The 49139-nt window shown below is 30.7% G+C and carries 37 protein-coding genes (1 of these 37 cut by a window edge); 8 read left to right on the top strand and 29 right to left on the bottom strand.

The window, feature by feature from the left end; genetic code table 11:
* The 3 genes in view from HGPB_RS02440 to uvrB are tightly spaced (at most 8 nt apart) and all read right to left on the bottom strand, a layout consistent with a single transcriptional unit that may run on beyond the window.
* A protein-coding gene (locus HGPB_RS02440) for a L,D-transpeptidase (protein ID WP_019132097.1) crosses the window boundary here: on the bottom strand, positions 1-252 show its 5' end (the start). 519 nt of this gene lie to the left of the window's left edge; only the first 252 of its 771 coding nucleotides appear in the window; the start codon lies at positions 250-252; the stop codon falls past the left edge of the window.
* Between the two features lie 5 nt (positions 253-257).
* Entirely contained in the window at positions 258-3083 is a 2826-nt protein-coding gene (uvrA, locus tag HGPB_RS02445; protein ID WP_019132098.1) for an excinuclease ABC subunit UvrA, read from the bottom strand.
* An 8-nt stretch (positions 3084-3091) separates the two neighbouring features.
* On the bottom strand, positions 3092-5074 hold the full coding sequence (uvrB, locus tag HGPB_RS02450; protein ID WP_019132099.1) for an excinuclease ABC subunit UvrB: 1983 nt from the start codon (positions 5072-5074) through the stop codon (positions 3092-3094).
* Positions 5075-5283: 209 nt separating this feature from the next.
* On the opposite strand from uvrB, the gene pgeF reads away from it, so the two are divergent.
* From pgeF to HGPB_RS02465, 3 genes are all read left to right on the top strand, one after another.
* A complete protein-coding gene (pgeF, locus tag HGPB_RS02455; protein WP_019132100.1) occupies positions 5284-6006 on the top strand; it encodes a peptidoglycan editing factor PgeF in 723 nt (240 codons plus the stop codon).
* Between the two features lie 72 nt (positions 6007-6078).
* A complete protein-coding gene (locus HGPB_RS02460) occupies positions 6079-7353 on the top strand; it encodes a bifunctional folylpolyglutamate synthase/dihydrofolate synthase (RefSeq protein WP_019132101.1) in 1275 nt (424 codons plus the stop codon).
* 23 nt (positions 7354-7376) lie between these two features.
* Complete coding sequence (locus HGPB_RS02465; RefSeq protein WP_019132102.1) at positions 7377-9005, top strand: MutS-related protein; 1629 nt, start codon at positions 7377-7379, stop codon at positions 9003-9005.
* A gap of 161 nt (positions 9006-9166) precedes the next feature.
* Here HGPB_RS02465 and HGPB_RS02470 read toward each other — a convergent pair whose 3' ends face one another.
* The 4 genes from HGPB_RS02470 to HGPB_RS02485 form a co-directional block, all read right to left on the bottom strand.
* Positions 9167-11365, bottom strand: coding sequence for a stalk domain-containing protein (locus tag HGPB_RS02470; RefSeq protein ID WP_019132103.1), 2199 nt, complete (start codon positions 11363-11365; stop codon positions 9167-9169).
* Positions 11366-11566: 201 nt separating this feature from the next.
* A complete protein-coding gene (locus HGPB_RS02475; protein ID WP_019132104.1) occupies positions 11567-12406 on the bottom strand; it encodes a DegV family protein in 840 nt (279 codons plus the stop codon).
* Between the two features lie 10 nt (positions 12407-12416).
* Positions 12417-13760: a phosphoglucosamine mutase gene (gene glmM, locus HGPB_RS02480; RefSeq protein WP_019132105.1), complete on the bottom strand. Its 1344-nt coding sequence runs from the start codon at positions 13758-13760 to the stop codon at positions 12417-12419.
* A 4-nt stretch (positions 13761-13764) separates the two neighbouring features.
* Positions 13765-15090, bottom strand: coding sequence for a CCA tRNA nucleotidyltransferase (locus tag HGPB_RS02485; RefSeq protein WP_019132106.1), 1326 nt, complete (start codon positions 15088-15090; stop codon positions 13765-13767).
* Between the two features lie 111 nt (positions 15091-15201).
* Between HGPB_RS02485 and HGPB_RS08885 the strand changes: the two genes are divergently transcribed.
* Both HGPB_RS08885 and HGPB_RS08425 read left to right on the top strand, forming a co-directional pair.
* Positions 15202-15927: an LptM family lipoprotein gene (locus HGPB_RS08885; protein ID WP_019132107.1), complete on the top strand. Its 726-nt coding sequence runs from the start codon at positions 15202-15204 to the stop codon at positions 15925-15927.
* Between the two features lie 14 nt (positions 15928-15941).
* Positions 15942-16844, top strand: coding sequence for a copper amine oxidase N-terminal domain-containing protein (locus tag HGPB_RS08425; RefSeq protein ID WP_019132108.1), 903 nt, complete (start codon positions 15942-15944; stop codon positions 16842-16844).
* A 168-nt stretch (positions 16845-17012) separates the two neighbouring features.
* On the opposite strand, the gene HGPB_RS02500 is transcribed toward HGPB_RS08425, so the two are convergent.
* From HGPB_RS02500 to HGPB_RS02600, 22 genes are all read right to left on the bottom strand, one after another.
* Positions 17013-21287 carry an acyl-CoA dehydratase activase-related protein gene (locus HGPB_RS02500; RefSeq protein WP_019132109.1) on the bottom strand — a complete coding sequence of 1425 codons (4275 nt, stop codon included), beginning with the start codon at positions 21285-21287 and terminating at the stop codon, positions 17013-17015.
* Between the two features lie 496 nt (positions 21288-21783).
* Positions 21784-21954, bottom strand: a complete 171-nt coding sequence (locus HGPB_RS02505; protein ID WP_019132110.1) for a DUF362 domain-containing protein — start codon at positions 21952-21954, stop codon at positions 21784-21786.
* Positions 21955-22038: 84 nt separating this feature from the next.
* On the bottom strand, positions 22039-22263 hold the full coding sequence (rpsR, locus tag HGPB_RS02510; protein WP_019132111.1) for a 30S ribosomal protein S18: 225 nt from the start codon (positions 22261-22263) through the stop codon (positions 22039-22041).
* Between the two features lie 12 nt (positions 22264-22275).
* Positions 22276-22773, bottom strand: a complete 498-nt coding sequence (locus HGPB_RS02515; protein WP_019132112.1) for a single-stranded DNA-binding protein — start codon at positions 22771-22773, stop codon at positions 22276-22278.
* Between the two features lie 8 nt (positions 22774-22781).
* The gene (gene rpsF / locus HGPB_RS02520) at positions 22782-23066 is read right to left on the bottom strand and encodes a 30S ribosomal protein S6 (RefSeq protein ID WP_019132113.1); all 285 of its coding nucleotides are present in this window, start codon (positions 23064-23066) and stop codon (positions 22782-22784) included.
* Positions 23067-23160: 94 nt separating this feature from the next.
* Entirely contained in the window at positions 23161-23385 is a 225-nt protein-coding gene (locus tag HGPB_RS02525; protein WP_019132114.1) for a DUF951 domain-containing protein, read from the bottom strand.
* A complete protein-coding gene (locus tag HGPB_RS02530; protein WP_019132115.1) occupies positions 23372-24223 on the bottom strand; it encodes a mechanosensitive ion channel family protein in 852 nt (283 codons plus the stop codon). The genes HGPB_RS02525 and HGPB_RS02530 overlap by 14 nt, the downstream gene beginning before the upstream one ends.
* Positions 24216-25262 carry a hypothetical protein gene (locus tag HGPB_RS02535; RefSeq protein ID WP_019132116.1) on the bottom strand — a complete coding sequence of 349 codons (1047 nt, stop codon included), beginning with the start codon at positions 25260-25262 and terminating at the stop codon, positions 24216-24218. Before HGPB_RS02535 ends, HGPB_RS02530 begins: the two co-directional genes overlap by 8 nt.
* 72 nt (positions 25263-25334) lie before the next feature.
* On the bottom strand, positions 25335-26000 hold the full coding sequence (locus HGPB_RS02540) for an S-layer homology domain-containing protein (RefSeq protein WP_019132117.1): 666 nt from the start codon (positions 25998-26000) through the stop codon (positions 25335-25337).
* Positions 26001-26123: 123 nt separating this feature from the next.
* Entirely contained in the window at positions 26124-31025 is a 4902-nt protein-coding gene (locus tag HGPB_RS02545; protein ID WP_019132118.1) for a phosphoribosylformylglycinamidine synthase, read from the bottom strand.
* A gap of 8 nt (positions 31026-31033) precedes the next feature.
* A complete protein-coding gene (purH, locus tag HGPB_RS02550; RefSeq protein ID WP_019132119.1) occupies positions 31034-32536 on the bottom strand; it encodes a bifunctional phosphoribosylaminoimidazolecarboxamide formyltransferase/IMP cyclohydrolase in 1503 nt (500 codons plus the stop codon).
* Position 32537: 1 nt separating this feature from the next.
* Positions 32538-33089, bottom strand: a complete 552-nt coding sequence (gene purN / locus HGPB_RS02555; RefSeq protein ID WP_019132120.1) for a phosphoribosylglycinamide formyltransferase — start codon at positions 33087-33089, stop codon at positions 32538-32540.
* Positions 33086-34126, bottom strand: coding sequence for a phosphoribosylformylglycinamidine cyclo-ligase (gene purM / locus HGPB_RS02560; protein ID WP_019132121.1), 1041 nt, complete (start codon positions 34124-34126; stop codon positions 33086-33088). Before purM ends, purN begins: the two co-directional genes overlap by 4 nt.
* An 11-nt stretch (positions 34127-34137) precedes the next feature.
* Entirely contained in the window at positions 34138-35487 is a 1350-nt protein-coding gene (gene purF, locus HGPB_RS02565) for an amidophosphoribosyltransferase (RefSeq protein ID WP_019132122.1), read from the bottom strand.
* Positions 35488-35779: 292 nt separating this feature from the next.
* Positions 35780-35902: an OadG-related small transporter subunit gene (locus HGPB_RS09025; protein ID WP_019132124.1), complete on the bottom strand. Its 123-nt coding sequence runs from the start codon at positions 35900-35902 to the stop codon at positions 35780-35782.
* Between the two features lie 9 nt (positions 35903-35911).
* On the bottom strand, positions 35912-37024 hold the full coding sequence (locus tag HGPB_RS02570; protein ID WP_019132125.1) for a sodium ion-translocating decarboxylase subunit beta: 1113 nt from the start codon (positions 37022-37024) through the stop codon (positions 35912-35914).
* 1272 nt (positions 37025-38296) lie between these two features.
* Entirely contained in the window at positions 38297-39562 is a 1266-nt protein-coding gene (locus HGPB_RS02575) for a Glu/Leu/Phe/Val family dehydrogenase (protein WP_019132126.1), read from the bottom strand.
* A 191-nt stretch (positions 39563-39753) separates the two neighbouring features.
* Positions 39754-40509 (bottom strand): formate/nitrite transporter family protein, encoded by a 756-nt coding sequence (locus tag HGPB_RS02580; RefSeq protein WP_019132127.1) that lies wholly within the window; start codon positions 40507-40509, stop codon positions 39754-39756.
* A 122-nt stretch (positions 40510-40631) separates the two neighbouring features.
* Positions 40632-41519 carry a DegV family protein gene (locus tag HGPB_RS02585; RefSeq protein WP_019132128.1) on the bottom strand — a complete coding sequence of 296 codons (888 nt, stop codon included), beginning with the start codon at positions 41517-41519 and terminating at the stop codon, positions 40632-40634.
* Positions 41520-41533: 14 nt separating this feature from the next.
* Positions 41534-42277: a hypothetical protein gene (locus HGPB_RS02590; protein ID WP_019132129.1), complete on the bottom strand. Its 744-nt coding sequence runs from the start codon at positions 42275-42277 to the stop codon at positions 41534-41536.
* An 11-nt stretch (positions 42278-42288) separates the two neighbouring features.
* Positions 42289-43155, bottom strand: a complete 867-nt coding sequence (locus HGPB_RS02595; protein WP_019132130.1) for a B12-binding domain-containing radical SAM protein — start codon at positions 43153-43155, stop codon at positions 42289-42291.
* Complete coding sequence (locus HGPB_RS02600) at positions 43152-44624, bottom strand: nicotinate phosphoribosyltransferase (RefSeq protein ID WP_019132131.1); 1473 nt, start codon at positions 44622-44624, stop codon at positions 43152-43154. The genes HGPB_RS02595 and HGPB_RS02600 overlap by 4 nt, the downstream gene beginning before the upstream one ends.
* A gap of 299 nt (positions 44625-44923) precedes the next feature.
* Between HGPB_RS02600 and HGPB_RS02605 the strand changes: the two genes are divergently transcribed.
* Genes HGPB_RS02605 through HGPB_RS02615 form a run of 3 tightly spaced genes read left to right on the top strand, consistent with a single transcriptional unit; the run spans position 44924 to position 48983 of the window.
* Positions 44924-46669, top strand: a complete 1746-nt coding sequence (locus tag HGPB_RS02605) for an ABC transporter ATP-binding protein (RefSeq protein ID WP_019132132.1) — start codon at positions 44924-44926, stop codon at positions 46667-46669.
* Entirely contained in the window at positions 46669-48390 is a 1722-nt protein-coding gene (locus HGPB_RS02610) for an ABC transporter ATP-binding protein (protein ID WP_019132133.1), read from the top strand. The genes HGPB_RS02605 and HGPB_RS02610 overlap by 1 nt, the downstream gene beginning before the upstream one ends.
* An 11-nt stretch (positions 48391-48401) precedes the next feature.
* Positions 48402-48983, top strand: a complete 582-nt coding sequence (locus tag HGPB_RS02615; protein WP_019132134.1) for an MptD family putative ECF transporter S component — start codon at positions 48402-48404, stop codon at positions 48981-48983.
* The last annotated feature ends 156 nt before the right edge of the window (positions 48984-49139 follow it).

A 49139-nucleotide genomic window follows, 5' to 3' on the forward strand; every position in this document is an offset into this window, starting at 1 on the left:
GCTTGTTGGAGCCTTGCTTATTTCATCTCTTACTACCATATCTGGGCCATAAAGAACTTTGTAAGTTAAATCATCTATTCCGCCTGATACTGGAATATTTGAAATTGCTTGAAATCTTTTTATTTCCGCAGTTCTTTCTGCACCCTTTTTATCCATAAAATTATTTGGTCTTACATAATTTGCAAAGACTTGCATTGGCATAAGACAAATTACAAAAATTAATAAAAAACTAATTATCTTTTTTCTTGTCACTTTCCCTACTCCTTTTTATTTAAAACTTCTTTTAAAAATTTGCCTGTATAGGATTTTTTTATCTTAACTATATCTTCTGGTCTTCCAACTCCAACAATTTGTCCACCTTGATCTCCACCTTCTGGTCCAAGGTCTATTATATGGTCTGCAACTTTTATTACATCTAAATTATGTTCAATTACAACAACTGTGTTTCCCCTGTTTACTAACTCATTTAAGACTAGTAATAATTTTCTTATATCTTCTGTATGCAGGCCTGTTGTCGGTTCATCTAGGATATAAAGAGTTTGTCCAGTTGGTCTTTTTGATAATTCTGTTGCTAGTTTTATTCTTTGGGCTTCTCCTCCAGATAATTGAGTTGAAGGTTGACCAAGTTTTATATAGGATAGACCAACATCCCTTAAAGTTTCTAATTTTCTTAAAACTCTTGGATGGTTGGAAAAATATTCTATAGCCTCATCAACTGTCATATCTAAAACATCTGAAATATTTTTACCCTTGTAAGTTACACTCAAAGTTTCTCTGTTGTATCTTTTTCCTTTGCAAACATCACATGGAACATAGACATCTGGTAAAAAGTGCATTTCAACTTTTATTATACCATCGCCCTTGCAAGCTTCACACCTTCCACCCTTAACATTGAAAGAAAATCTGCCTTTTTTATAACCTCTTAATTTTGCTTCGTTGGTCATGGCAAATATATCTCTAACTACATCAAAGGCTCCTGTATAGGTTGCTGGGTTTGATCTTGGTGTTCTTCCTATTGGAGATTGGTCTATTTCAACAACCTTGTCTATATTTTCTATTCCTTCAATTTTTTCGTGCTTGCCTGGTTTTATTCTTGATCCATTTATTTTTTGAGCAAGTGATTTATATAATATTTCATTTATAAGTGATGATTTTCCCCCACCAGACACGCCAGTTATAGCTACAAATTGTCCGAGTGGTATTTCCACATCTATATTTTTTAAATTATTTTGGGCTGCCCCAATTATTTTTATTGACTTGCCAGTGTAGGGTCTTCTCTCTTCTGGAACTTCAATTTTTTTCCTGCCTGCAAGATAGTCTCCAGTTATAGATTTCTTTTCTTTTTCTATATCTTTAACGCTACCTTGTGCAACTAAATATCCCCCGTTCACTCCAGCATATGGTCCAATATCTACAATTTGGTCAGCTGATCTGATTGTATCTTCATCATGTTCAACAACTATTAAAGTATTTCCTATATCTGTTAATTTTCTCAAAGTTTTAAGCAGCATTGCATTGTCTCTTTGATGAAGGCCTATGCTTGGCTCATCTAAAACATAAACTACTCCAACAAGTTGAGATCCTATTTGGGTTGCTAGTCTAATCCTTTGAGATTCTCCTCCAGATAGGGTTGAGCTAAGTCTTGATAGGGTTATATAATCCAGACCAACATTTTTTAAAAAGCTAAGTCTTGAATTTATTTCTTTTAAGATTTCGCTAGCTATTACTTTTTCTTTTTCTGTTAATTCTATATTATTAAAAAATTCAATAGATTTTGCAACTGGAAGTTCTGTCGCTTCAAAAATATTTAGTCCAGAAACTTTAACAGCCAAGGCTTCTTCTTTTAATCTCGCTCCGTGGCAAGTTGGGCAAGGTTCATTGTTCATAAACTCTTCTATTTTTCCAAGCATCATATCAGATGATGTTTCTGAATATCTTCTCTTTAAATTATTTACTATTCCCTCAAAAGATCCCCTATATTTTTTCCTTCCTGAAAAATGTGAATCAAAGCTAAATGATATTGTTTCATCAGATCCATAAAGTAGAGCATTCATACATTCTTTTGAAGCATTTTTTATCGGCTCATTACTTTTTAGTCCGTATTTTTTAGCTAGATTTTTTATCATTTCGAAATAATAGGTGTTTGGAGTTGTTGAATAGCAGGCTACTGCTCCCTCATCTATTGATAAATCTTTGTTAGGTATAATCAAATCTGGGTCAGGCTCTTTAGAAAAACCTATTCCATTACAAGTTTCGCAAGCACCAATCGGAGCATTGAAAGAAAAAGATCTCGGTGTGATTTCTTCTAAAACTATGCCGCAATCAGGACAGGCTAACTTTGATGAAAAAGTAAGGGTTTCTCCATCTATTATTTCAACTCTGACAATTCCATCTGCTTCTCTCAAGGCTAATTCTAAAGAATCAGCAAGTCTTGCTTCTATTCCTTCTTTTACTATAAGTCTATCTACAACAATATCTATATCGTGTTGTTTGTTTTTATCAAGTTCTATGTCTTCTTCGATTTCTCTTAGTTCGCCATCAACTTTTAATCTTAAATATCCATCCTTTTTTATTTTTTCAAGATTTCTCTTGTGGGCCCCTTTTCTTCTCCTAATTACTGGGGATAGAATTTGAATTCTAGTTCTTTCTTCAAGTTTCATAACCCTATCCACCATCTGGTCTATACTATAGGCTGATATTTCCTTGCCACATTTCGGACAATATGGGTGTCCAATTCTTGCATAAAGCAGACGGATATAATCATATATTTCTGTTACTGTTCCTACTGTTGATCTTGGGTTTTTTGATGTAGTTTTTTGGTCGATTGATATAGCTGGACTCATGCCTGAAATATAAGAAACTTCTGGCTTGTCCATTTGTCCTAAAAACTGTCTAGCATAAGATGATAATGATTCAACATATCTTCTCTGTCCTTCTGCATAAATTGTATCAAAGGCTAAAGAAGACTTGCCAGATCCAGATAGACCAGTAAAAACAATAAATTTATCTCTGGGAAGGGTCACATCTATATTTTTTAGATTGTGGACCCTGGCTCCCTTAATTACAATTTCGTTATTTGCCAAATAATCACCTAGTCATCTTTCATTCTTTCTATACTATCTCTTAATTCTTTTATCTTATCTCTAATTTCTGCTGCTTTTTCAAAGTCTAATTCTTCTGCAGCCTTATACATTTCGCCCTTTAAAGAATCAATCATAGCTTCTATTTCTTGGTCGCTAAATTCTTCTACTGCATCATATTTAAATTCTTCTTCGGCTGCAATAGTTGCTTCTATTACATCTCTTACTTCTTTTCTTATTGAAGTAGGTTGTATATTGTGTTCTTTATTGTAGGCATCTTGAATTTGTCTACGTCTTTTCGTCTCATCTATTGTAACTTTCATAGATCCAGTGATCATATCTGCATACATTATTACCTTGCCATCAACATTTCTCGCTGCACGGCCAGCAGTTTGTATTAAGGAAGTTTCTGAACGCAAGAAACCTTCCTTGTCTGCATCTAAAATTACAACCAAAGAAACTTCCGGTAAATCAAGTCCCTCTCTTAGCAAGTTGATTCCAACAAGTACGTCATACTTGCCAAGTCTTAGATCTCTAATTATTTCCATACGCTCAATTGTATCGACATCAGAGTGCATGTAGGTTACTTTGATTCCTATATTTTTTAAATAATCGGTTAAGTCCTCTGCCATTTTCTTAGTAAGGGTTGTAATTAAAACTCTTTCGCCCTTACTCTTGACCCTATCAATTTCACTTAAAATATTATCAATTTGATTTTTGGTTGGCCTTACATCAATTTCTGGATCAAGTAGGCCAGTCGGTCTTATGATTTGTTCAACTCTTTGCTCTTCATGTTCTTTTTCATATGGTCCTGGAGTTGCAGAAACATAAATACATTGATTCATCATGCTCTCAAATTCATCAAATTGAAGTGGTCTATTGTCTAGGGCTGATGGAAGCCTAAAACCATAATCAACTAGGGTTTGTTTTCTCGCCCTGTCGCCATTATACATTCCTCTAATTTGTGGAATTGTCGCATGAGATTCATCTATTATAGTTATAAAATCTTTTGGAAAATAGTCAATCAAGGTATAAGGTCTTGACCCTGCTGGTCTTTGCGATAAGTGCCTTGAATAATTTTCTATTCCAGAACAAAATCCCATCTCATTTAACATTTCTATATCATAATTCGTTCTTTGCTCTAGTCTTTGAGCTTCCAAAAGTTTTTCTTGGTCTCTTAGTTCGTGTAATCTATCTTTTAATTCTTCTTTTATAGTTTCTATTGCTCTTTGCACCTTAATATCAGTTGTAGCAAAGTGGGAAGCTGGATAAATTGCAACGTGCTTTCTATATCCAACAACTTCTCCTGTCAAAGCATCTATTTCAGAAATCCTATCTATTTCATCTCCAAAAAACTCAACCCTTATTGAGTTATTTGATGAAGCCGCTGGAAATATTTCTAAGATATCTCCCCTGGCTCTAAAAGTTCCCCTGACAAAATCTATATCATTTCTAACATATTGAATAGAAATTAATTGTTTCATTATTTCATTTCTATCTTTTTGCATGCCAGGTCTAAGAGATACAACAAGATTTTCATAATCAATCGGGTCTCCTAGTCCATAGATGCAAGAAACTGATGCAACTATTATTGTGTCCCTTCTTTCAAATAAGGACATAGTCGCAGAGTGACGCAATTTATCTATTTCATCATTTATTGAAGAGTCCTTTTCTATAAATGTATCCGTCTGTGGTACATAGGCTTCTGGTTGATAGTAATCATAATAAGATACAAAATATTCAACTGCATTTTCTGGAAAAAATTCCCTAAACTCACTCGCCAATTGGTAGGCAAGAGTCTTATTATGAGCAATTACTAAAGTTGGTTTTTGTACTTTTTCTATTATATTTGCCATAGTAAAAGTTTTACCAGAGCCAGTAACTCCCAAAAGTGTTTGATGTTTATAATTTTTATTTAGTCCATCCACAAGTTTATCTATTGCTTGTGGCTGATCGCCTGTTGGTGCAAATTTTGAATGAATTTTAAAATCCATATAATCACCTCTTTTACGAACGTAAGTTTATTATAACATATCAGTCTACTTATTATATAAGAGTCCTAGATAAAAAATAATAAGTTTTTAAATAAGTATAAAAATAAATTTAATAAATTTGTATAAGTATTTTCACATAATTTTTTTAATTTGATAATATTATACTTATACAGATGAAATAAGTATGTTCTTGTATTGGGAGGTAAAAATTGAAATCAGAATTATTAGCTAAAAACGGATTGATAAATTATATAAGTGGATCAGAATTTGATATTTCATATATAAGACAAAAAGAAAAATTAAAAGAATATATGGACTCTCTTTTTAAAAAACTTGATATAGATCCAGACCAAGTTTACTACGGAGTCCAAACCCACACAAACAATATAAAATATTGTGATGGAAAAAACGGAGATGATTTTCTTTGCGGGAAAATATTTGAAGAAACTGATGGCTTAATAACAGATAAGAAAAATTTGGCACTTGTAATTAAATTTGCAGACTGCACACCAGTTTTGCTCTTCGATCCTGTAAAAAAAGTTCAGGCCTGCGTTCATTCTGGTTGGAGGGGAACTGCAAAAAGAATTTCAGAAAAGGCAATTGAAAAAATGGTAAATGATTTTTCTTGTAAAAAAGAAAATATCCTAGCCTATATTGGACCATCAATTGACCAAGATAATTACGAAGTTGGACAAGATGTCTATGATGCTTTCAAAGATTTTAAAAATAGGGATAAATTTTTTATTGGCTATAAGGAAAAATATAAGCTAGATATGGTAGCTGCAAATCTCGATATACTTTTAGAAGCTGGAATAAAAAAAGAAAACATAGAAATCTCAAATATTTCAACCTACAATGACCTTAAATTAAACTCAGCTAGACGACAAAAAGAAAATTACAAGCTAAATGGAATAATAAGCCTGATAAAATAATCATATTTTCTTGATTATAGATTATTGCTTTATTATACTTGTTTTAGAAAAATTTATTAAAAAGAGGTAAAAATGGATTATATAAAATGGCTCCTTGACAGAGGAGATCCACAAGGTGGATACGGACTAACAAATGTAAAAAAACTTCAAGAAGAACTTTCAAACCCTCAAGACCAGATAAAAACTGTCCATGTCGCAGGAACAAACGGCAAGGGATCAGTTATTAATTTTATGTCAAAAGCGATTATAGATTCTGGAATTTCTTGTGGTATGTTCATTTCTCCATATATAGATAGCATACATGAATCAATTCAGATAAATAATAAATATATATCTGAAGAAGATTTTTTAGCATATTTAAAAAAAGTTTATGAAATTTGTATAAGACTTGATGAAGAAGGTTTTTATACTACAACTTTTGAAATCCTATCAACAATTGCCTACCTATATTTTAGGGACAAAAATGTTGATCTTGCGATAATAGAAGTTGGACTTGGTGGCAGAACTGATGCAACAAATACAATGAAAAAACCAATCCTAACAATAATAACTTCACTTTCTCTAGACCACACTGCAATTCTTGGCGATAGCCTAGATAAAATTGCCTATCAAAAAGGTGGAATTATAAAAGAAGGCGTTGACCTTTGCCTATACCCTCAAGAAAAATTAGCTAGAGATGAAATTTATAAAATTGCAAAGGAAAAATCAGCTCAAATTTTTACTTTTGAAAAAGAAGATGTGCAAATAAAAAAATCAGATATTTCTGGAAATATTTTTGACTTTTTAGACTATAAGGACATCAAAACTAGCCTTATGGGAAAATACCAAGCCTACAATGCAGCCCTTGCTATCCTTGCTCTAAATAGGTTAAAAAAATATTTTGATTTAGACGATGAAGTAATTAAAAAATCAATCTATGCAAGCAAAAACCACGCAAGACTAGAATTAGTTGCAAAAGATCCACAAATAGTTCTCGACGGATCTCACAACCTAGCTGGTATAGAAACTCTTGTTGATGGAATCAAAAATTTTAAATACAAAAGATTGATCCTTGGCTACAGCATCTTAAAAGATAAGGACATTAAACATATACTGGAAAAAATAATTCCACTTGCAGATGCAGTTGTCTTAACAGAAATAGATAACCCAAGAAAATTAGACCTAGCTAGCCTTGATGAGCAAGTAAAAAAATATAATTCCAACACTTATCCAATTAAGGATAGGAAAAAAGCCTTTGAAAAAAGTTTAGAACTTGCAGATAAGGACGACCTTATTCTTTGGTGCGGCTCTTTCTACCTACTAGCTGATATAAATAAATTTGTAAAAGAATATAAGGAAAATATGTAAATAAGATAAATAAGGAGGATAAAATGCCATATGATTATTTGGTCCTGTTGATTTTATTTTTAGTAATAATAACTTGTGTAATTTCTTATAATATCTATCTGAATAGGTCTTATAACGAAAATCTAAAATTTATGGCAGAATCTGCTTGGGAAAAGCAAATAGAAAGAAAATATAATTCTCAAAATATTAAATTTTTGCTAGATGGAAAAGAAAAAGTAGACTCCCTAACTTGGCAAGACTTAGAAATGGACCAAATTTTTTCATACTTTGATAGGTCCTTTTCTATAGCTGGGTCCCAAGCCCTCTACAAAAAGCTCCATAGTCTAAACTATTCTATAAAAGATAAAAAAATCATAGATGAAATTTTAGAAAATAAAGAAGCTGCAAGTAAACTTGGAAAGAACTTTTTAAAATACATAAATTTTAAAGATGATGATTTCTTTGAACTTTTAAAAACTTCTAGCCCTGATGAAAAAATAAAGGCAATGAAGCCACTTATATATGCTTGTTTTTTCTTGAATTTATTTTCACTTGCCTTATTTTTTATAAATATGCTCCTTGCTCTTCTTCTATTTCTTATTTTAAGAATTGTAAGTGGAGTCATTAACCACAAAATTTCTAAGCTAAGCTCTGCTAAATATAAAAGTTTTCTTTCAATAAGAAATTTACAAAGTCTCTACTTAGAATTGCAAAAATCTGACTTAAAACTAGAAGGCTTGATAGAAGATTTAGACAGACATGAAAATCTTATAAAATTAATCAAAAAAAATTTAGGATCTATTTATACAAAAACTGGGTCTGACATAGACTTCCTTTATACAAGTTTTGATAATCTATTTTTGCACCAAGCTAGAACAATTTGTAAATCAACTGATTTTGTAAATGAAAATCTTGAAAGTATTAACAATTTATATAAGGACCTTGCAGATATAGATATGTATCTTGGACTTGCCATAAGTTACGAGAGCATCGAAGATAAGTGCATGGTGGATTTTAAGGAAGATAATTTATTATCTGCAAAAAATCTTCACAATCCTATCCTTTATTACAAGGGTTCAAGCGTGCCAAATACCTTCGAATTTAATAAGTCTATACTCTTAACTGGATCGAATGCATCTGGTAAATCTACATTTTTAAGAAGTCTTGGATCAAATATAATCTTTGCTGAGTCACTTGGCTTTGCCTTTGCAGATTATTTTTCTTTGCCTAGAAAAAATTTATATTCTGCTATAGATATTAGAGATTCCATAGATAAAAATGTTTCTTACTTTATGGCTGAAACTTTGGCAATCAAAAGGATGATAGAAAATAAAAATAGCATTTATATATTAGATGAAATTTTTAAGGGAACAAACACAATAGACAGGATTTCAGCTGCCCTATTTACCTTAAAATACTTGTCTAAGCAAGGACTTGTTATAGCCGCAAGCCATGATATAGAACTTACAAAACTACTCGATAACTTTGATAATTATCATTTTGAAGAAATTATTGAAAATAGGGATATAGTTTTTGATTACAAGTTAAAAGAAGGTCCATCAAAGACAAGAAATGCAATCGAAATTTTAAGAATCGAAAACTATCCAGATGAAATAGTAGAAAAAGCAAAAGAATTTTCTAAAATCTTAGAAGATAAAAAAATAGAAATATAAAATAATTTAAACTTATAATTATTTACTAGCGTGGAAATTTTTCTTCGCTAGTATTTTTATTTAAATTTTAGCTTTATTGAATTTCTATTCCATATTTTTAATATAAAAAACTGACCTGTACTTGATTTTTTAGTCAAGCTAAAGGTCAGTTCTTTTTCATTTTATTTTACATAAATTGTAACCGTTCTTGAATCCTCGTCCCACTCTATATCTTGTTTTATATTATCTTTACTATCTCCATTTGTTAATCCAAAAACATTGGCAACATTTGTTATTGGAAGAAGAATTCTTGAATTAATATTTAAAGCTTTAGAATCCATTTTAATGGTTTTTCCATTAGATAAAACTATTTCATCTCCATCTATTTGGATATCAGCTTTTAATCCATTTTTAATAAAGCTTGCCACTCTTGTTTCTTCATTCCATATAACTTCTGCATCTAAGGCTTCTGCAACATATCTAATAGGCAACATAGTCCTATCATTTCTAATAACAGGAGCTACGTCCATCCTATATGTCCTTTCGCTATTATTTCTTATTTCCTTGTAGTCAAATTCATTAATCGTAAATATATATTTCAAACTATCTTCTTTTTCTGGTATTCCTCTTAAAATAGACCTAGATGAATTTCGACTAGGACTAACTCTTATATTATTTTCTGATTCTTCTTTTTCTTTAGGCTTTTCTTCTGGAATTTTTGTATTTATAACTGTTAATTTATCTTCACTATAAGAAACTGTAAATCCTTCTGGCACTTTTTCTTCATGAGCATAATAAATATAAGCTACTCCATCCTTATCAGTTATTGGGAGATTTCCAAAAACTTTTGATAAATTATTTTTATCAGAGTCAAATATTCCAACTTCTTCTAATTCTGTATTAGAGTTTTTCCTGTATAATGTGATTTTTGTCTTCTGAGCTTCTCCACCGATCCACTTAACATCCACTTTAACATCAGCTATTGGACTTTTATAAGTATTTACTAGATTTAGTCCATCTTGGCTTAGCTCATAGTTTTCTGGTATTTCTAACTCTTTTACAGAATATTCATATACTTCTCCTTTAGAGTTAGTTACTGGCATATCCTTCCAAGTATAGATAAATTTGCCGTTTTCTTCTTTAACTTCATAGTTTTTACTTACCAATTCTTCGCCAACAGATTTTGTTTTTCTATACAGATTAAGTTCTACTTGCTTATGGTCAGATTCTGGACCGCATAGCCAAGTTTTGCTGGCTATTATATCTTTTTTAGCTATTGGATTAATTTTTCCTGCTTCTATTAATTTGGATTTGTAGCTTACAGTATAATCATTTCCATTTTTTACTACACTTTTTTCATACTTCTCTATATCAGGAAAGTTTAAATTATAAGAAATCTTTTGTCCTTCTTCATATTCAAATTCTTTAAAGGATTTTTTCCAATTTTGACTACTTTCTATAGCATAAGTATTGTCTTTTTCTTTAGGATTAATTGAAAAATTCAGCTCGTCTGGTCTTGTATTAAATTTATTATTTTCATCTTCCCAAACTACATTTATATTAAAATCTATTTTTTCTGGTATGTGTTTGTAGGTTATCTTAAGTCCATCTACTATTTTTTCATATTCATCAAGATTTCTTCCATCTAGAAAATAATTTCCCCAATCATGAGGAATGTTCCCAAAAGCATGTTCTTCTTTGTTTTTTCCTCTTGCTGGTATTTCTAAAATTTTAAAGCTAGGCTTGTCTCCATTCTCAGGATCAAGCTTTAAATAATAAACTTCTTGCTTAGTCCTTATCCCATCCCTATCATTATCGTCATCCCAAATAACAGTGATATTTTTACTACCTTTAAAAGAAGTAGGTACAGGTACACTACCTTTAGATGGACTATTTCCATAATGAAGACTGCAGCTTCCATCAGGATAACATATTAAGGCATCTTCAGTTATTTTAGCTTCATAGTTCAAAATAAAATCTGTATCATTATCTATCCTAGATAAAACAGAATACTGATCTTTGTTTAGCGTGTATTTAAAACCAGAACTATCCGATTTTAATTCACCTAATTCAGCAATGTCCTTATATTTTTCATATTCTGGAATTAAATCTAAGATATTATAATTTTTATTTCCAATTTTTGTAAAAAGTTTTATCTTAAAACTATCCTTTTGAAACTCTAATCCCCTTGTAAACGAGTCTCCAAAATAAATTTTCCCATAGCTAGATCCTTTCGGAATTTCAGATTTAATCTCATAGGGAACCTTAGAACCCACTCTTTCTTCAACTGGGTAATTATAAGGATTATCAACCGCTAACACTGTCTCACTCGTAAATAACATAAAGATAAAAAATATAAATAGATATTTTCTTAATTTCATTATTTCCTCCATAAAATTTTAAAATGATAAATACAATATAAATTTTCTAATTATAAATAAATGCTTTGAAATTTTTTTCTAAGCATTAAAAACTTACAAGTACATACTATATATTATATTGTAATTGAATATATATCTATCAATTTAGCTTTTTTAATAACTTAAATAAAAAGTAGGTCGCCCCTACTTTTTTATTAATTTTTAAAATCCTATAACTATTCCACCGTGGTCTGCATAGCCTGTTGATAGTCCTTTTGTGTGGATAATCACTATGTCTTTAAAGTTATATAATTCTTTTACTTTTTCTTTAAATTCATTTGCCTTTTCTAAGGCATCTGCGTGTGATATAAATAGCACTCTTTCTTCTAGGTCATCACAAACTTTTCCTAAAGAGTCTGCTAATTTTGATAGGGCTCTTTTGAAGCCCCTGTTCATTTCATATAGTTTTATATCGCCTTCTACTCCATGCATGATTGGCCTTATGTTTAATACGTTTGCAATTAAACCAGAAACTTTTTTAATTCTTCCATTTTTTATTAGGTTGTCTAGACTTTCTAATACAAAAAATGTGATGTTGTTTTTTACTGCTTCTGTTATTTTTCCTATTGCTAAATCGAAGTCATCTTCTTTATCTAATATATCTATCATTTTAAATAGTAGGCTTGTTTCTCCTGCACTAGCACTTTCAGAATCTACTACATATACATTTTTGTTCGGATTTTTTTCTTTAAATTCGTTTGCTGCAATGTTTGCTGAATTGTATGAGGCTGATAGGTGTTTACTTATGGTTATTATAAATATATTATCTTCCTCTACTTTTTCTAATTCTTGTAGATAGTCAAATGGTGCTGGGCAGGCTGTTTTTATAGGCATCTCAGTATTTCCCATATCTTCTATAAGTTCTTTTATGTCAATATTGTCATCATCAATAAATTCTTTATTTTCTACTGTGATCTTAAATGGAACATAAGAAATATTTAATTCTTCTTGCAATTCTTTGCTTAAATCACAAGCTGTATCTGCTATAATTTTATATTTCATAATCTACCCCTTAATTTAATTTATCTTCAATAAATTCTGCAAGTTCATTGGCATATTTATTCAATAAGTCTATGTCTTCTCCTTCAATCATAACTCTAATTTTACTTTCTGTGCCTGATGGTCTTATTACTACCCTACCTTCACCTTTAAATTTATCTTCTATTTCTTTGATTTTTTCTTTTATATCGTCAAATTCCATATACCTATTTTTTAAGTCTGTCCTTACATTGGCATTTACTAAAACTTGTGGGTATGTTGTCATCAAATCATTTAGTTCTGATAGTTTTTTGTTTGATTTTTTCATTATTTCTAGTAGATGAAGTCCTGTTGCAAGTCCATCGCCTGTTGTGTTGCTATCAAGGAAAATTATATGGCCTGATTGTTCTCCACCTATTATATATCCCTTGTCTATCATTTCCTCTAATACATACCTGTCTCCAACCTTTGTATGAACTAAGTCAACTCCAATTGTTTTTAAGTATCTTTCAAGTCCTATGTTTGACATTATTGTTCCAACTACTGTGTTGCCCGGAAGTTTATTTTCTTTTTTTAGGTATGTCGCACAGATTGCAAGGATGTGGTCTCCGTCAATGATTCTTCCTTTTTCATCAACTGCTATTATCCTATCAGCATCTCCATCAAAACTCATTCCTATATCGGCTGATGTTTCTTTTACAAGCTTTGCTATAAGTTCTGGATTTGTTGATCCACAGGAGTCATTTATATTTTTCCCATCTGGTTTATTGTTTATTATTACAACTTCTGCTCCTAGTGATTTTAATAAATCTTCAGCTATGTCTGATAAGGCGCCATTTCCAGTATCTAGAGCAATTTTTAAACCGTCTAGTCTTTGATCAACTAGGGTTTTTAAGTATTCTGCATATCTGTGTTTTGTTTTATCATTTTTTACAATTCTTCCCACTTGATCTTTGACTACTTTTTTATAAACCCTTGTATCAGAAAATATATGATTTTCTATTTGTTCTTCAGTCTTGTCTGGTAGTTTATAGCCATCATTTGTGAAGAATTTTATGCCATTATATTCATATGGATTGTGTGATGCAGAAATAACAACTCCAACTAGGTAGCCAAAGTTTTTTGTAAGGTATGCACAAGCTGGTGTTGGCATAACTCCTGCAAGTTCCACATCAATCCCCACTGACATCAAGCCTGCTATTAAAGAGCTCTCTAAAAGATCTCCTGATAGTCTGGTATCTCTTGCTATTAAGGCTGTACCTTTTTTATCTTTTGCTAATATTGAACCTGCTGCCCTACCCAGTTTGTAAGCTAGCTCTGGTGTTAGTTCAAGATTTGCTATTCCCCTAACTCCATCGGTTCCAAATAATTTTCCCATTTTATCACCTATATCTATTTTTAACTATATTTAGTAAAATTTCTTTTTCATTTTTTTCAGGCTGGTCTATTACCAGTTCATTCAAATATTTTAGTATTTCTCCTATAATTTTACCCTCTTTGAATCCTAATGTCATTAAATCATTGCCATTTATTGCCAAAAAACTTTTTTTAAGTATTTCTGAATTGTTTTCTAGGATAAAATGTATTCTTTCTATATTATAGTCCAGGTCGCTAATATTTCTATCTTCTACTGTGCTCAACCTATCTGCTACAAGTAGTCCATAAAGTGGATCTATATTTTCCTCGCCCAGTCTTTTTATTTGCCTTCTAAGTGCCTTATCACTCATCTTGCCTGCAACTTTCATATGTTCTTCTATTAAAAGTTTTACCTGGCTTATAAATTTTTTGGGATATTTATAATCTCTTAAAATTTCTTCTGCCATTTTTGCTCCCAAAATGTCGTGCCCATAGAAGTGACCTAGATTATTTTCATCAACGCTCAAACACAAAGGCTTGGCTATATCGTGAAAAAGTCCTGCCATTCTCAGTGGTAAATCTTTTTCTGTCATATCTACAACACTTTTTATATGGTCAAAAAGAGTTTTGTTGTGGTAGGGAGTTTTTTGGTCATAACCTACGCATTTTGCAAGATCTGGAAATAAAATTTCCAAAAGTCCAACTTCTTCTAAAAGATCTAGTCCGATAGAAGGCTTGTCTGATAAAAGAATTTTATTAAATTCTACTTGTATTCTTTCTTTGGCTATGTAATTAATTAATTCTTTATTATTTTTAATAGCATTTTTTAAGTCTTCATCTATTTTAAAGTTTAGTTGGCTTGCAAATCTCACTGCTCTTAGCATCCTGAGTGCATCTTCTTTTATTTTTTTATCGGGATCTCCAACTGATTTTATGAGTCTATTTTCAAGGTCTTTTCTAGAATCCATTATATCAATAATCTTTTTATCCTTGTCCATGGCTAGGGCATTTATTGTAAAATCTCGTCTTTTAAGATCTGTTTCTATATTATCTGCAAACACAACACTTTCTGGTCTTCTGTGGTCTTTATACTTGCTATCTATCCTAAAAGTTGTAATTTCAACATTTAATCCCTTAAAATTTACAATAACTGTTCCAAATTTTTTGCCTGGGCTTGAGTGAGGGTAGTCTTTAAAAATTTCTTCTATTTCTTCTGCCCTTGCACTACTAGCTATATCATAATCATTTGTAGATTTTCCCAATAGATAATCTCTTAAGGCTCCTCCGACCAAATAGGCCTTATAGTTTAAATTGTTTAATATTTTTAATATTTCAAATATTTCTTCTGGCATAGTGACTCCTTTTATAAATTATATCATAAGCTATATTTTTTAGATAAAGCTAGTTTTTAGCTTATTTCAAACTATAAATGTGTTATAATTATTTTTAAATAGGAGGTAATTATGAGCAAACATTTATCCATGATTTTAATTATGTCTGCTTCTTTAATGCTATCTTCATGTGGCAAAAAAGATGACAGCTCTAACAATAAGCAAACACAATCTAATAACACTAGTATTAACTTGACTAATAAAAATAGTAATTCAGAAAGCGACCTACTAGAAGAAGATGCTATTAATTCTAGCAAAAGCCCAAGCAAAGAAACTCTTCGTAATTTAGTTGAAAATTCTGATTACATATCCAGAGTCAGGGTTCAGATGGATCCAGCTAATAAACCAAACTATACTTTTATCGAAGACTATAAGGGCGATCTATCTAGTGTGGTAATAGCTTTACCTGATAATTTACTTGCAAATAGGGAATATTTAATTTTTTATTTAGATGGAACTAATGGCAAAATTATGCCAACTCGTGAAGATCAATCCTTTGTTGAAATTCAAAGTACAAATGATGCTAGTCTTAAATATATAGAAAGTATATTTAAAAAAGACAGCACACCTAGTTTAAAGGATGATAAATCTACTTTTCTAGATGAAGATGATAGTTTTACTTCTGATACTAAACTTGACGATAGCAAGAAGAAATCTACTGTTAAATCAAGTAATTCAACTACAAAATCTACAACAAAGAAAAGTGATTCCTCTGCGTCAGATAAAACTAACTCCAAATCGACCACAAAATCCACAAAAAAATCTACATCAAAAACTACAACAAATAACAATAAATAGTTAGGAGAGATTATATGAAAAAATTTGTCGTATTTATGCTAGCACTATTATTTATTCTTCCAATAAATAATGTTCATGCGCAAAGAGAAGTTACTATAAGTCTTGATGGAAAAACTATAACGGCTGATGCAAAACCTTATATAAAAAATGATAGAACTATGGTTCCTATTAGGTTAATTTCTGAATCTCTTGGCTACAAAGTGAATTGGGATGAAGCTAATAGACAAGTTAAGGTTGAAAAAGCTGATAAAAGTTTATTAATTACAATTGATAAAAAAGAATATTTACTAAATGGCGAAAAGAAACAGAGTGATGTTGCAGCAGAAATCACAAAAGATAGGACTTTTGTTCCTATTAGATTAATTGCTGAAAGCTTAGGTGAAGATGTAGGCTGGGATCCAGATACTTACACAGTTATTATTAAATCAGCTTCTAATTTAGATGCTGAAGCTAAACAACTTGAAGATATTGCTAAAGGCTTCCAAAAAAATATAAGTGAACTTAGGTCATATTATTTTGAAAATGCTTCTAAATATACTCAAGACCAACAAATTGTAAAACTTGAAGAAGTTAAGGCTAATATAAATAGTCTAATTGCACAAATCGAAGGACTTAATGTTTCTGATAAATATCAAGATTCTTTAAAATATTTAAAAGAATATGCTCAAGTTACTAAAAACATTCTAAATAACTACAACGAAGCCTTAATCGAAGGAAATGAAGCTGCTTCTAAAAAATTAGTTGATTATCAAACTCAACTTGCTATCAAGCTTAAAGAGTTTACATCAGCCCTAGAAGCAGAATCTAAAGGACAAAAATATCAAGAAGAAAAAGACATCAAGGCTTACAAAGAAGCTGGCGATAAGGATAGCCTTCTTGAAGATGAATCTCTAAAAAATTTATTCAACAAACTATAAAAATGAAAAAGCTAGTCATCCGGCTAGCTTTATTTTTTTGCCTTCTTTAAACAAAATTTCTTATTTGAAAGCAAAATATTAGATTTTTAATTTAAAAATAAATCAAAACTATAAATATAATCTAGAAATTCTTGATATAAAAAAGGAAGTGGGTCTCACTTCCTATTTTTATTTCATTAAATTTATAATTTTTTCATCTTGGATCTTGTAGTAAAGTCCTTTTTTGTCATTTTCTTTTTCTAGATTTTTCTTTGCTTGAGATAACATTAATTTAATCCTGTTAAATTGATTAACTTCACTAGCAGATGCATCAAAGTCAATTGGAACAATATTTGCCATTGGATAAGTATCTCTTATGGCTTTTATTACTCCCTTGCCTGTTATATGGTTTGGCAAGCATCCAAATGGTTGAACGCAAACTATATTGCTAGCTCCCATTTCAATTAATTCTACCATTTCAGCTGTTAGTAACCAGCCTTCTCCATATTGATTGCCAAGTGAAACATATTTTTTTGCATATTCCATCAAGTCTTCTATCTTCTTTGGAGCATCAAATCTAGATTTTTCTAATTCTTGTCTTATATAACCTCTATACTTTTCTATATATTTTATTCCAGCATTACAAATCATAGCAGGCAATTTATTTTTTGATAATTGCTCATATTTTATCTGTGCATTTTTAAATGAATACATCATAAAATCTGTAACATCTGGTATTACAACTTCTGCCCCTTCTTCTTCTAACTTTTCTGCTATATTATTATTGGCAGCTGGTAGATATTTCACAAGTATTTCTCCAACTATACCAACTTTTACTTTTTTGGTTTTTTCTATTTCTAGTTTTTCAAATTCAAATATCATTTTTGATACATTATTTTTGAAATTTTTCATAGAAAAATCTTTATCATTGGAACATTTTTCTATCCATCTTTCTTTTAAAATTTTACTAGACCCTTTAATTTTTTCATAAGGCTTGGTTGCATGGTAAAGTCTCATTATTAAATCTCCATACAATAGACCTATGACCATTTTTCTTAAAATTCTTGTACCTTGAACAAAATCAATATCAAGTCCAGGATTATCTTCAATTTGTTGGAAAGATAAAGCTATTACTGGAACTTGTTCATAACCTGCATTTGCAAGTGCCCTTCTTATAAAGCCAACATAATTCGAAGCCCTACAAGCTCCTCCAGTTTGAGACATTATTAAACTTACATTGTCTGGGTCATATCTTCCACTTTTTAGAGCATGGATGAATTGACCAACTACAAACATGGATGGATAGCAAGCATCATTATTTACGAAGTTAAGTCCCTCATTTATAACCTCTTTTGAAACATCTGGAAGAACTTCAATATTATATCCTTCATCTCTTAAAATTGACCCAAATATTGAGAAGTGGATTGGTGCCATTTGAGGCATAAGCAAAGTATGTCTCTTGCTCATTTCTTTTGTAAAGACTGCTGGCTTTTTAATTTCATTTGTTTCTTTTTTAGCTTTTCTTTCTTCTATTGCTTCTATTAAAGATCTTATTCTGATTCTGATTGCACCTAGGTTATTTACTTCATCTATTTTTATTACTGTATATATTTTATTGTAATGGTCTAGAATTTCATTTACCTGGTCTGTTGTAACTGCATCAATTCCACAACCAAATGAATTTAGTTGTATCATTTCAAGATTTTCTTGGCTGCCAACAAATTTTGCCGCCCTGTATAATCTAGAATGGTAGTTCCATTGGTCTAAAACTCTTAATCTTTCTTCAATGTTTGCCAAATGACAGATGCTATCTTCTGAAATTACAGCAAATCCAAGTGAATTAATAAGTTCTGATATGCCGTGGTTAATTTCAGGATCTATGTGGTAAGGTCTTCCAGCAAGAACAATTCCTCTTATATTTTTCTCTTTAATTTCTCTAAGAGCTTCTTCTCCCTTGCTTCTTACATCTTGTCTATATCTGTCTAGTTCTTCATAGGCATTTTTTACTGCATTTTTTATCTCATTTTTTGGTATGTCAGAAAATACATCTTGTAGACGCTTTACTAATTTTTTTCTGTCATCAAATGAAATAAATGGATTCATAAATTTAACATCTTCTTCATCTAATTTTTCTATATTATTTTTTATTACTTCACTATAACCAGCAACAACTGGGCAGTTTAAAGTGTTATTAGCATTTTTATAATACTTTTCTTCATAGAAAACTGATGGATAAAATATAAATTTAACTCCCTTTTCTATAAGGTTTTCTATATGACCATGACTAATTTTTGCAGGGTAGCAAACTGTTTCTGATGTTATTGATTCAATTCCCTTTTCATAAAGCTTTCTAGTAGACTTATCAGATAAAACTACTCTGTAGGATAGGCTTGTGAAAAAAGTATGCCAGAAAGGATAGTTTTCATACATATTTAAAACTCTTGGTAGTCCAACCGTTCCTCTTTTTGCCTTGTCCTCATCTAGTGAATCATAGTCAAATAATCTTTGGTATTTATATTTATATAGGTTTGGAAGGGCATCTTCTTTGCTTCTTACTATACCTGCCCCTCTTTCACACCTGTTGCCTGTAATATATCTTTTCCCATTTGAAAAAATATTTACATTCAAAGAGCAATTGTTTGTGCATTGTCTGCAATTTGTCGACATACTTTTATAAGTAAATTTTTCTAGTTCTTCTTCTGATATGATATTTGATTTAGCCCCATCTTTTGCTTGTTCCTTAGAAATTAAAGCCATACCAACAGCACCCATAAGTCCTGCGATTTCAGGTCTTGTTACCTTTGCTCCAGTTTCTAATTCAAAAGATCTTAAAACCGCATCACTAAGGAAGGTTCCGCCTTGAACAACTATATTCTTCCCAAGTTTTTTAGCATCATTAATTTTTATTACTTTTTGTATAGCATTTCTTATTACAGAATAAGAAAGTCCCGCAGCTATATCTCTAATTTCTGCTCCTTCTTTTTGAGCTTGCTTTACATTAGAGTTCATAAAAACAGTACACCTACTGCCTAGGTCTACTGGATTTCTTGATTTTAATGCTTGGTCTGAAAATTCGGCCGCACTAAGATTTACCGTATGGGCAAAAGTTTCTAAAAATGAACCGCAACCTGAGGAACAAGCTTCATTTAAAAGGATAGATTCTATAACTCCATCCTTGATTTTCATGCTCTTCATATCTTGGCCGCCTATATCTAAAATAAAATCTACATCTGGATCAAAGAATTTTGCCGCTCTAAAATGGGCAATTGTTTCTACTTCTCCAAAATCTAAATTCAAAGCTGCTTTTAAAAAGTCTTCTCCATAGCCTGTTGCACCCGCTGCTGCTATATATGATTTTTCATTTTTTTCTTGGTATATTCTTTTTATATTATCAATTGCTATATCAAGAGGTCTGCCTTCGTTTGATCCATAGAATGAAAATAAAATCTCATCCTTATCAGATAAAAGTACAAGCTTTGATGTTGTAGATCCAGAATCTATACCCAGATACATTGGACCTTCATAGCTAGCTAAATCAGCTCTTTTAATTTTCTTTGTTTTATGAGCTTCTCTAAATTCTTCAATTTCTTTTTCATTCTTAAAAAGTGGATCTACCCTGTGGGTATTTTCAAACGACTCTTCTGTCATATTATTTACTCTTCTATAAAATTCCATAAATGAAAAAGCTTTTTGATCCATGCTTGCAATAGCTGCACCAATGGCAACAAATATTTCAGAATTCTCTGTTTCCATGATTTCTTCATCTTTTAAATTTAGAGTTTCTATAAATCTTTCTTTTAACATTGGAAGAAAGTGAAGGGGACCTCCAAGAAATGCCACATTGCCCTTTATAGGCCTTCCACAAGCTAGGTTTGATATGGTTTGATTTACAACAGATTGAAAAACTGATATTGCTATATCTGATTTTGAAGCACCTTGGTTGATAAGTGCTTGTACGTCTGTTTTTGCAAATACCCCACACCTGGAAGCTATGGAATATACTTTTTTATAATCTTTAGCAAGTTCATTTAGACCTGCTGCATCTGTTTTTAGCAGGCTTGCCATTTGGTCTATAAAAGCACCTGTACCACCTGCACAGATAGAATTCATTCTTTGTTCAACAGATCCACTTAGATAGGTGATTTTTGAGTCTTCTCCTCCTAATTCTATAGCTACATCTGTTTTATCAATAAATTTTTGTATTGCTTCTGTTGCTGCAATAACCTCTTGTATAAATTCTATATCTAATAATTTATGAATTGCCAGCCCTCCAGATCCGGTTACCGATACTGTAATACTGGAATTTTTAAATTTACCATAAACATCATTGACTATATCTTTTACTGTCTTTTTTACATCGGAAAAATGTCGTTTATAAGTTGAATACAATATATTAAATTCATCATCTATTGCGACAAGCTTCACAGTAGTTGATCCTACATCCAGCCCCATATGAACACGCATATTGAACCTTCTCCTTTCAATTTCCCAATTATATAATTCATTTATTCCTATATTATACTATAGTTTTACAAGTCGATTAAGCTATTAAGTAAAAACTGATTAAATTTTACCTTAATATAACTTTTAAAAAATATATATTACCTTTAGTAAATATTTTTGAGAATTTATTTGTTTAACTTATATAAACTATTATTTTTCATTTAACTTTAAATTTATATAGTTGTTAATTATAGTTATACCCAATAAATTTGTAATAACTTATTTAACGATTTTAATTAATAATTTAAATTTTATTGGAAATTTTTCGGATTTTTTTACGAAAAGTTTTATTTTAGTTTGAAATTTGAGTTTTTTGTAAGAGTCTTGATTTTTGATTTCTTGATAAGATTTTTGTTTCTGTTTTGATATTTGGTTTTTTAATAAGATTTTTATTTGGAATTTAAATTTTTACATAAAAAAAGAAAAGACGGTTTCCCATCTTTTCATCTTTTCTAAATTATTCTTCTGGATGTGCAGCTCCTGTTGGACAAACTGCTTCACATGAACCACAATCTATACATTGATCTTGATCTATTACATAGATGTCTCCTTCAGATATACATCCTACTGGACATTCTGGTTCGCAAGCTCCACAAGCTATACAATCTTCTGAAATTACATATGCCATATTATAAAACCTCCAAATATAATATTAACTAAAGAAATAATACTACAATTTTAATTTTTTTTAAACAATTAACTAATATTTTTATTAGTCAGCACTATATGGAAGCAAAGCTATTTGTCTTGCTCTTTTTATAGCAACAGTGATTTGTCTTTGGTGCTTAGCATTAAGTCCTGTAACTCTTCTTGGTAAAATTTTACCTTTGTCACTTATATAATTTTTTAAAGTGTTGACATCTTTATAATCGATTTTTTTACTTTTATCCTTTTCAAAAGGGTCTACCTTTTTTCTAGGTCTAAATCTTCTTTGCATATTCTATCCTCCTTAGAATGGTATGTCATCATTGTCTATTGGAAAAAATCCATCTTCAGACATATCATCATTTTGTTGATTGAAGTCATTGGTATATGCAGAATTTACCGGTTGGTCATCAAAGTTTTGACCTGTTTGAGGTCTTCTCATAGCAGCTTGACCACCTTGTCCAGCGTTAGCACTTTCAATAAAGTCTATGCTGTCTGCTACAATATCTGTTGTATATATTGTTTGACCATCTTTTTCATAAGAACCAGTTTGGATTCTACCAGTTACACCAATTCTATTTCCTTTTTTAAAATAATTAGCTATTAACTCTGCTGTTTGTCTCCAAGCAGTACAATTAATAAAATCAGCTGTTGGTTGATTAGCTGCTTCAGCTTCTCTTTTCCTTTGCTTAGACATTCTTCTATCAACTGCAACATTAAATCTAACCACAGCTACTCCACTTTGAGTATATCTTAGCTCAGGATCTTTTGTAAGTCTGCCTATCAATGATACATTATTCATATTTACACCTACTTATCAACTCTAACAACCATGTGTCTCATAACAGGATCAAGAATTTTAGCTATTCTTGAGAATTCATCAACTGTTTCTGGTTGAGCTTCTACTTCTAGTAAATAATAAAAAGCTTCTTTATTATATTCAATTTCGTAAGCTAATTTTCTCATTCCCCATTCATCAACATTTGTTAAAGTTCCTTCATCTTCGATAATTTTCTTTAATCTATCAAAGGTTTGAACTCTTTTTTCTTCATCAACGTTTGGATAAAACATTAAAACTATTTCGTATTTATTCATTACTTCACCCCCTACGGACTAATGGCTTATTTTTCTAAAATAAGCAGAGTTTGATTAACTTATTTAGTATAACTTACTTTTGTAATATTGTCAATTATTCTTCTTTTTTCTTATGATGAACAATGCTTATAAATTTGTCATCTTCTTTTATTTTTCTAACTCTTTTTTCAAAGTCTATCCTGCTAAGCCAAATTTGTCTATTACAACCTAGGCATTCAAGTTTCATATCAGCACCTTTTCTTATTATCTTCCATTGATTTTCTCCACAAGGATGACCTTTTTTTAAGGTAACTATATCTCCTAAATCATATACTAGCATGTTCCACCTCTGTTCTAATTTGTGGTGTTTTTAGATTCTTTTCATTGAAAAGTTCTACTACTTTTTTCCTAACTTCATATTCAAGTTCAAATTGATCTCCTGGTCTTGTAAATACACAGACTGTAACATCATACCCATTATCCCTATTTCTTGATACTCCCCATATATCTGTCTCTTTAGTTAGTCTAGGATCATTTTTTAAATAGGAAAGTTTTTCCTTTAATTCACTTATAAATAAAGTCGGGTCTACAGTGATATCAAGGGGTATGTCAACTCTTGCTCTCATATCTCCTCTTGACTTATTTGTAATAATATCAATTTTTCCATTTGGTATCGTGTGGAGATTTCCAGCAAAATCCTTTATCTGTGTTGTCCTTATACCTAGAATTTGAACATAGCCTTCAATTCCTACAATTTCTACTATGTCTCCAACCCTGTATTGATCTTCTACTATTAGAAAAATTCCATTAATTATATCTTTTACCAAGCTTTGGGCTCCAAAAGATAAGGCCAGAGATCCTATTCCTAGTGTAGCAATCATAGAGTTGGTATTTATCCCAAAGACATCAAGTGACATTATTATAGCAAAAGAAAATATTATTATCTTTATAGCCCTGTCTAGCAGCTTACTTACTGTCAAAATTCTGTTATAATTTCTTTTATTTTCAAGCATCTTATTTTTTAAAGATTTACTAAAAAGTTTTGATACTACTTTTATTAAAATCTGAGCTATTATAATAATTGCTAAAACATAGACTAATTTGCCCCAAATATTTAAGTTACCATTTGCATTTTTTAAATATTCTTCTACAAACGAAAGTTTTATATCATCAATCATTTATATCACTTCCTAAAGTTCTTTCATTGCTTATTTTATAAAGATTAATTTTCCCATCTTTTAGGCTAGCAACTGTGAGCCCTGAAACATCAATCTTATCAACTTTTGTTCCAAGTCTTGTATAAAACTGATTAGAGTTTCCAAGCTCTCCACCTATATCACTAGGCCCATAAGCGTATAGTGAATTTGCTACAAAAAACATTTTTTCTAGGTTGGCAGATAAAATGATTTTTTCAGTTTCTTCTAGCGAAAAATTAAATCTAGATATTATGTTTGAATGCAAAAGATAAATATTTCTATCAGAAACTTGTATGTCGCTTATATTTGGAATATCGCTTCTGAGATTTTTATTTTTTTCATATAAGTAAAGGCTTTTATCGCTTGCCATAATTGTCTTGTCCTTATACCTATAAACATAAAGTATGACCTCATTGCTATAATCTTCTATTTTATGGTCATTCTTATTTTTCATATATAAAAGACTCTTGTAGCCTTTTGCATCTTTATATATTTCAGATACGGAAAATTCATCTACACTATATAAGTCATATGATAAAATTGTATTTTCTGTTGAATAAAGATCACTTAGACTAGCATCTTGTTTTAATATTTTTAATTCTTCCTTGTCTTTTGTCTTTAGGTGAAAGATTATTTCCTTATTTTTATAAGATATATTATATAATTCTTCTTTTAGGGGAATTGTTGCTATATATTCTCCAGTGTCCCTATATTGATAAACTTTATTTATATCCTTGTCGTATAAAAAGGCATAATTATTTACAAAAAATACATCTACATTTTTTTCTTTTAAATTTAATACTTTCGCAAAAGAGCCATCTTTGTCGCAAAAATATAAGTTTTTATTATCAAATATTAATATTGAATTGGTTGTCAAAGCAAAATCACTGGCATAATCTATGTCTGATATGCTTCTATCAAAAACTATTTTTTTATTTTGTTTTTCCTCAAATTTTATAATAACAAATAGCCCCAACAAAATAGCTATTAGTCCAAGTAAAATATATTTTTTATTTTTCAAGGCTTTCCCTCCAATAAAAATTATATCATAGCTTACTTATAAAAAAATAAAAAAGAGCCTCTCGGCTCTTTTTTATTCGTAGAGATTTTTATCTCCAAACTTAATTCTACTATCAACTATTACTCTTTCAGCAGGAAGTCCATACTTATCCATTAGTAAAAAAAGTATCTTACATGTTTCTGCTCTAGAAATACCATCATTAGGTCTTAATGAGTTATCATTTGATCCACTTATAATTCCTAACTTGACTAAGCTTCCCGCATAGCCCTTGTTGCTAGCTTTAAACAAAGAAGCGTCTCTATATTGATTTACATTAGCTGGATTTTGTTTCAGCTTATACATATAACCAACAATTCCCATAACTTCTTGTCTTGAAATTGCAGCATTAGGATTAAGCCTACCTGTTGTTGGCGTTAAGTATCCTGCTTTTATAGCTTTAGCAACATCATCATAATACCAGTCCGATGTTTTTACATCAGAAAAAGTAACAGTGTGGGTCTTTTTCAAATTTGCCATTGAATTAACTATTGAATAGAATTCAACTCTTGATATATTAGAATTTGGTTTAAATCTATTACCATCATAACCTGTAACAAAGCCTGCACTACTCATTTGATCTATATAGTTGCTGGCCCAGTGGCCTCTTGTGTCAGAATATTTAACAGCAAAAACAGTTGTTGAACTAAACGTGATTAGAAAAGCGAGCAGAATTAAAAGGAGATTTCTGGTCTTTTTCATTAACCCTTCACCTTTTCTATCTTAAATCATATCTAACCAACTACATTGTATCACGCTTTGAATTAGCTGAATTTTAAGAATATGTTACATAAGCTAAGACTTTGTAACACTACTGACACATTATTATTTTTTAAAGTAGTTTATTGCTCCTTTAAATAGGTTTTGTAATTCCATATCATAGATGTTTTTGTAAAGATCTTTTTGATATCTTTCAGAGTGACCCATCTTACCAAGAATCTTACCATCTTTTGACATAATAGCCTCGATATTATAATTAGAACCATTAGGTGCATCTGTATATACTGCAACTACTTGTTCATTTTCTAATAATTCATCCAAACCTTTTTTATCTATTACAAATCTACCTTCTCCGTGTGAAATTGGCATTCTGTAAATTTTGTTTTCTTCTAATTCGCTCAACCATGGTGAGTTTGTTGTTAATACTCTAGTGTCTACAAATTTTGCAATATGTCTTTTAGCTGAGTTTAGTATAAGTGTTGGAGAATTTTCTTTTATCTTTCCTATTTGTCCATTTGGAAGTAGGCCAGATTTAACTAATGCTTGGAATCCATTACATATTCCTAGGATTAAACCATCATTTTCATTTAATAATTTATCTATGGCTTTAGCTACCCTATTTGAGGATAATACATTTGCTATAAATTTAGCTGATCCATCAGGTTCATCTCCTAGTGAGAATCCTCCTGGAATTGCAAGTATTTGTGAAGATTCAATTGCAGATGCTAATTCTTCAAGTGAGTTTTCAATTTGCTTGCTATCAGAATTTTTAAATACTATAATTTGAGCTTCTGCTCCTTCTTCCTCAAATATATCTGCTGTATCCCATTCACAGTTTGTTCCAGGGAAGGCTGGTATGACTACCTTTGGTTTATCTACTGGATGGTCTGATTTTTCTTTTCTTTTTGCAAGTTTTTTATTTTCAAGTTTTACTTCTTTACTTTCTTCATAGCCTTTGAAAACTCCATCTAGAGTGTGAAGATAAGCTTCTTCTAACTTAGCCTTATCTAGTTTTTCTCCATTTACAATTATTTCATCGGAGAATTTTCCTATATTTTTAATGAAGTCTCTGTCTTCTAGGTATTCAACTATGAAGCTACCATATTTTGGTGAGTAAAGATCTTCAAGTTCTACATCAAATCCTGTGTTTCCTAGAGCTTGTTCATAAAGATGAACTAGACTCGGTTTTGATAGTGCTATGGCAGAAATAATATTTCCATCAACTATGTCTTTATTAATTTCTTCCATTTTATTCTTTAATTCTTCTTGATCAAGAAGTCCATTTTTATTTATTTTAACTTCAACTAAACCTAATTTTCCTTTCCCTTTTAAGTCTTGAGAGATTATATTTTCTATATCTGCTGTTGTAACTGCAAAAGAAATTAGTGTTGGTGGAACATGAATGCTTTCAAAAGTTCCACTCATTGAGTCCTTTCCACCGATTGGTGGTGCATCAAATGCCATTGAAGCTTCTAGTGCTCCAAGTAATGATTTTAATGGTTTTGACCAAATTTTTTCATCAGTCATCTTTTCAAAATATTCTTGGAAGGATAATCTTACATCTTCTAAGTTTGCACCTGCTGCTACAAGTTTTGCGATTGATTCAATTACTGCATAGTAGCCTCCAAGATATTGTGACTCTTCACTTAGGTATGGATTAAATCCGTATGACATAAGTGAAACTGTTTTTGTATCTCCCTTTAGGCTAGGAATTTTTGCAACCATTGCTTGAGCTGGGTTGTATTGTTTATTTCCTCCTAGTGGATTTAGAACTGTTCTCCTACCTACTGTTGTATCAAAGATTTCATATAGGTTTTTCTTTGATGTATTATTTAAATCTGCTAGGTATTTATATAAGTTTTTAGGGTCTTTATCATCATTTTTCAAAACTTTGGCTACATCTTCTGATGCAACTTCAACATTTTGATGTCTTTCTGCCCCATTTGTATTTATAAATTCATAAGAAAGGTCGCAGATAATTTCATCTTTATAGTACATAACCATTTTTCCATTGTCGGTTACTGTTGCTACATTTGTTAGTTCAAGATTTTCTTCTTCTGAATATTTTCTAAATTCTTCAAAGTCATCTTTTGCTACAACTACTGCCATTCTTTCTTGTGATTCTGAAATTGCTATTTCTTTTGGTTTTAGTCCTTCATATTTTAAAGGTACTCTGTCTAGGTGAATTTCAACTCCGTCGTGTAATTCTCCGATTGCTACTGATACTCCGCCTGCTCCAAAGTCATTACATTTTTTGATTAGTCTTGCAGCTTTTGGATTTCTAAATAGTCTTTGAATTTTTCTTTCTTCTGGTGCATTACCTTTTTGAACTTGAGCAGATTCAGTTAAGATAGAGCTTACTGTGTGAGTTTTTGATGATCCTGTTGCACCACCAATACCATCTCTTCCAGTTTTTCCTCCAAGTAATAAAACTAAATCTCCTGCTTCTGGTTCTTCTCTTATAACATTTTCGCTTGGAGCTGCTGCAACTACAGCACCTGCTTCAAGTCTTTTTGCTACATATCCTTCATGATAAATTTCATCAACATAACCAGTTGTAAGTCCAATTTGGTTACCATAAGATGAATATCCTTTTGCAGCTTCTGTTGTTATTTTTCTTTGTGGTAATTTACCTTCTAGAGTTTCGTTAACTGCTTTTCTTGGATCAGCTGAACCTGAAATTCTCATTGCTTGGTAAACAAAAGATCTTCCAGAAAGTGGGTCTCTTATGGCTCCACCAAGGCAAGTGCTCGCCCCTCCAAGTGGTTCGATTTCTGTAGGATGGTTGTGAGTTTCGTTTTTAAACATAAGAAGATAATCTTCAAGTTCTTCCTTGCCTTCTTTTTCAACTCTAACCTTAACTTTTACAGAACAAGCGTTGATTTCTGAGCTAACTTCTAGGTCTTCTAATTTTCCATTTGCCCTTAATTGTTTTGCAAGAATTGTTCCAAAACTCATTAGAGAAATTGGTTTTTTAATTGATAAATCTTTTCTAATCTTTAGATATTTATCAAAGCTTTCTTTTATGATTTTATCCAGGTCAGTTTTTGGATCAAAGCTGATGTCTAGTCCTGTATTAAAAGTTGTGTGTCTACAGTGATCTGACCAATAGGTATCGATTATGGCTAATTCTGTTTCGTTTGGATCTTTTCCTCTTGATTTAAAGTAATCTCTAAATAGACTTAAATCTTCAAAAGACATAGCTAGGTTTTCTTCTTCTAAGAATTTTCTAAGCTCTTCATCGCTATAATCGATAAATCCAAAGTATACCTTGTTTTCTCTATTTACTATGTGATCTTTTTCTAGTGTTGTAGGAATATTTAAAATTTCTACCTTGTGTGAGTCAACTGCATTTATTAAATAATTTTCAATTTTTTCAAAGTCTTTTTTGTCCAATTGAGAAAAATCATAAACTGTTGCATATGAAGCTTTTACATCTTCATCAGTAACAAGGGCAATTGTATCTAAAAGACCTTGTTGTCTTTGGTCAAATTGTCCTGGCAAGTAAGATATAGCTAAAGGACAAGTAAAGTCTGCTTGAAGTTTTAGTCCATCGTCTCCAGCAAAAACATCATCTACTGGTTTTTCTCCTAGTATCTTAAATTTAATATCTTCAACTAATTTTTCACTAGCTTCGATATCATATCTCTTATAGATTTTTAGTTTATCAACATCTATATCAAGTGATGATTTTATTTCTTTTATCAAGTCTTCTGATTCAAAATCATACTTGTCTTTTTTTGCTACATAAACTCTTTTTACTGATGGTCCAATGTCTTTTCTATAATATTTTCCATCAAATTTTATTTTTTCTGCATCTTCATATACTGTCTTGATTGCATCATCGAAATTATCAGCACTTGCAACTATATTTAAGACTCTACCACCATTTGTTAAGATTTTTGAGCCGTCTTTTTTAGTTCCAGCATGGTAAACTTTTGATTTTATGGAAGGATCAAAACTTATTTCTTTTCCTTTTTCATAAGATCCTGGATATCCTCCAGATGCAAGAACTAGACAAACTGATTTTTTATTGTTTTCTTTAATTTCTACTTTTTCAAGTTCACCCTTGCTTGTTGCTTCTAATAATTCTAAAAGGTCATTGTCTATTCTTTCTAAAATTACTTGAGTTTCAGGGTCTCCAAATCTTACATTAAATTCAAGAACATTGATATCATTGTCATTTATCATTAAGCCGATAAATAAAGTTCCCCTAAAATCAATTTTTTCTTTTTTAAATCCATCTAGTATTGGATCTAGTATTTCTTTTTCTATCCTATCTAAAAATGGTAGGGCCTCTATGTTAGGGCTAAATGTTCCCATCCCACCTGTGTTTGGTCCCTTTTCTCCATTGTAAATTTTCTTGTGGTCTTTTGATGTTGGGAAAGGTTTTATAGTTTTTGAATCAGTAAGACAGATTAAAGACATTTCAAAACCTTCTAAAAATTCTTCAACTACAACTTTTTTGCAGTCAAATTTATTTTCTACAAAAACTTGATTTAGAAAATCTTTAGCTTCTTCTTCATCTTCAGCAATAAATACTCCCTTACCAGCTGCTAAACCGTCTGCCTTAATTACTGCTCTTCCACTTTGGTCTAATAATTTTTTAACGAATTTATAAGCTTCATCTTGGTCTTCTGTTTCAATGTAGTCAGCTGTTTTTATCTTATATTTTTTCAAGAAGTCTTTAGTAAAAGCTTTTGATTCTTCAAATCTTGCAGCTGCTTTCTTAGGACCAAATATTTCTAGTCCTTCTTTTTCAAATTCATCTACAACTCCTGCACAAAGAGGAGCTTCAGGTCCAACTATGGTAAAATCTATTTTTTCTTTTTTTGCAAAATCAACTAAAGCCTTAATATCTTCTGCATCAATGCCTGTGTTTTTACCAAGTTTATCAGTACCACCGTTTCCAGGTGCAAAGTATAAGTCTCTGCTTTTATCTGCTTCTACAAGCTTACTCGCAATTGCATATTCTCTGCCACCTGATCCTATAATTAATATTTTCATAGTTCCTCCTAATGTCTAAAATGTCTATTTTTACTAAACACCATAGAAATTCCTAATTCATTAGCTTTTTTTATCGAATCTTCATCTTTTAAAGAACCACCCGGTTGAATTATAGATGATATCTTCATTTCAGATGCTAGGCTTACACAATCATCAAATGGGAAAAAGGCATCAGATGCTAGGACTGCTCCTTCAAAATCTTTGTCGTAGTGATTTTTTATATTATCAAGAGCCCAAATTCTTGATGTTTCTCCTCCTCCAATACCTAGAGTAGTTCTATCTTTTGCAACAACTATGGCATTGGATTTTGTATATTTTACAACTTTCATTGCAAATAATAGGTCTTCTTTTTCTTTTTCGCTTGGTGCTTTTTCTGTTACTACATGGTATTCATCTTCTGCATTGTCTCTTTCTTGACTTAATACCAATCCGTTTAAGTATTTGATGTCCCTATCATTTTTTTCAAGATCAAAGTCGATTTTTACAAGTCTTATATTTTTCTTCTTTTCTAAAATTTCTAGTGCCTTATCTGTGAAATCTTTGGCCGCAACGATTTCTAGGAAAATTTTTGAAATTTCATTTGCTATATCTTCATCAACTGTTCCATTTAGAGCAACAATTCCTCCAAATATTGAGGTTGAATCTGCTTCATAGGCTTTTTTATATGACTCAAGTAGACTATCTTGGAAAGAAACAGCACATGGAGTTGCGTGTTTTATTGCCGCAACTGCATTTTCTCCAAATTCTGCTGCTATTTCAATAGCTACATTAAGGTCATTGTAATTATTAAAGGACATCTTCTTGCCATGAAGTATTTCAAGATTTGATAGGTATGAATTTACAGAGTTTTCTTTGTATAGACTAGCTTTTTGACTTGGATTTTCTCCATATCTTAGGTCCTCAATTTTTTCTAGTCCTATGTTTAAGTATTTGCTATCAAGTCCTGTTATCTTGTTGAAGTAATCTGATATGTTTGCATCGTAGTAACTAGTTAAATTAAAGGCCTTGGCTGCTAATTTTTGTCTAAATTTCAAATCATCTGTCTTATTTTTTAACCTATCAATAACTTCTTCATAGTCATTTATATCTGTAAGAACAAGAACATCCTTGTGATTTTTGGCAGCTGCTCTTATAAGGGTTGGTCCGCCAATATCTATATGTTCAATAATATTATCTTGATCCTTGCTTGATAAGGCTCCCATGAAGTCATATAGGTTTACAACAACCATATCAATTGGTTTTATATTTTCTTCTTCAACTGTTTTTACATCATCTTGATTATCTCTTCTATAAAGAATTCCACCATGGATGTATGGAGATAAGGTTTTAACCCTACCTGAAAGTATTTCCTTAAAATTGGTAACATCTTCAATATTAATTGCTTGATAGCCTAGTTCATTTATGTATTTTAAAGTGCCACCAGTAGAAACAATTTCCCAACCTAGTTCCTTTAAATTTTTTACAAGATAATCAAGTTTGTCTTTATTTGTAACTGAAATTAGAGCTCGCAAACTATTCTTCCTCCTCTATCTTTTTGATGGCATCTTTTAATATTGTATGTTCGATTTCAAGCACCCTGTCCCTTATTTCGCTAGGACTTTTTACATCGCTTATATCAACTTTTCTTTGTAAAACAATATCTCCGCCATCAATTTCCTTAGTTACATAATGTACACTTGCACCAGATTCTTTTTCCTTATTATCAAATACGGCTTGATGGACATTCATTCCATAAAATCCTTTTCCCCCGTATTTTGGTAATAGGGAAGGATGTATATTTATTATCCTTCCCTCATAATTGTCAACAATTTCATCTGGAACAGTCTTTAAATAGCCAGCAAGTACAATAAAATCAATGCTATAATCACGCAACTTGTCTAGTAATTTATCGTCGTCTTTTATTACAAAGGAGTCTATATTTGCATAGTAGCCATACATTAAACCCTTGGCATCCTTGTTAGAAATAATTAAAGATATATTACTATCAAATTCTCCCCTATTTTTTGCATCGATCAAAGCTTTTAAATTGCTACCCCTGCCTGAAATAAAAACCGCTATATTCATTTGATATCAATCCTCTTATCTTGACTTTCATTTTTTACGATTTTACCAATTATATATGCCTTGTCATCTGTGTTTTTATTGATATATTCTAAAATTTCAGAAGCTTTTTCTTCTTCTACAATTATTGTTATGCCTATACCCATATTAAATGTTCTGTATAGTTCTTCTTCAGAAACTTTTTTAGATTTAATAATATTTTCAAAGACATCTAATTTATCCCATGAATTTTTGTCTATTTCTGCTCCAAGTCCGTCTGGTAAGATTCTTGGTATATTTTCTAGAAGTCCGCCACCTGTTATGTTTGCTATTCCTAAAATATTAAAGTTTTCTATTAATTTTAAGATTGTATTTACATATAATTTTGTTGGTTCAAGTAAAATATCTGCTAAAGTTTTATCTGTATCAAAGAATTTATCTTCTAGTTTCATTTCCAATTCTTCAAAGAATAATTTTCTTGCTAGAGAAAAACCATTTGAATGTAGCCCGCTTGAAGCAAGTCCTATTACTACATTGCCTTCTTTTATATCTTGTCCGTCAATAATTTTATCTTTATCAACAATACCAACGCTAAATCCTGCAAGGTCATATTCATCCTTAGCATACATGTTTGGAAGTTCTGCAGTTTCTCCACCGACTATTGCAGTTGATGTTTCCTTACAAGCCTTTGCTATTCCTTTTACGATTTCTTCTATCTTTTCTGGTTTTAATACATCTATTCCGATATAGTCTAGGAAGAATAAAGGTTTTGCACCTTGGCAAATTAAATCATTTACACACATAGCAACAAGATCTATTCCCACTGTGTCATGTCTACCAAGTTTTTGTGCAACTAACAACTTAGTTCCAACTCCATCTGTTGATGCTAATAGTATAGGATGTTTCATATCTTTATATTCAGATAAATCAAATCCTCCACTAAAAAGTCCTATTCCACCAAAAACTCCGCTAGTTGCAGTATCTTTAACGTGTTTTTTTATTAATTCTACAGCCTTGTTACCGGAATCAATATCTACTCCGCTATCTTTATAACTTATCATAATAAAACTCCTTATATTATTATTGGATCAACAGGGTAGTCCCCATTAAAACATGCCTTACAAAATCTATCGTCCCTAATAAGTGTAGCTCTTTGAGCAGCTTCTGGAGATATAAAGGCTAAAGAATCAGCATCTATCTTGTCCTTAATTTCTTCTACAGAATATTTTGCTGCAATCAAATTCTTTCTGCTTGGTGTATCAATTCCATAATAACATGGATAGCAGACTGGTGGGGAAGTAATTCTCATATGTACCTCTTTTGCCCCAGCTTCTCTCATTCTCTTAATAAGATTTTCTGATGTAGTTCCTCTTACTATCGAGTCATCTATCAAAACAATCTTTTTACCTTCTATAACATTTCTAAGAGGGTTAAGCTTTAATTTAACAGCCATTTCTCTTTCTTCTTGGGTTGATTTTATAAAAGTTCTTCCCATATATCTATTCTTTACAAGTCCATTTGCAAAAGGAATCTTTGCTTCTTGAGAAAATCCTATTGCAGAAGGTATCCCACTATCAGGAACAGGAACAACTAAATCAACATCACAAGGAGATTCAACTGCTAAATACTCTCCACACCTTCTTCTATAGTTATAAGCATTTACCTTATCTAGGGTAGCATCTTCTCTTGCTAAATAAACATACTCAAATATGCAATGTTTAGGTTTTTTTCCACCACCATCTAAGAAGTGTGATTTCATTCCATTTTCATCAATTTCTATAATTTCTCCTGGTAAAACATCTCTTATATCTGTTATGCCAAGAATTTCTGTAGCTGGATTTTCAGATGATACAACATAAGTCCCATCTTTTTGAGCCACAGTTAATGGTCTTATTCCTCTAGGATCTCTAAATGCAACAATTTTATCCTTCATAAGTAAAACAACAGAATATGAACCCTTGATCACATGCATAGTTTGTTTTATAGCATCAATAATGTCATTTTTATAATATCTAGCAATTAAGAATAGAATAACTTCTGTATCTATAGACGTTTGAAACATTACCCCTTCTTCTTCAAGTCTTGTCCTTAAAATTTGATGGTTTACTAAAGATCCATCAAAAGCTAAACTAAATTGGCTTTTTTTTGCAAACCCCATAAGAGGTTCAGTGTTATAATCACTGTTTCCTGATGATCCTGAATATCTTACATGTCCTATTCCTAAATTACCCTTTAACTTAGAAAGCTTATCTTCATCATAAACATCTATTACAAGTCCATTGCCCTTTTGTCTACTTAATTTTTCTCCATCAGAAACTGTAATCCCACAAGCTTCTTGGCCCCTATGTTGCAAAGTATTAAGACCAAAAAATATCTTTTTGCTTACAGGATAATTTGAAAACATACCTAATATTCCACTCATTAGCATACCACCCTAAACTTTAATAATTATTCCCATTAACTTAATAAAAAATAGAGAACCAGTTAAAGGTTCTCTTATTAGATAAATTTAGCTACAGATTCCCCTTTATTATCTAGAGAAACCCAATAAAAAAGTTTTTTACGTAGTTTTAGACTGCTAGAGTTATCAAAAGAACAATAACTTAAAAAATTGTTTTCCAAACTCAATAATAAGCCCAAAATACTACCTCCAAACTTGAATATATCAATATTATATCATAGAAATTTTAATTTTAAAATATTAATAATTTGATTTATTTATCTTTAAATACAGCCATCATAATCTTAACTGAAAGATAAAATAATATTAGTACTATAAATACACCAGCAAAACCTAAAAGGCTAACTTCTAACCCATTTAACATTACTTCGCTCATCTCATCCTCCTACATAAACATCGGCACTAAGGCAAGAATCATACTACCAGCAACTACCGATCCTAGCTGCCCAGCAACATTTGCACTCATTGCTTGCATCAAGATGAAATTTGTTGGATCTTCCTTAGTAGCTATTTGTTGAACAACCCTTCCTGACATAGGAAAAGCTGAAATTCCAGCAGCACCTATCATTGGATTAACCTTTTCTTTTAAGAATAAATTTAAAATCTTAGCAAAGATTACTCCACCTGCAGTATCAAAAATAAATGCAACTAGTCCCATTCCCATGATCATCAAAGTTTTATAATTTAAAAAAGCTTCCGCTTCCATTGTAGAACCAATTGTTATTCCAAGAAGAATAGTTACAAGGTTAGAAAGTTCATTTTGAGCAGACATAGAAAGTCTATCCAAGACACCACAAACCCTAATTAAATTACCAAACATCAAAGCACCAATAAGAGCAACTGACATAGGTGCAATAATACCTGCAATAACAGTTATTACAATTGGAAATAAAATCTCTACCTTCTTAGGCACTTTTTTACCTGCATATTTCATTCTTATGCGTCTTTCTTTTTTCGTAGTTAAAAGTTTAATAACAGGTGGTTGAATTATAGGCACAAGACTCATATATGAATAAGCCGCAACAGATATAGCTCCAAGATAATTTTGAGCAAACTCTTTTGCTACAAATATCGAAGTTGGACCATCAGCTGCCCCTATTATTCCAATAGCTGCCGCTTCTGGCAAACTAAATTGTCCAGTAGATAAAGCAAACATCATTGTTGCAAATATACCAAATTGAGCCGCAGCTCCAAAAAATAACATAAATGGGCTAGAGATCAATGGTTTAAAATCGATCATAGCACCAACAGCTATAAATATTAAAACAGGAAACAATTCAGTTGCAATACCTACATTATAAAAAATAGTTAAGAATCCATTTTCACCAACCGCTGATGAAAAAGGTATATTACATAAAATTGCTCCAAAACCTATTGGCAATAATAAAGAAGGTTCATACTCTTTTTCAATCGCCAAATAAATAAGTATTCCACCAATAGCAAACATAATCAGCCTGCCAATTGTTAGATTTGTAATTCCCATAAATAAAGCTTCCAAATTTTTCTCTCCTCACTCTTAGCATTTTAAACATCCATACAAGTATATATTAATAAATGATTTTCTTCAATTGTAAATAAAAATGGAAATCACAGAAATAATAGTAGAGTAAAAGCTATAAAATTAATCAAATATCAGAAGATAAAGTGAATTTTTCATATTGAAATAAATTTAAAAATTTGAAATTAAAGTAGAAATTAACTTAAAAATAAAAAAGAAATTTAAATAAAATTAAACAATTAAAATTAATTCATAGTTTGAATATGACAATAAAATCTAAGTATTAAAATACTATCTTAAATAAATTTTAATATTGAAAGATTTTTATAAAATTTAATATGCAATAGAATCAGAAAATAAAATTTAAATTAAAAAGTAAATATTAAAATAAAATTAGAAAGGAAATATAAAAGATTGAAAGATAAGTTAAATGATGTACTTAAAATTAAATCTTAAAATATAAATTGAATTTGGAAATTAAAATAGAATTGAACTGTTAAAAAGCAAATTGAGATTTAAATCTACCTATATAAATTCGAAATCGAATCTGATTAAAAAATAAATATTTTTCAACTTAAAAATATATCTAATATAAATATCAAATATGTAGACAAAATAAGTTAATTTCCTAATAATATAAAATTTTTTTATTAGATCTTTTCTCTAACTAATTTTTTTATTAGATCTTTTCTCTAACTAATTATAGAAGGAAGTATATTTATATATAAATTAGAAAAACTAAAATACAAATACCTAAGAGTTTTAATGATGTAAATATCAAATAAAGCAGAAAAATATATAGATGGGCTTATATACATGTATAATTAATAGAAAATATATAGACTTCTCAAGACATGCAAATGCAAAACAAATTATTAAATATAAATCCATATCAATAATAATATTAATACAAAAGCATTTTAGATAAATAAAAAGCTCCACTAAATCATTTTATTGAAAATTTAAAACAATTTTACAAGCACTATATTGTTTATTTTTTTCTTTGATATATATTTTAATTAGTTGCTTATACTAGTAAAACTTGTAATAATTATTCATTAACTTCTCTAAAAAAACACCCAGATTTAAAATCTGGGTGTTTTGCTTTAATTATTAGAGTTTGAAAAAAATGCTCCTCCAACAACAATTATTAGGGCTAATACTAATATTAATCTTGTTAAACTCATGTTTTTATCCTCTTTTATAAAATTCAAATTAAAAATGGCCCAGGAAAGCCTAGGCCATTAATATCATATCTATTAATCTAAAAGATTAATACCATCCTCTTAATTTCATTGCTTCGTCGATAGATTTGATTGCATACATGTAAACTGCTTCTCTTAGAGTTACATTGTAATCATCAGCAAGACCGAATACGCCTTTAACAGCTTTCATCATGTCTGCTTCTTGTTTTTCTTCAACTTCAGCTTCTGTCCAATAGTATCCGTATTGGTTTTGTACCCATTCGTAGTAAGAAACAAGTACTCCACCTGAGTTAGTTAAGATATCAGGAGTAAGTTCTATTCCTTTTTCTTGTAGTACTTTGTCTCCTTCTGGAGTTGTAGGACCATTAGCTGCTTCACAAACTAATTTAGTATTAAGAGTTTTAGCTCTATCTCCAGTAATAACATTTTCAAGAGCTGCTGGTACTATAATGTCATATTCTTTAGTCCAGAATTCTTCTTCAGAAATTCTTTCAGCGCCTGGGAATCCAAGAATTGTTTTATGTTCTTCTTTGTAAGCTAGAAGTTCTTTAAAGTCAATTCCGTTTTCATTATAAAGACCGAAGTTTCCTTCTTTTCTGTCCCATTCAGCTATAGCGCAAACTTTTCCGCCTTGTCTGTAAATGTTTTTAACTGTGAAAGATCCAACGTTACCGAAACCTTGAACAGCTATTCTAGCTTCGTGCATTTCAATGTTAAATCTTTTTGCAGCTTCTCTAACTACTACTGCAACACCAAATCCAGTAGCTTCGTTTCTACCTTCAGATCCGCCAAATGCAACTGGTTTACCTGTGAAAGTACCCATGTCCATTCTGTCGCCATTAAGTTTGAAATATTCATCAGAAAAATAACTCATAACTTTTCCGTTTGTTCCAACGTCTGGTGCAGGAATATCTATTCTTTCTCCAAGGTATTTGTGTAGACCTCTTACATATCCTCTACATAATTGTTCTAATTCGTTTTCAGATAGTTCTGCTGGATCTACAGCTATACCACCTTTACCTCCACCGTATGGAAGTCCAAGAGCTCCACCTTTGAAAGTCATCCAAAGAGAAAGTGCTTTTACTTCATCCATGTTTACTGCTGGATGGAAACGAACTCCACCTTTTGCAGGACCTACTGCATCGTTATGAGCTGATCTATAACCTTTAAAAGTTTTTAAGCTACCATCATCCATTTTAACTGGGATAGTAATTTCAATAACTCTTTTTGGTTCTTTTAATAGTTCATAAACTGCAGGATCTGCGCCTAACTTGTCACAAGCAGCTTTTACTTTTTCTTGGGCTGCTATTAGTGGATTTAAAGTATCTGTCATTATATACACTCCTTTTCTCCATATAAAAATATGGACCAATAAATTAACAATAATTTAACAAAATTGAAACAATTTCATACACCTTGATTATACCAAAGGCATGATGCTTATTCAAGATATCTTATATTTTTTAATACTTATAAATAAGCTATTATACTTAGTTAAAAAATATAACATATTATAAATTTTTATTAGTCTCTACCTATCAAATAATAGGATATTGAAACTAGTAAACCACCTATAATATTACCAATTGTTGCAGTAATTAGATTATGTAATATCATAGCAAATGTTACTTCGTTTGATAAAAGTCTTCCTAGGGCAAATACTGTCATATTAGCAACGCTATGTTCAAAGCCTAAAGCTACGAAAGGTAATATACACCAAACAATCATAATTAACTTCCCTGCTTCACTTTTCATCTTTATACAACACAACACAGCCACACAAACTAGTATGTTACATAGAATTGACTTGAAAATCAAAGGAACTAAAGGAATTTGTCCTTTAGCTAAAGCTAAATTTACTACCGCATCTCCAATTGCTATTCCTTTTGCACCTGTTCCTAGGTATAAAAGAGATATAATCAACGCTCCAACTAAGTTTCCTAAGTATGATAGTGCACATACATTAAAGGCATCTGAACCCTTAATAGCTTTTGTAAAGCTTGCACCTGATAGAGCCATAACATTTCCTGTAAAAAGCTCTGCCCCTGCCATAATTACAAGAGATAGAGCTAAAGAAAATATAAGCCCATTACTAATTTTAACAAAATCAATCTCTAAATTGCCAAAAATTGATATGCTAAGTCCCATAACAAGAACACCCAGACCAATAAAAAATCCTGCAAGTATAGATGCTATAAAATATTTAAATTTTGAGTCTCTATACACAGAATATTTATTAAAACCTGCTGTGCTCAATGCTTCCAATGTTGATTTATACATTCCTTACCACCTTATTTTTTGTCTAGCATATGTTTTTTGTGTCTAATATTGGTCTAAATGATATCGCATCTAATTTGGCGAAAATAAGACCAATCTAATAATATAATAATTAAATTTATTTTTTAAAAAATATTATATTCTCCAAAATCTTTTGTAGAGAAAAATATACAAATAATGCCGGGTCCAGTATGAGTTCCAATAACAGCTCCCATTTGTGTTAGCTTTATGTTTTCTGGATTGATATCGACTTCTTCTAAAATCTTTTCTTTTAATTTTTCAGCAACGTTAATATCATCTCCATAGGTTAAAAATATAGTTTGCTCTTTCCCAAGCTTTTTATAATTTTGAATATATTCATTAACCATATTTTTATATAGGCTTTTTTCTCCCCTTACTTTTTTATAGCTGGTAAGACCCCCATCTTCTTTTCTTACATGAAGTAAAGGGATTATATTAAGTATCTCACCTACTTTAGCAGATGTTGCTGAGAGTCTGCCGCCTCTTACAAGATATTTTAAATCTGTTACTGCAAAATAATGTTCAATGGAAAGTCTAATTTCATCAAGTTTCTCAGCAATATATTCGAAACTTTTACCATCTTTTGCCATTTTCCCAACAATAGAAACAAAAATACCCAAACCATATGAAACAGATTTAGAATCATATACGCAAATTTTTGCATCTTTATATTCTTTTAACACTTCTTCTCTTACATTAACTGCAGTTTGATATGATCCTGAAAGCCCACTACTTAATGCTATATAAATAATTTCATCATTATTTTTAGCATGCTTTGTAAAGCAATCTTTATAATCATATGCCGTAACTTGACTGGTTCTATAGACTTTACCCTCGCTTAAGTCTTCAAAAAGCTTATCGCTTGATAGTTCAGATTTTAAATATTCATTTTCCCCATCATTTATAGGCATATTTAAGATCTCTACATCATATTTTTTTATTAAATCATCTGTTAAATCCATTCCAGTATCAGCTATTATTTTTACTCTCATATGCACTCCATTTTTTATTTGTTAGTATTTTTCCTAAATAGTTTATTAAATAATTCTTGTGTCTTTATTAATTCTTTTGTTGTCATTTCTTGTAGCTTTAAACAAAAATTAATTTGATTCTTTAGTAGGTCAAGGTACATTTCTTCTAAATTTTCTTCAGATTCATAAATAGTTGGTAAACTTGTATCTTTATATTCTGGAGGATCTAGTTCAATTATTAATTCACCCTCAGATCCTTCTTTTATTTGATTTATATATTCTCTATTTCGCTTATTTTCTTTTTTTATTTTCATAAGAGAATTTTCAGCCTTTACAATTTCATATTTTATATCTTGAGCTCTATCTCTTATCCTATCGAATTTATCTTGAATTTTTTTAGACAATTCATCGTCGACTCTTTTTAATAATTCCTGATTATCAAAATATTCATCCAAGTCAGATGCCATACTTGAACAATCAAAAGCCAGTACTTTTATATAGATAAGTGAATCGAATAATTCAGCTTCTTTTTTTACTTCTGCTAGTAGAAATTTATCGTCTACTTTTATCAATAAAACATCGCAAGCTTTTAGTCCTTTAATATTTTCTATAAATAGACTAGCATCTTCCATATTAAAGATGTTTGCTTTTACCAGCTCTTCCTTATAACTTGTAAAATCATCTATCTTATTTTCTAGGTCCTTGTCTATACACAAGATTCCTTTTTCAATAATAGTTTTATAGTCATTATTTCTATCTAGATTTAATGTATATAACATACTAACCCTTCTTAAAGACCTCTCATGAAATCAGGTCTGAAATTCTTCTTTTCTAACGTATCGTCTATGAGATCGATTAAATTTTGTCTATCTTTATTTAAAGTTCCTTTTAAAGCTACATAATTAGATGCGTGATTTGATCTAAATATAGTTCCTTCAGAATCAACATTTTCTAAAAATAATTTCATTTCATATAATATTTCTTCTGCATTTGGCATCTTAAACTTTCCACTTACATAATCATCATATATTGGTGCATTATGGTAAATCCTCATTGTTAAATACGAAACATAGTCTGGTTTTGTCGCTGTTATAAGTTTAGCTGTATTTATAGCATTTTGTTGTAATTTATCAATTCCACCAAGACCTGCAATTATTGTAACTGAGCTTAGAAATCCAACTTCCTTGCACTTTTTCATAGCATCTACATAATCTTTTACTGTAAGTCCTTTTTTGATATCTTTTAGAATTTCTTCGTCTCCACTTTCAAAACCTATATAAAGCATTTTTAACCCTCGGTCATATAGGGATTTAAGTTCTTCAACACTTTTTCTATTTATATCAGCAGCTGTTGCATATGATGAAATTCTTTCAACATTTGGAAAGTTCTCATTTATATAATCTAATAGTCTGATTAAATGTTCTGTTTTTAAAACTAGAGCATCTCCATCTGCTATAAAAATTCTTTTAATACGCGGAAAATATTCTCTTAAATCTTCCAAGTCTGCAATTATGTCATCTATATCTCTTACTATAAATGGTTCTCCCTTATACATATAGCAAAAAGTGCAATTATTATGTGAACATCCAATTGTGGCTTGTATAATTAAAGATGAAGCCTCACTTGGAGGCCTGTAAACATTTCCGTAATATTTCAAATCTTTTTCCCCCTAATATTCTTTCCATGCTTTTCAAGAAGTTCTTCTTTTAATTTCCATAGGTCATAAGAAAGATCGACAATATATTCTTGTGGTTTTACTAATCTTCTCATTTCATCCCATAGTGTAGTAAGTTCTTCTTGTGCATATTTTCTTATTGTTTCTATGTCTGGTAAATCATAAACAAGTTTACCCTTATCATAAATTCTATGAAGTAATGGTTTTACTTTGTAATTTCTTAAAGTTTGTCTTTTCCATGTATAAACCGGATGGAAAATTTCATATTCTTTACTTTCATCTATTTTTTCATCATGCAAAGTAACAAGGTCAGCTATAGCTTTATTATTATCTTTGTCATAGAATCTATAGACTTGTTTAAAGCCTGGTGTGGTGATTTTTGAAACATTATCAGATATTTTAATCTTAGCTTCAACTTCACCATTTTCTTTTTCTATTGCTACTAATTTATAAACTCCACCAAAAACTGGAGAACTTTTTGAAGTGATTAATCTTTCACCAACACCAAAAGCATCTACCTTTGCACCTTGGCTTAATAATTCTTTTATAGTAAATTCATCAAGCGAATTTGACGCCATTATTAATGCATCTTCATATCCAGCTTCATCTAGCATTTTTCGAGCTTCTTTTGTTAGATATGCTATATCTCCAGAATCAATTCTTATTCCCTTAGGTCTATATCCTTTTGGCTTTAATACTTCATCAAATACTTTTATAGCATTTGGAATACCTTCTTTTAGTGTGTCATAAGTATCAACTAATAACAAGCAATTATCAGGATAACATTCTGCATAGGTCTTAAATGCTTCATATTCATTATCAAATAACTGAACCCAAGAGTGAGCCATAGTTCCCAAAGCCGGTACACCATATAATTTTTCAGCTAATGTATTTGCTGATCCGTTACATCCACCTATATAGGCCGCTCTTGCTCCGAGATTTGCTCCAGTATAACCTTGAGCTCTTCTTGATCCAAATTCTGTTACTCCTCTTCCATCAGCTGCATAACATATTCTTTCAGCTTTTGTTGCAACCATTGATTGGTGGTTTATTGTAAGTAAAAGCATAGTTTCTATCATTTGAGCTTGAATTATAGGGCCCCTCACTACAACAATAGGTTCTCCTGGATAGGCTATTGTTCCCTCTTTCATAGCCCATACATCACATTCGAATTTAAAATTTTTTAAATATTCAAGATATTCTTCATCAAATATTCCCTTAGTTCTTAAAAAATCTATATCTGATTGATCAAAAGAAAGGTTTTCAAAATATTCAACAAGCTGTTCAAGTCCTGCAATTATTGCATAAGTAGCATCATCGGGCACTGTCCTGTAGAACATATCAAAATAAACTATTTGATCCTTATAGCCACTTTTAAAAAAACCATTACTCATAGCAAATTCATAAAAATCGCAAAGAAGAGATAGGTTTTCTTTTCTATTTTCGTCCATTATTGGCCTCCTTATTGGCATATATTATATAATTTATTACTATAACTTTCAATAAAGCCACCTAATAAAAAAGTTGCCCCTACGGCGACTGTTTTTTTACCTTTTTATTTCCTCAATTTTTAAAAACAAAAAATTAAAGACAAATAAATTTTAATTGAATTAAATTTAAATTTTTTTTGAATAAAAAATTATTTTTGTTAAGAAAACTTAAAAATCCTATATTATAATTATTTCGATAATTATTATCAATTAGCATTGTGCTAATGAAATTTTAATTTAAATAAAAGAGGTGTTATATTTTGAAATTATATAAAAAATTATTTTCCTACATGCCTGAAAGAAAGGCTCACGGTTTTCTTGCAGCCTTTCTCACTTTCGTAGGAATATTATCTGTTTTTTATGCTTACTATTTAATTTGGATCTTGTTAAAAAATATTTTTACAGGAGAAAATTTAAGTGATGGAAAAAATCTTGCAATAAAAATTTTACTTTTGTTTGTTGCCTATGGCCTTTTATATTTTTTAGGAACATGGATGAGTCACTTGGCAGGTTTTAGACTTGAAACACGACTTCGTGAAAAAGGTATAGTCCATCTTCTAAAGGCGTCAAATACTTTTTTTGACCTACATAATTCTGGAGAAGTTAGAAAAATAATAGACAATAATGTGGAGCAAACTCACATGATTGTAGCTCATTTAATTCCTGATCAAACAGCGGCTTTTCTAACTCCAATACTAATGCTTATCTTAACCTTTGTAATGGATTTATACCTTGGAATATTTTTTACTGCCATTGTCCTAATAAGTTTAGTCCTTCTAAAAAATATGATGGGCGACCAATCTTTTATGAAATTATACATGGATAAGCTTGATGAAATGAATGCCGGTGCAGTTGAATATGTTAGAGCTATGCCTGTTGTAAAAATTTTCAATGCTCCCCTTATTGGATTCAAAAAACTTTATGATTCAATAATTGTTTATAAGGACATGGTCTACAAATATTCTATGTCTTGTAGAATTCCCTATGTCCTATTCCAATGGATATTAAATATTTTTATAATAACTCCAATTTTTCTTGGAATCTTTATGGTTAATAGGGGAGCTGATCCTAGTCTTTGGGCAGCAAAAATTTTATTTTTTACTTTATTCATGGGGATATTCTTTTCTAACACAATGAAAATTATGTATGTATCTATGTATATCTTCCAGGCAAATTCTGCTGTGGATAATCTTGAAAATTTATTCAAGGAGATGAAGGCGAAGGAAATAGAATTTGGAAGCCAAAGAGAATTTTTAAACAAGAATATTGAATTTAAAAATGTCGACTTCTCTTATGACGGAGAAAATAAAATTTTAGATAATTTCTCTTTGAGTCTTGAGGAAGATAAGGTCTATGCCTTAGTGGGCAGTTCAGGCTCAGGTAAATCAACTATTGCAAAATTAATTTCTGGTCTATACCCTGTCGACTCAGGAGAAATTTTAATTGGCAACAAAAACATTTCTTCTTATGACAAGGAAAGTCTTATGAAAAATATAGGAATTGTTTTTCAAAACCCACAACTCTTCCAAGGAATTTCCATATTTGAAAATGTTAAGCTTGGAAAAAGTGATGCCGCTGATGAAGAAGTTTTTAGAGCATTAAAACTTGCAAGGTGTGATGAATTCATAGACAAATTTAAAGATAGATATGATGCAATTATTGGTGCAGAAGGAATAAATTTATCTGGTGGAGAAAAGCAAAGAATTTCCATTGCAAGGATATTTTTAAAGAATCCAAAGATAATTATCTTGGACGAAGCCTCTGCAGCTGCTGATCCTGAAAATGAATATGAATTGCAAATTGCCTTTAAAGAACTTATTAAAAATAGAACTACTATCATGATTGCTCACAGACTTTCATCAATCCGTGGAGTGGACGAAATACTTTTAATCGATGATGGCAAAGTTATTGAAAGAGGAAGTCATGATGAACTCATGAAAAAAGATGGTGCTTATAAGAAATTTATCGAGATTTACAATAAGGCTAATGAATGGAGGGTTGACTAATGAAAAATTATTTAAAAAATAGGTTTGGACTCACAGACAAAGGTGCAGAGGGTGCTGTAGTTGCAATAAGATACTCCACCCTAAAAAGCTTATCTTACATGCTTCCAATGTTTCTTTTGATGTATGTAATGCAGGGACTATTAGCTTTGGGAAATTTTAACCTAAAAATTTCTATTCTTGTCTATGTAATAATTGCCCTTCTCATGATTTTTGTAATTAATAGGGACTACATTACAACTTACAACGAAACCTATAAGGAATCTGCAAATCTTAGGATAGAAATTTCTGAAATAATAAAGGACTTACCACTTAGTTTTTATTCGAGAAAAGATCTAACAGACCTTTCTCAAACAATAATGAAGGATGTAGAGACAATTGAACATGCCCTTTCTCATGCAGTTCCAGGTTTTTATGGATTTATAATAAATCTAATAATTGTTTCAATTCTACTATTGATTGGAAATTTAAAACTCGGCCTTGCAGTTATAATTCCAATTTATCTTTCAGCGGTTATGAACTTACTCTCAAGTAAAATTCAAAAAAATGCAACAAATTCTTACTACAAAGAGCAAAGAAAGTCTTCAAAAATGTTTCAAGAGCTTATCGATTTATCTACAGAAATCAAATCCTATAATTTGACTAGTGAAAAAGAAAAAGATGGAATTGATTTTGTTAAATCCTTGGAGAAAAAACATATTAAATCTGAAGTAGGTCAAGTTGTACCAATAGTTTCAGCGACTGTGATTGCAAATTTATCCCTTGCCCTTGCAATTTATGTTGGCTTAGAAAGTTTAATGAGTGGAGAAATAAATATTTTATACTTTGCAGGATACTTATTTGCTTCAGCAAGATTAATTGATGGAGTCGCTGCCTTCAACCAATTTTATGGAGAATTAATGTATATTGATGCTCCAGTTGAAAAAATAAAGGCTCTTAGAAATGAGAAAATCCAAAAAGGTAATAGAGAAAATTTGAAGTCTTTCGATGTTTCTTGCAATGAAGTTTCCTTCTCTTATCTTGATGATAAAAAAGTCATCGACAATGTTTCTTTTAAGGCAATGCAAGGAAAAACTACAGCACTAGTTGGCCCATCTGGTTGTGGAAAATCTACACTAATAAAATTAGTAGCAAGGCTCTATGACTACGACTCTGGAAAAATTTTAATTGACGATAAGGAAATTAAAAACATTCACACAGAAGACTTATTCAAACATATTTCCATGGTTTTCCAAGATGTAATACTATTCAACGGATCTGTTATGGAAAATATTAGGCTGGGTAGGTCAAGTGCAAGCGACGAAGAAGTGCTTGAAGCAGCAAAACTTGCCAACTGCGATAACTTTGTAAATAAGCTTCCAAATGGATATCAAACAGAAATTGGTGAAAATGGTTCAAATTTATCTGGCGGAGAAAGACAAAGAATTTCAATAGCAAGAGCCTTTCTAAAAAATGCCGATATTATTCTTTTAGATGAAATTGCCGCATCACTTGATGTAGAAAATGAAAAGTATATACAAGAATCAATTAATAAACTTACTAAAAATAAAACTGTGATTATTATTTCTCACAGGATGAAATCAATAGAAAATGTAGATCAAATCATCGTAATGGATGATGGAAAAATCGAAGACTTTGGAAAACATGAAGAACTTTTAAAAACAAGCAAGACTTATAAAAAGATGATTGAGTCATCAAAGAAGTCTGAAGAATTTATATATTAGGAGGTGATAAAATGAAAAAATTTGGAATTCGAGATTTAGTAAATGCTGGCGTGTTTTCACTTTTAACTGTAATGGCAACTTGGTGTGGAGGTATGATAGGTTTTATACCTGTGCTAATGCCCCTGGTTCCCTTTGCTTGTGGTTTAGTTTCTGGGCCAGTTTTTATGCTTTATTCAACTAAAATTAATAAGTTTGGCATGATCTTTATAATGGGAATAATTTTTGGACTTGTATTTTCAATGTCAGGCCATGGGCTTATAGTTCTTCCTGCCATAATTGTCTTGTCCTTAATTTGTGAGATGATATTAAAAAATGGTGGTTACAAGTCAATAAAAACTGCAAGACTAACTTACACAGTCTTTATGATTTTTGCAGCTGCAAATTTAATACCAATTTATTTTGCTAGAGATTCTTTTGTACAATCTTTAATCGATCAAGATTATGGAGCTGAATATGCAGAAAAATTGCTATCTGTTATGCCAAATTGGTCCTTTATACCTGTAGTTCTATTAGGTATGTTAGGTGGATATATAGGCTGCTCAATAGGAATTAAAATCTTAAATAAACACTTTAAAAAAGCAGGAATGGTTTAATGAATATTGATTTTAGAACAAAAATATTTTTAACAAATGTAATAGGAATATCAGCAATAGAAGGTTCTGTCGGTCGAAAATATTATTATATTGGAATTCTTATAGCGATATTTCCCTATTTACTTGCACTATTTGATAGAAAGTGGTCCCTTTTAA

The sequence above is a fragment of the Peptoniphilus obesi ph1 genome, assembly GCF_000311865.1.
GTDB lineage: Bacteria > Bacillota > Clostridia > Tissierellales > Peptoniphilaceae > Peptoniphilus_E > Peptoniphilus_E obesi.

Bases quoted from the DNA above. Each gene is read 5' to 3' on its own strand.
- uvrB (WP_019132099.1), bottom strand. From the start codon at position 5,074: ATGGATTTTAAAATTCATTCAAAATTTGCACCAACAGGCGATCAGCCA.
- HGPB_RS02460 (WP_019132101.1), top strand. From the start codon at position 6,079: ATGGATTATATAAAATGGCTCCTTGACAGAGGAGATCCACAAGGTGGA.
- HGPB_RS02465 (WP_019132102.1), top strand. From the start codon at position 7,377: ATGCCATATGATTATTTGGTCCTGTTGATTTTATTTTTAGTAATAATA.
- HGPB_RS02470 (WP_019132103.1), bottom strand. From the start codon at position 11,365: ATGAAATTAAGAAAATATCTATTTATATTTTTTATCTTTATGTTATTT.
- HGPB_RS02475 (WP_019132104.1), bottom strand. From the start codon at position 12,406: ATGAAATATAAAATTATAGCAGATACAGCTTGTGATTTAAGCAAAGAA.
- glmM (WP_019132105.1), bottom strand. From the start codon at position 13,760: ATGGGAAAATTATTTGGAACCGATGGAGTTAGGGGAATAGCAAATCTT.
- HGPB_RS02485 (WP_019132106.1), bottom strand. From the start codon at position 15,090: ATGCCAGAAGAAATATTTGAAATATTAAAAATATTAAACAATTTAAAC.
- HGPB_RS08885 (WP_019132107.1), top strand. From the start codon at position 15,202: ATGAGCAAACATTTATCCATGATTTTAATTATGTCTGCTTCTTTAATG.
- HGPB_RS08425 (WP_019132108.1), top strand. From the start codon at position 15,942: ATGAAAAAATTTGTCGTATTTATGCTAGCACTATTATTTATTCTTCCA.
- HGPB_RS02500 (WP_019132109.1), bottom strand. From the start codon at position 21,287: ATGCGTGTTCATATGGGGCTGGATGTAGGATCAACTACTGTGAAGCTT.
- HGPB_RS02505 (WP_019132110.1), bottom strand. From the start codon at position 21,954: ATGGCATATGTAATTTCAGAAGATTGTATAGCTTGTGGAGCTTGCGAA.
- rpsR (WP_019132111.1), bottom strand. From the start codon at position 22,263: ATGCAAAGAAGATTTAGACCTAGAAAAAAGGTAGACCCTTTTGAAAAG.
- HGPB_RS02515 (WP_019132112.1), bottom strand. From the start codon at position 22,773: ATGAATAATGTATCATTGATAGGCAGACTTACAAAAGATCCTGAGCTA.
- rpsF (WP_019132113.1), bottom strand. From the start codon at position 23,066: ATGAATAAATACGAAATAGTTTTAATGTTTTATCCAAACGTTGATGAA.
- HGPB_RS02525 (WP_019132114.1), bottom strand. From the start codon at position 23,385: ATGCTAGTATATGATTTAGGAGATATAGTTACCTTAAAAAAAGGTCAT.
- HGPB_RS02530 (WP_019132115.1), bottom strand. From the start codon at position 24,223: ATGATTGATGATATAAAACTTTCGTTTGTAGAAGAATATTTAAAAAAT.
- HGPB_RS02540 (WP_019132117.1), bottom strand. From the start codon at position 26,000: ATGAAAAAGACCAGAAATCTCCTTTTAATTCTGCTCGCTTTTCTAATC.
- HGPB_RS02545 (WP_019132118.1), bottom strand. From the start codon at position 31,025: ATGAAAATATTAATTATAGGATCAGGTGGCAGAGAATATGCAATTGCG.
- purN (WP_019132120.1), bottom strand. From the start codon at position 33,089: ATGAATATAGCGGTTTTTATTTCAGGCAGGGGTAGCAATTTAAAAGCT.
- purM (WP_019132121.1), bottom strand. From the start codon at position 34,126: ATGATAAGTTATAAAGATAGCGGAGTAGATATTGATTCCGGTAACAAG.
- purF (WP_019132122.1), bottom strand. From the start codon at position 35,487: ATGAGTGGAATATTAGGTATGTTTTCAAATTATCCTGTAAGCAAAAAG.
- HGPB_RS09025 (WP_019132124.1), bottom strand. From the start codon at position 35,902: ATGAGCGAAGTAATGTTAAATGGGTTAGAAGTTAGCCTTTTAGGTTTT.
- HGPB_RS02575 (WP_019132126.1), bottom strand. From the start codon at position 39,562: ATGACAGATACTTTAAATCCACTAATAGCAGCCCAAGAAAAAGTAAAA.
- HGPB_RS02580 (WP_019132127.1), bottom strand. From the start codon at position 40,509: ATGTATAAATCAACATTGGAAGCATTGAGCACAGCAGGTTTTAATAAA.
- HGPB_RS02585 (WP_019132128.1), bottom strand. From the start codon at position 41,519: ATGAGAGTAAAAATAATAGCTGATACTGGAATGGATTTAACAGATGAT.
- HGPB_RS02590 (WP_019132129.1), bottom strand. From the start codon at position 42,277: ATGTTATATACATTAAATCTAGATAGAAATAATGACTATAAAACTATT.
- HGPB_RS02600 (WP_019132131.1), bottom strand. From the start codon at position 44,624: ATGGACGAAAATAGAAAAGAAAACCTATCTCTTCTTTGCGATTTTTAT.
- HGPB_RS02610 (WP_019132133.1), top strand. From the start codon at position 46,669: ATGAAAAATTATTTAAAAAATAGGTTTGGACTCACAGACAAAGGTGCA.
- HGPB_RS02615 (WP_019132134.1), top strand. From the start codon at position 48,402: ATGAAAAAATTTGGAATTCGAGATTTAGTAAATGCTGGCGTGTTTTCA.